At 73.4% G+C, this 46451-nt stretch carries 38 protein-coding genes and 1 pseudogene; 21 read left to right on the forward strand and 18 right to left on the reverse strand.

Annotated elements, in window-relative coordinates:
- Window positions 1-138: 138 nt before the first annotated feature.
- Window positions 139-327, forward strand: a complete 189-nt coding sequence (locus AB0J67_RS16650) for a LysM domain-containing protein (RefSeq protein WP_363482713.1) — start codon at window positions 139-141, stop codon at window positions 325-327.
- A gap of 72 nt (window positions 328-399) precedes the next feature.
- Here AB0J67_RS16650 and AB0J67_RS16655 read toward each other — a convergent pair whose 3' ends face one another.
- From AB0J67_RS16655 to AB0J67_RS16675, 5 genes are all read right to left on the reverse strand, one after another.
- Window positions 400-1494 (reverse strand): acetate kinase, encoded by a 1095-nt coding sequence (locus AB0J67_RS16655; RefSeq protein ID WP_363482716.1) that lies wholly within the window; start codon window positions 1492-1494, stop codon window positions 400-402.
- Window positions 1491-3566, reverse strand: coding sequence for a phosphate acetyltransferase (gene pta, locus AB0J67_RS16660; protein ID WP_363482719.1), 2076 nt, complete (start codon window positions 3564-3566; stop codon window positions 1491-1493). Before pta ends, AB0J67_RS16655 begins: the two co-directional genes overlap by 4 nt.
- Before the next feature lie 41 nt (window positions 3567-3607).
- Complete coding sequence (locus tag AB0J67_RS16665; protein ID WP_363482722.1) at window positions 3608-3784, reverse strand: DUF6104 family protein; 177 nt, start codon at window positions 3782-3784, stop codon at window positions 3608-3610.
- Window positions 3785-3857: 73 nt separating this feature from the next.
- A complete protein-coding gene (locus tag AB0J67_RS16670) occupies window positions 3858-7583 on the reverse strand; it encodes a multifunctional oxoglutarate decarboxylase/oxoglutarate dehydrogenase thiamine pyrophosphate-binding subunit/dihydrolipoyllysine-residue succinyltransferase subunit (protein WP_363482725.1) in 3726 nt (1241 codons plus the stop codon).
- 182 nt (window positions 7584-7765) lie between these two features.
- Window positions 7766-8443 carry a hypothetical protein gene (locus AB0J67_RS16675; protein ID WP_363482728.1) on the reverse strand — a complete coding sequence of 226 codons (678 nt, stop codon included), beginning with the start codon at window positions 8441-8443 and terminating at the stop codon, window positions 7766-7768.
- A 79-nt stretch (window positions 8444-8522) separates the two neighbouring features.
- Here AB0J67_RS16675 and AB0J67_RS16680 point away from each other — a divergent pair, with 79 nt between their 5' ends.
- The 5 genes from AB0J67_RS16680 (at window position 8523) to AB0J67_RS16700 (ending at window position 14659) form a co-directional block, all read left to right on the forward strand.
- The gene (locus tag AB0J67_RS16680; protein ID WP_363482731.1) at window positions 8523-9263 is read left to right on the forward strand and encodes a GNAT family N-acyltransferase; all 741 of its coding nucleotides are present in this window, start codon (window positions 8523-8525) and stop codon (window positions 9261-9263) included.
- Window positions 9264-9415: 152 nt separating this feature from the next.
- Window positions 9416-10396 carry a lysophospholipid acyltransferase family protein gene (locus tag AB0J67_RS16685; protein ID WP_363482733.1) on the forward strand — a complete coding sequence of 327 codons (981 nt, stop codon included), beginning with the start codon at window positions 9416-9418 and terminating at the stop codon, window positions 10394-10396.
- Window positions 10397-10631: 235 nt separating this feature from the next.
- Window positions 10632-11327 (forward strand): response regulator transcription factor, encoded by a 696-nt coding sequence (locus tag AB0J67_RS16690; RefSeq protein ID WP_363482736.1) that lies wholly within the window; start codon window positions 10632-10634, stop codon window positions 11325-11327.
- Between the two features lie 56 nt (window positions 11328-11383).
- Complete coding sequence (locus AB0J67_RS16695; RefSeq protein WP_363482821.1) at window positions 11384-12925, forward strand: HAMP domain-containing sensor histidine kinase; 1542 nt, start codon at window positions 11384-11386, stop codon at window positions 12923-12925.
- 93 nt (window positions 12926-13018) lie between these two features.
- Entirely contained in the window at window positions 13019-14659 is a 1641-nt protein-coding gene (locus AB0J67_RS16700; RefSeq protein ID WP_363482739.1) for a trypsin-like peptidase domain-containing protein, read from the forward strand.
- 621 nt (window positions 14660-15280) lie between these two features.
- Here AB0J67_RS16700 and AB0J67_RS16705 read toward each other — a convergent pair.
- From AB0J67_RS16705 to AB0J67_RS16720, 4 genes are all read right to left on the reverse strand, one after another.
- Entirely contained in the window at window positions 15281-17398 is a 2118-nt protein-coding gene (locus AB0J67_RS16705) for a carboxypeptidase regulatory-like domain-containing protein (protein WP_363482742.1), read from the reverse strand.
- A gap of 69 nt (window positions 17399-17467) precedes the next feature.
- Window positions 17468-17989, reverse strand: coding sequence for an NADH-quinone oxidoreductase subunit B family protein (locus tag AB0J67_RS16710; protein ID WP_363482745.1), 522 nt, complete (start codon window positions 17987-17989; stop codon window positions 17468-17470).
- Window positions 17990-17999: 10 nt separating this feature from the next.
- A complete protein-coding gene (locus AB0J67_RS16715) occupies window positions 18000-19025 on the reverse strand; it encodes a hypothetical protein (protein ID WP_363482748.1) in 1026 nt (341 codons plus the stop codon).
- 33 nt (window positions 19026-19058) lie between these two features.
- On the reverse strand, window positions 19059-20444 hold the full coding sequence (locus AB0J67_RS16720) for an MFS transporter (protein WP_363482750.1): 1386 nt from the start codon (window positions 20442-20444) through the stop codon (window positions 19059-19061).
- A gap of 97 nt (window positions 20445-20541) precedes the next feature.
- On the opposite strand from AB0J67_RS16720, the gene AB0J67_RS16725 reads away from it, so the two are divergent.
- Window positions 20542-21891, forward strand: coding sequence for a gamma-glutamyltransferase (locus AB0J67_RS16725; protein ID WP_363482753.1), 1350 nt, complete (start codon window positions 20542-20544; stop codon window positions 21889-21891).
- A 141-nt stretch (window positions 21892-22032) separates the two neighbouring features.
- Here AB0J67_RS16725 and AB0J67_RS16730 read toward each other — a convergent pair whose 3' ends face one another.
- Window positions 22033-22326, reverse strand: coding sequence for an MGMT family protein (locus AB0J67_RS16730; protein WP_363482756.1), 294 nt, complete (start codon window positions 22324-22326; stop codon window positions 22033-22035).
- A 141-nt stretch (window positions 22327-22467) separates the two neighbouring features.
- Here AB0J67_RS16730 and proB point away from each other — a divergent pair, with 141 nt between their 5' ends.
- Both proB and AB0J67_RS16740 read left to right on the forward strand, forming a co-directional pair.
- A complete protein-coding gene (gene proB / locus AB0J67_RS16735; RefSeq protein ID WP_363482759.1) occupies window positions 22468-23583 on the forward strand; it encodes a glutamate 5-kinase in 1116 nt (371 codons plus the stop codon).
- 71 nt (window positions 23584-23654) lie between these two features.
- Window positions 23655-24899, forward strand: a complete 1245-nt coding sequence (locus AB0J67_RS16740) for a glutamate-5-semialdehyde dehydrogenase (protein ID WP_363482762.1) — start codon at window positions 23655-23657, stop codon at window positions 24897-24899.
- A 66-nt stretch (window positions 24900-24965) separates the two neighbouring features.
- On the opposite strand, the gene AB0J67_RS16745 is transcribed toward AB0J67_RS16740, so the two are convergent.
- From AB0J67_RS16745 to AB0J67_RS16765, 5 genes are all read right to left on the reverse strand, one after another.
- A complete protein-coding gene (locus tag AB0J67_RS16745) occupies window positions 24966-25823 on the reverse strand; it encodes a prenyltransferase/squalene oxidase repeat-containing protein (protein WP_363482765.1) in 858 nt (285 codons plus the stop codon).
- Between the two features lie 409 nt (window positions 25824-26232).
- Window positions 26233-27414, reverse strand: coding sequence for an adenylyltransferase/sulfurtransferase MoeZ (gene moeZ / locus AB0J67_RS16750; protein WP_363482768.1), 1182 nt, complete (start codon window positions 27412-27414; stop codon window positions 26233-26235).
- Between the two features lie 161 nt (window positions 27415-27575).
- The gene (locus AB0J67_RS16755) at window positions 27576-28496 is read right to left on the reverse strand and encodes a DUF3152 domain-containing protein (protein WP_363482771.1); all 921 of its coding nucleotides are present in this window, start codon (window positions 28494-28496) and stop codon (window positions 27576-27578) included.
- Window positions 28496-29404, reverse strand: coding sequence for a DUF3152 domain-containing protein (locus AB0J67_RS16760; RefSeq protein WP_363482774.1), 909 nt, complete (start codon window positions 29402-29404; stop codon window positions 28496-28498). Before AB0J67_RS16760 ends, AB0J67_RS16755 begins: the two co-directional genes overlap by 1 nt.
- Before the next feature lie 20 nt (window positions 29405-29424).
- Window positions 29425-31809, reverse strand: a complete 2385-nt coding sequence (locus AB0J67_RS16765; protein WP_363482777.1) for a hypothetical protein — start codon at window positions 31807-31809, stop codon at window positions 29425-29427.
- A gap of 119 nt (window positions 31810-31928) precedes the next feature.
- On the opposite strand from AB0J67_RS16765, the gene AB0J67_RS16770 reads away from it, so the two are divergent.
- From AB0J67_RS16770 to AB0J67_RS16795, 6 genes are all read left to right on the forward strand, one after another.
- Complete coding sequence (locus tag AB0J67_RS16770) at window positions 31929-32582, forward strand: TetR/AcrR family transcriptional regulator (RefSeq protein WP_363482780.1); 654 nt, start codon at window positions 31929-31931, stop codon at window positions 32580-32582.
- An 85-nt stretch (window positions 32583-32667) separates the two neighbouring features.
- Window positions 32668-32895, forward strand: coding sequence for a DUF3107 domain-containing protein (locus AB0J67_RS16775; protein ID WP_363482783.1), 228 nt, complete (start codon window positions 32668-32670; stop codon window positions 32893-32895).
- 75 nt (window positions 32896-32970) lie between these two features.
- The gene (locus AB0J67_RS16780) at window positions 32971-33627 is read left to right on the forward strand and encodes a ferritin-like fold-containing protein (protein WP_363482786.1); all 657 of its coding nucleotides are present in this window, start codon (window positions 32971-32973) and stop codon (window positions 33625-33627) included.
- A 299-nt stretch (window positions 33628-33926) separates the two neighbouring features.
- Window positions 33927-35621 (forward strand): DEAD/DEAH box helicase, encoded by a 1695-nt coding sequence (locus tag AB0J67_RS16785; protein ID WP_363482789.1) that lies wholly within the window; start codon window positions 33927-33929, stop codon window positions 35619-35621.
- 109 nt (window positions 35622-35730) lie between these two features.
- Window positions 35731-36669 (forward strand): biliverdin-producing heme oxygenase, encoded by a 939-nt coding sequence (locus tag AB0J67_RS16790; protein WP_363482792.1) that lies wholly within the window; start codon window positions 35731-35733, stop codon window positions 36667-36669.
- A 142-nt stretch (window positions 36670-36811) separates the two neighbouring features.
- Window positions 36812-37834, forward strand: coding sequence for a hypothetical protein (locus AB0J67_RS16795; RefSeq protein WP_363482795.1), 1023 nt, complete (start codon window positions 36812-36814; stop codon window positions 37832-37834).
- 136 nt (window positions 37835-37970) lie between these two features.
- Here AB0J67_RS16795 and AB0J67_RS16800 read toward each other — a convergent pair whose 3' ends face one another.
- Both AB0J67_RS16800 and AB0J67_RS16805 read right to left on the reverse strand, forming a co-directional pair.
- Window positions 37971-39107 (reverse strand): SAM-dependent methyltransferase, encoded by a 1137-nt coding sequence (locus AB0J67_RS16800; RefSeq protein WP_363482798.1) that lies wholly within the window; start codon window positions 39105-39107, stop codon window positions 37971-37973.
- A gap of 33 nt (window positions 39108-39140) precedes the next feature.
- The gene (locus AB0J67_RS16805) at window positions 39141-39722 is read right to left on the reverse strand and encodes a DUF4190 domain-containing protein (protein WP_363482800.1); all 582 of its coding nucleotides are present in this window, start codon (window positions 39720-39722) and stop codon (window positions 39141-39143) included.
- Between AB0J67_RS16805 and AB0J67_RS16810 the strand changes: the two are divergent.
- A pseudogene (locus AB0J67_RS16810) lies at window positions 39714-40581 on the forward strand (SDR family NAD(P)-dependent oxidoreductase). The gene AB0J67_RS16805 and the pseudogene AB0J67_RS16810 sit on opposite strands and share 9 nt — an antisense overlap.
- Window positions 40582-40692: 111 nt before the next feature.
- On the opposite strand, the gene AB0J67_RS16815 reads toward AB0J67_RS16810, so the two are convergent.
- A complete protein-coding gene (locus AB0J67_RS16815; protein ID WP_363482803.1) occupies window positions 40693-41457 on the reverse strand; it encodes an HAD-IA family hydrolase in 765 nt (254 codons plus the stop codon).
- A 159-nt stretch (window positions 41458-41616) separates the two neighbouring features.
- Between AB0J67_RS16815 and AB0J67_RS16820 the strand changes: the two genes are divergently transcribed.
- From AB0J67_RS16820 to AB0J67_RS16840, 5 genes are all read left to right on the forward strand, one after another.
- The gene (locus AB0J67_RS16820) at window positions 41617-42591 is read left to right on the forward strand and encodes a DMT family transporter (RefSeq protein ID WP_363482806.1); all 975 of its coding nucleotides are present in this window, start codon (window positions 41617-41619) and stop codon (window positions 42589-42591) included.
- A 136-nt stretch (window positions 42592-42727) separates the two neighbouring features.
- A complete protein-coding gene (locus tag AB0J67_RS16825) occupies window positions 42728-43204 on the forward strand; it encodes a hypothetical protein (protein WP_363482809.1) in 477 nt (158 codons plus the stop codon).
- Between the two features lie 39 nt (window positions 43205-43243).
- Window positions 43244-44494, forward strand: a complete 1251-nt coding sequence (locus AB0J67_RS16830; RefSeq protein ID WP_363482812.1) for a CBS domain-containing protein — start codon at window positions 43244-43246, stop codon at window positions 44492-44494.
- Between the two features lie 25 nt (window positions 44495-44519).
- Window positions 44520-45062 (forward strand): DUF1003 domain-containing protein, encoded by a 543-nt coding sequence (locus AB0J67_RS16835; protein WP_363482815.1) that lies wholly within the window; start codon window positions 44520-44522, stop codon window positions 45060-45062.
- A gap of 128 nt (window positions 45063-45190) precedes the next feature.
- A complete protein-coding gene (locus AB0J67_RS16840) occupies window positions 45191-46336 on the forward strand; it encodes an Mrp/NBP35 family ATP-binding protein (RefSeq protein WP_363482818.1) in 1146 nt (381 codons plus the stop codon).
- Window positions 46337-46451: the final 115 nt, after the last annotated feature.

The following is a 46451-nucleotide window of genomic DNA, read 5'->3' on the forward strand; positions in this document are numbered from 1 at the left end:
GTTCGCTCCGCTGGCCCGCTCCGATCAGAGAGCTAAAGGCCAGTTGTATATGCGTGGGCTGCTGCTGGACGGGCGGCGTAAGTCGATGACGCGACGCCCACCCCGGCCGCGAAGCCCGCCGCGCCCACGCCCGCCACGATGTCCAAGCCCAAGGCGCCGCCGCCGAAGACCGAGCGCACCTACAAGGTGAAGGCCGGCGACACGCTGTGGGACATCGCGACCCACTACTACGGCGACGGGCGCCAGTACATGAAGATCGCGAAGGCGAACAACATCGCCGACCCCAACCTCATCAACGTCGGCGTCGTGCTGAAGATCCCCGACTGATCCACCGCTTCGTGATCGAGGCTCCGTCCATGCTGGTCGATCAGCGTGGACGGAGCCTCAGCATGGCACGGGTCAGCGGGCGAGCAGCTCCGCGGTCTGGGTGGCGATCTCCAGCTCCTCGTCGGTCGGTATCACGCACACCGCGACGGGGGCGCCCTCGGGCGAGATGACGCGCTCGCCCCGGTCGGGCGCGGCGTTGCGGGCCGGGTCCACGGTGATGCCGAGCGCGCCCAGACCGGACAGCGCCGCCTCGCGGACCGCCGCGGCGTTCTCGCCCACCCCGGCCGTGAAGGTGACCGCGTCCACCCGGCCGAGCAGGGCGTAGTACGCGCCGACGTACAGCTTGACGCGGTCGCAGTAGACGTCGAAGGCGAGCGCGGCGGCGTCGTCGCCGTCGGCCCGGCGGCGCAGCACCTCGCGCATGTCGCCGTCGCCGCACAGCCCGCGCAGGCCGCTGCGCTGGTTCAGCAGGTCGTCGATGGCGTCGAAGGACATCCCGGCCACCCGGTGCAGGTGGAACACGACCGCCGGGTCGATGTTGCCGCTGCGGCTGCCCATCACCAGGCCCTCCAGCGGCGTCATGCCCATGCTGGTGGCGACGCTGCGCCCGCCGCGCACCGCGCACGCGCTGGCCCCGTTGCCCAGGTGCAGCGTGATCACGTTCAGCTCGGCCGGGTCGCCGCCCAGCAGCTTGGCGGTGCGGTGCGAGACGTATGCGTGGGACGTGCCGTGGAAGCCGTAGCGGGCGATCCCGTTCTCCTGCGCCACCTCGATGTCGATGGCGTACATCGCCTGCGCGGGCGGGATGGTGCGGTGGAACGCGGTGTCGAACACCGCCGCCTGCGGCACCCCCGGCAGCATCTCCATGGCGATCCGGATGCCTTCGAGGTTGACCGGGTTGTGCAGCGGCGCCAGCGGGATGAGCCGGGTGACCGCGTCCAGCACCTCGTCGTCGACGAGCGTCGGCGTGGTGAAGCGCAGGCCGCCGTGCACCACCCGGTGCCCGACGCCGTCCAGGCCGGACACGTCGGCGGAGAACAGCACCTCGCGTACGGCCTGGGCCGGGTCGGTGACCCGGTCGACCAGCCCGCCGTCGACCGACGTGCCGTCCACGTACAGCGCCCACTTCACCGAGGCCGAGCCGACGTTGAGCACCAGGATCTTCACGAGAGCACCTGCGACTGGATGGCGGTGATGGCGACGGTCGAGATGATGTCGCGCACGGTCGCGCCGCGGGACAGGTCGTTGACCGGCTTGCGCAGGCCCTGCATCACCGGGCCGACGGCGACCGCGCCCGCCGAGCGCTGCACGGCCTTGTACGTGTTGTTGCCGGTGTTCAGGTCCGGGAAGATCAGCACCGTGGCCCGGCCGGCCACCTCGCTGCCGGGCAGCTTGGTCGCGGCCACGGTCGGGTCGACCGCCGCGTCGTACTGGATCGGCCCCTCGACCGGCAGGTCCGGCCGCCGCTCGCGGACCAGCTTCGTGGCCAGCGCGACCTTGTCCACCTCCGCGCCCTGCCCCGAGCCGCCGGTCGAGTAGGACAGCATCGCCACCCGCGGCTCCACCCCGAACCGCGCCGCCGTCTCCGCAGAGGACACCGCGATGTCGGCGAGCTGCTCCGGGGTCGGGTCGGGGTTGATCGCGCAGTCGCCGTAGACGAGCACGTGGTCGGCCAGGCACATGAAGAACACGCTGGAGGCCACGCCCACCCCGGGCTGGGTCTTGATGATCTCGAAGGCGGGCCGGATGGTGTCCGCGGTCGGGTGCACCGCGCCGGAGACCATCGCGTCGGCCCGGCCGGTGTGCACCATCATCGTGCCGAAGTAGTTCACGTTGGTCATCAGGTCGTACGCGATGTCGCGGGTCATGCCCTTGTGTGCGCGCATGCGGGCGTACTCGCCGGCGAACTCCGACCGCCAGCGCGAGTCGGCCGGGTTGACCAGCCGCGCGTCGCCCAGGTCGAGGCCCAGCTCGCGGGCCCGCTGCTCGATCTGGTCCACCGGGCCGAGCAGGGTCAGGTCGCACACGCCGCGGCGGCTGAGCGCCTCGGCGGCGCGCAGGATCCGCTCCTCGACGCCCTCGGGCAGCACCACGTGGCGGCGGTCGGCGCGGGCGCGCTCGATCAGCTCGTACTCGAACATCAGCGGGGTGACCCGGTCCGGCCGGCTCAGGTCCAGCCGCCCGGCCAGCTCGACCGAGTCCACGTGCGTCTCGAACAGGCCCAGCGCGGCGTCCACCTTGCGCTGGTTGTCGCCGCGCAGGCGGCCCTCCAGCCCGGTCAGCGCGGCCACCGTGTCGTAGCTGTCCGAGGGCACCGTGAAGATCGGCAGCTCCACCCGGAACCGGCTCACCAGCGCCACCACCCGCGGATCCGGCTCCACGCCCAGGGTCAGCAGCAGCCCCGACACGGCCGCCTGCCCGCCCAGGTGCGCCGCGAACGTGGCCACGATCAGGTCCGCCCGGTCGCCCGGCGTCACCACCAGGCAGTTGTCGCGCAGGTGCTCCAGGAAGGTGGGCACCGACGCCGCGCCGACCACGGCGCTGACCACGTCGCGGGCCATCGCGCCCGGCGTCGCTCCGTGCACCGGCGTCGCGTGCAGCGCGTGGGCCACCTCCGCGACCGTCGGGGCGGCGATCGCGGGCAGCTGGGGGATCGCGTACACCGGCACCGGCAGCGCCGGCAGGCGGGCGTCCGCGCCCGGCGCGACCCGGTTGGCGACCACGGCCAGCACCGGCAGCTCGTCGCAGGCGTAGTACGCCGCGCGCACCGCGTCGGCGATGTCCCCGGCGTCGCGGCGGTGCCCGTTGACCACCGGCAGCACCGAGGCGCCCAGCTCCCCGGCCAGGCGCAGGTTGAGCTGCAGCTCCTCGGGCAGCGCGGGCTCGTCGTGGCCCTCGCCGAGGGTGCGCCCGAAGTCGGTGCCCACGATGATCACGGCGTCGCAGCCGCGCTCCAGCGTGTGGTAGTGCTCCAGGATCTCGCCGACCAGGTCGTCGACCCGGTGCGCGCCCAGCAGCTCCGAGGCGTGCTGGTAGCTCGGCCCGGCCGCGCCGAGGGTGCCGTAGCGGCTGCCCAGCAGCGCCAGCACGGGATCGTCGTCGCCGTCGCGGGACAGCGGGCGGAACACGCCCAGCCTGCGTACCCGACGGCTGAGCAGTTCCGCGAGGCCCAGCGCCACCGCGGACTTGCCGCCGCCCGCCTCGACGCCGGTCACATATACGCCACGAGCCACAGTCATACCGTACGGCGTGGCCGTGGCCCGACGCGCCGGTACCCGGCCTAGTCGTCGTCCTCGTCGAGGCGGGCGAGCCAGGTCGCGAAACGCTCGACGGGGGTCTCGAACTCGGGGTTCAGGTCGATGAAGTCGCGCAGCCGCTCGGCCAGCCACTCCAGGGTGACCTCCTCGTCACCCCGGCGCTCGACCAGCTCCTCGATCCCACGATCGGTGAAGTACATGGCTACCTCCCAGAGACGGACCGCCGTCCCCGTCCCCGCGCGGCGGGTGCGGGGACGGCGGTCGTCGCAGTGTTCAGGAGCGGGGGAGCGCCGCCTCCAGCAGCGCCGCCTGCTCGACGTCGTGCAGCTTGGTGGAGCCCACGGCCGGGGCCGCGGCCGACGGGCGGGAGATGCGGCGCATCCGCACGCCGTCCAGGTGCTCCAGCAGGTTCAGCGCGACGAACGACCAGGCGCCCTGGTTGGCCGGCTCCTCCTGCACCCAGCAGAAGTCCTCCGCCGCGGTGTACTTGGCCAGCTCCGCCTTGAGCTCCTCCACCGGCAGCGGGTAGAGCTGCTCCAGCCGGATGATCGCGGTGTCGTCGACGCCGCGCTCCTGGCGCGCCTGGACCAGGTCGTAGTAGACCTTGCCCGAGCACAGCAGCACGCGCTTGACCTTCGCCGCGTCGAGCTGCGCGGTCTCGCCGATGACCGGCTGGAACGTGCCGTTGGTGAAGTCGGCCACCGACGACACCGCGAGGCGGTGGCGCAGCAGCGACTTGGGCGTGAACACCACCAGCGGCTTGCGCTTGCCCGACAGCGCCTGGCGGCGCAGCAGGTGGAAGTGGCTGGCCGGGGTGGACGGGATGGCGACCCGCATGTTGTCCTCGGCGGCCAGCTGCAGCCAGCGCTCCGGGCGGCCCGAGGTGTGGTCGGGGCCCTGGCCCTCGTGGCCGTGCGGCAGCAGCATGACCAGGCTGGACTGCTGGCCCCACTTGACCTCGCCCGAGCTGATGAACTCGTCGATCACCGACTGGGCGCCGTTGACGAAGTCGCCGAACTGCGCCTCCCACAGCACCAGCGCGCTGGGGTCCTCGACCGAGTAGCCGTACTCGAAGCCGAGCGCGGCGTACTCGCTCAGCAGCGAGTCCTGCACGTGGAAGCGGGCGTCGTCGGTGGCCACCGCGGTGACCGGCAGGAAGTCGCCGCCGGTCTGCGCGTCCACGATCGCCGCGTGCCGCTGCACGAACGTGCCCCGGCGCGAGTCCTGGCCGGACAGGCGCACGGTCACGCCCTGGGCCAGCAGCGAGCCGAAGGCGAGGATCTCGCCGAAGCCCCAGTCGATGTCGCCCTCGACCGCCATCTTCGCCCGCTTCTCCAGCAGCTGCTGGATGCGCTTGTGCGGGGTGAAGCCCTCGGGCAGCGCGGTGTGCGCCTCACCGATGCGGCGGACCAGGTCGGCCGGGATCGCGGTGGCGACGGCCGGCTCCGGGAGGACCTCGCGGGCCCGGGTGAGCCGGCTGGACACCCCGGCGACCGCGTCGCGGGTGGCCTTGAACACCGTCTCCAGCTGCGTCTGGTAGTCGCGCAGCGCCTCCTCGGCCTGCTCGACCGTGATGTCGCCGCGGCCGATCAGCTCCTCGGTGTACAGCTTGCGGACCGAGCGCTTCGCGTCGATGATCTGGTACATCAGCGGGTTGGTCATCGACGGGTCGTCGCCCTCGTTGTGGCCGCGGCGGCGGTAGCAGACGAGGTCGATCATGACGTCCTTGTTGAACGCCTGCCGGTACTCGAAGGCCAGCCGCGCCACGCGGACCACCGACTCGGGGTCGTCGCCGTTGACGTGGAAGATCGGCGCCTGGATCATGCGCGCGACGTCGGTGCTGTACAGCGACGAGCGGCTGTACTCCGGGGCGGTGGTGAAGCCGACCTGGTTGTTGACGACCACGTGCACGGTGCCGCCGGTGCGGTAGCCGCGCAGCTGCGACAGGTTCAGCGTCTCGGCGACCACGCCCTGCCCGGCGAACGCGGCGTCGCCGTGCACCAGCAGCGGCAGCACGGTGTAGCCGTGCAGGCCGAGGTCGAGCCGGTCCTGCTTGGCCCGGACGATGCCCTCCAGCACCGGGTCCACGGCCTCCAGGTGCGACGGGTTCGCCGCCAGCGACACCGTCGTGGAGAACTGCCCGTCCGGCGAGGTGAACTTGCCGGTCATGCCCAGGTGGTACTTGACGTCGCCGGAGCCCTGCGCGGTCTTCGGGTCCAGGTGCCCCTCGAACTCGCCGAAGATCTTCTCGTACGGCTTGCCGACGATGTTCGCCAGCACGTTGAGCCGGCCGCGGTGCGCCATGCCGATGACGACCTCGTCCAGCCCGCCCTCGGCGGAGGCCTGCAGCACCTCGTCGAGCAGCGGGATCAGCGACTCGCCGCCCTCCAGCGAGAACCGCTTCTGGCCGACGTACTTCGTCTGCAGGAAGGTCTCGAACGCCTCGGCGGCGTTGAGCCGGCCGAGCACGTGCTGCTGCTCGGCGGGGCTGGGCTTCTCGTACTTGCGCTCGACCCGCTGCTGGATCCAGCGGCGCTCCTCCGGGTCGGTGATGTGCATGTACTCCACGCCGACGCGGCGGCAGTACGAGTCGCGCAGCACGCCGAGGATGTCGCGCAGCTTCATCACGTCCTTGCCCGCGAAGCCGCCGACCGGGAAGGTCCGGTCGAGGTCCCACAGGGTCAGGTCGTGCTGGCGCACGTCCAGGTCCGGGTGCTTGCGGATCATGAACTCCAGCGGGTCGGTGTCGGCCATCAGGTGGCCCCGGACCCGGTAGGAGTGGATCAGCTCGATGACCCGCGCGGCCTTGTCGATCTGGCCCTCGGAGGTGTGCGCGATGTCGCGCACCCAGCGGACCGGCTCGTACGGGATGCGCAGCGCGGTGAAGATCTCGTCGTAGAAGCCGTGCTCGCCGAGCAGCAGCTCGTGCATCACCTTGAGGAACTCGCCGGACTGCGCGCCCTGGATGACCCGGTGGTCGTAGGTGCTGGTCAGCGAGATGACCTTGCTGACCGCCATCTCGGACAGCTGCGTCTCGCTCATGCCGGAGAACGGCGCCGGGTACTCCATCGCGCCGACGCCGATGATGGCGCTCTGGCCCTGCATCAGGCGCGGGATCGAGTGCACGGTGCCGATGCCGCCGGGGTTGGTCAGCGAGATCGTGGTGCCGCTGTAGTCGTCCATGGTCAGCTCGTTCTTGCGAGCCCGGCGCACCACGTCCTCGTACGCCTGCCAGAACTGGCGGAAGTCCATCTGCTCGGTGTTCTTGATGGACGGCACGACCAGCGTGCGGGAGCCGTCCGGCTTGGCGAGGTCGATCGCGATGCCGAGGTTCACGTGCTCCGGCACGAGCATCGCGGGCTTGCCGTTGACCTGGCCGAAGTGGTTGTTCATCTCGGGGTGCATGGCGATCGCGCGCACCAGCGCGTACCCGATCAGGTGGGTGAAGCTCACCTTGCCGCCGCGGCCGCGGGTCAGGTGGTTGTTGATCACGATGCGGTTGTCCGACAGCAGCTTCGCCGGGACGGCGCGCACGCTGGTCGCGGTCGGCACCTCCAGCGAGGCGTCCATGTTCTCGACGATCTTCGCGGCGATGCCGCGCAGCGGCACGGCCGTGGTGCCGGCCGTGGTGCCGGTGGCGGCGGGCTTCTCCGCGGGCTTGGCCTGCGCGGGAGCCGGCTTCGCGGCGGCCGGAGCGGCCGGCGTCGCGGCCGCGGGCGCGGGCGCGGGCTGGGCGGCGGGCGCGGCGGCCGGGGCGGCGGCGGGCTGCGCGGGGGCGGCGGCCTTGGCCGGGGCCGCGGGCTTCGCGGCGGGCGCGGCGTCGGCCGGCTTGTAATCGGCGAAGAAGTCGTGCCACGCCGGGTCGACGCTGGTCGGGTCGGCGAGGTACCGCTGGTACATCTCCTCCACGATCCACTCGTTGGGACCGAAGCTCGCCAGTGGGTTGTCCTGAACTGAGCGGCCGGTCGGGCCGGTGCCCGAGGTGTGCTGGGTCGACACGGGTGTTTTCGCCTCTTCCGCACGTGTTTAACGAGAACTCAGAAAACCGGGTCCCAGGCTACGCGGTGCGTTGTGGGGCGGCACTCGCGGCACGGCTCCGTGTCGCATGACACACGCCGTCCGCTGCGCGACAGTACGCCCAGCGCGAAACAGCAGCTCGGGTGTGCCGTGAGACACACGTCTCAGGCGGACACCGCGATCCAGGTCGCCTCGGCCCGCGCCAGCAGCGTGCCGTCCGGGGCGTACAGGCTGGACCGGACCAGCGCCTTGCGCCCGTCGCGGCCCACCGGCTGCCCGACCACCACGCACTCGTCGTCCGGCTCCGGCAGCGCGCCGACCGCGACCGCGTACCGCCCGAGCACGAACGCCTGGTCCCGGTCGATCACCGCCCAGCCGCCGGGGCAGTCCAGCGCCGCCCACACCACCTCCGGCGAGACCTGCGGCGGCACCGTGAAGACGGCGGCGGTGCGCCCGTCCGGCAGCCGGCCCGGGAAGATCCGCAACCCGTCCGGGTGCTGCGGCCCGCACACGAAGCAGGTGGGGAACGGGTGGTCGGCGTGCCCGGCATACCGCCCGGTGGCGGCCAGCGCCTCGGTGCGGCTCACCGGCGGCACCGCCGGGATGTCGTCGGTACGCCGCAGCGCACCCGCCACCAGCCCGCCGTCCGGATCCTGCACGGCCCAGCCCGCGTCCGCCGGCGTCACGGTCAGCGGCGTCTCCAGCGGCGGCGGCTTGCGCAGCGTCACCTCGACCACGCCCTCACCGGCGCCGATCACGCCCGCGACCAGGCCACTCGTCCAGCCGCCGTTGCCGGAGCCGGGCGGGCCGTTGTGGCGGGCGTCGATCACCAGGGAGGTCATGCCGTCAAGCCTCTCACTCTTCACGTCCCGGCCACCCAGCACCGGCCCAGGTGTCAAGCAGGGCTTCTACACAGGGCACATGACGACGATGTTGTTGACCGCCGCCCCCACCGGCTACTCCGCGCTGATCGCCGGCGACGCGGCCACGGTCGAGGCGGCGCAGCGGCTGCGCTACCGCGTGTTCGCCGAGGAGATGGGCGCCCGCCTCACCGGCGAAGCCGGCCTGGACGTCGACGAGTTCGACGCGTACTGCGACCACCTGGTGGTGCGGGAGGACCGCACCGGCGAGGTGGTCGGGACGTACCGCCTGCTGCCCCCGCAGCGGGCCATCTGGCTCGGCCGCCGCTACGGCGACGGCGAGTTCGACCTGACCGCGCTCACGGTGCTGCGCGACCAGCTGGTCGAGGCCGGGCGCAGCTGCGTGCACCCCGACCACCGGACCGGCGCCGTGATCAACCTGATGTGGGCCGGCATCGCCAAGTACCTGGAGCGGATGGGGCACCGCTGGCTGTCCGGCTGCGCCTCGGTGCCGCTGGCCGACGGCGGCACGCAGGCCTCGCAGGTGTGGGACCTGGTGTCCCGCAAGCATCTGTCCCCGCCGCAGCTGCGGGTGCGCCCGCGCCTGCCGTGGGAGCCGCAGGAGGTCGCCCGGCCCGCGACGATCGCGGCCGCCCCGCCGCTGCTGCGCGGCTACCTGCGGCTGGGCGCGTGGGTCGCCGGGTCCCCGGCCTTCGACCCGACCTTCGGGGTGGCCGACTTCTACGTCCTGCTCGGCGTCGACCGGATCGACCCGCGCTACCTCAAGCACTTCTCGGCCTAGCCGGATGCCCAGCCCGGCGTCGCTGGGCATGATCGTTGTTTCGGGTCAGAAAGTGGAGTCTGACTGCACTTTTCGACCGGAGACCGCGATCTTCACCGCGCCACCCGCACGATTTCTGTCCGGCACAGCCCACCGGCGACGAAGGGTGCCCGATGACGACGATTCCCCTGGCGGCGGCCGCCGCCCCGATGGCCGCGCCGTCCACGCCGACCGCCGCCGCCCCGAACACACTGATGGCCGCGCCGACCGCCGCCGCCCCGGCCACACCGATGGCCGCGCCGCCCACGCGGACCGCCGCCCGGACCACGCCGATGGCCATGCCGTCCGCGCGGACCGCCACCGCCCCGGCCGCCGGTGCGGGCGCCCCCGCGCGGACGCGGATGCGAGCGGATCAGCTGTGGCGGCCCGTCGCGGACTGTGGGCGGCAGTGCGGCTGCGATGGCGGGCCGCAGGTGGGCCGCGCCCGGCGCGTGCTGCGGGGGGTTGCCGGTGCGGTGGTGCTGCTGGCCGGCACGGTGGTGCCGTGGCGGGCCGACCTGCTGGCGCGGGCGCTGCTGCGGGCGCTGGGCATCCGGCTGCGGGTGTCCGGGGCGGGCATCGCGTCCGGCGCGCTGCTGGTCGGCAACCACGTCTCCTGGCTGGACATCGTGGTGATGGTGGCGCTGAGCGGGCCGCGCGGGCGGCTGCGTCTGGTGGCCAAGACCGAGGTGGCCGCGTGGCCGGTGATCGGCCGGATCGCCCGCCGCCAACGGACGATCTTCGTGGACCGGTCCCGCCCGCGCGCGCTGCCCGGCACCGTGGCCGAGGTCGCGGCGGCGTTGCGGGAGGGGTACGCGGTGCAGGTGTTCCCCGAAGGGACCACCACCTGCGGGCCGCACCCGGCACCGTGGCGGGCCGCGTTCCTTCAGGCGGCCCTCGACGCCGGTGCGCCGGTGCAGGCGATCACGCTGCGGTACGCGCACCCGGCTGCCGGCTTCGTCGGCGACGACACCCTGACGGCGTCCCTGCGCCGCGTGATCGCCGCGCGAGGGCTGTCGGTCGCCGTCCTGCTCAGTGCCCCCCGCCCGGCCGACGCGCCCCGCCGCGAACTGGCCGCCCGGCTGTCCCACACCGACCCCGCGACACCGTCCTGACGCCCACCGCCGGAGTTCGGGACGCCTCGCGTCCGTACCGTGGGAAGATCGCTGTTACTGGTCAGAAGGTGGAGTGCCAGTACAGGTTTTGACCGCAAACGGCGATCTCCGCCCTCGCGGAAGGACCACGAGGCGTAGCGGGTGACCGTATTCAGCGGATTCGCCGGGTTCTGTCGTGCGATTCACAGGAAGCGTTCAGGCTATCCACAGCGGTCGGGGAAGAACCCGGCGCAGGATGGAGAACATGCCTGAGGCGAATCTGCTCGTCGTGGAGGATGACCCCAACATCCTCGAGCTGCTGTCGGCCAGCCTGCGCTTCGCGGGGTTCGAGGTCAAGGCGGTCGGTGACGGCGCCACCGCACTCGACGCCGCCGCGAAGGTGCGGCCGGACCTGGTCGTGCTCGACGTGATGCTGCCCGACCTCGACGGCTTCGAGGTGATCAAGCAGCTGCGCCAGGACCGCGGCCGGGTGCCCGTGGTGTTCCTGACCGCGCGCGACGCCACCGACGACAAGATCCGCGGGCTCACCCTGGGCGGCGACGACTACGTCACCAAGCCGTTCAGCCTGGAGGAGCTGACCGCGCGCATCCGGGCCGTGCTGCGGCGCACCAACGGCGACTCCGGCTCGCCCCGGCTCACCTTCGCCGACCTGGAGCTGGACGAGGAGACGCACGAGGTGCGCCGGGCGGGCAACCTGGTGCAGCTGTCGCCGACGGAGTTCAAGCTGCTGCGCTACCTGATGCTCAACCCCAACCGGGTGCTGTCCAAGGCGCAGATCCTCGACCACGTGTGGAACTACGACTTCCGCGGTGACGACAACATCGTCGAGTCGTACATCTCCTACCTGCGGCGCAAGGTGGACAACGTCTCGCCCCGGCTCATCCAGACCCTGCGCGGCGTGGGGTACGTGCTGCGCAAGCCGGCGTCGTGAAGCTGCCGAAGCCCACCCGGGAGCAGCCGCTGCGCATCAAGCTGGTGGCGTACACCATGGGGCTGCTGGTGCTCGCGATCGTGCTGATCGGCGTGGCCAGCCACATGGCGATGCGCCGCTACCTGTCCGAGAAGCTCGACAACGACCTCGCCGAGGCGACCAGCGTGCTGCAGAAGGAGACGCAGCGGGCGGCCACCCGGCCCGGCAACTCCCAGCTGTTCCTGCCCAGCGACTTCGTGGTCCTCCGCGAGTTGCCGCCGCACCAGGTCGTCGACGACCCGTGGGAGTGGAACCGCCCGTACACGGTGACGGACCGGGACCTGCCGCAGGTGGCCGCCCCCGGTGACCTGCGCGGCAGGGTCGGTGAATACTTCACGGTCAAGGCTCAGGACGGCGCGCCGAACTGGCGCATGTTCGTCGGCGAAGCCAGGGTCGGCGGCGCCAGCCAGGTCATCGTGGTCGCCGAGCGCACCAGCACCATCGACGCGGCCCTGCACCGGCTGCTCTGGATCAACATCTACGGCGGCGCGGCGGTGCTCATCCTCGCCGCGATGCTCGGCACCGAGCTGGTCCGCCGCAGCCTGCGCCCGCTGGCCGCGATCGAGAAGACGGCGGTGGCGATCGCGGGCGGGGACCTGACCCAGCGCGTGCCCGACCCCGAGGAGGGGCACAACCCGCCGCGGACCGAGGTCGGCTCGCTGGCCAGGGCGTTCAACTCGATGCTGGCGCAGATCGAGAGCGCGTTCACCGCACGGGCGGCCTCCGAGACGTCGGCGCGGGCGGCGGAGTCCGCGGCGCGCGACGCGGCCGAGGCGGCGCGGGTGTCCGAGGGCCGGGCGCGGCGCTCGGAGGAGAAGATGCGCCGGTTCGTCGCCGACGCCTCGCACGAGCTGCGTACACCGCTGACCACCATTCGCGGCTTCGCCGAGCTCTACCGGCAGGGCGCCGCCCGCGCTCCCGAGGAGACCGCGTCGCTGGTGAAGCGGATCGAGGACGAGTCCCGCCGGATGGGCCTCCTGGTGGAGGACCTGCTGCTGCTGGCCCGGATGGACCGGGAGCGCCCGCTGCGCCCGGCCCCGGTGGAGCTGCGCGTGCTGGCGGTCGAGGCCGTGCAGGGCGCGCGGGCGGTCGACCCGGAGCGCCCGATCTCCCTGACCGTCGCGCCGGACGCCGGGCACCTGGTGGTCGCCGGCGACGACGCCCGGCTGCGGCAGGTCATCGGCAACCTCATGAGCAACGCCATGGCGCACACGCCACCCGGCACGCCGGTGGAGTTGCGGCTGCGCCGCGAGGCGGAGCAGGCTGTGGTGGAGGTGGCCGACGAGGGCCCCGGCCTGGACGCCGCCCAGCAGGAGCGGGTGTTCGAACGGTTCTACCGGGCCGACCCGGCGCGCACCCGGCGCGCCGACGGGCAGGTCAGCACCGGGCTCGGCCTGGCCATCGTGGCGGCGCTGGTGGACGCGCACCACGGCTCGATCGAGGTGGACAGCGAGCCCGGCAAGGGCGCCGTGTTCCGCGTCCGGCTGCCGCTCGCCGATATCGTCGACGAAGCAGACGACCCGTCAGATGTGGGTATGCCACGGCAGGTGGACGCATGATCCACGCTCGTGACTCGTAGCCGGGTCCGACCTCACAGCCAAGTTCCAGAGCCAACCCAGAACAGACGCAGCGTCGCACGGAAGACTGAGGACATGAGCGAGTTCGACAAGCCCCAGACCGCAGCGCAGCCGGCCGGCGAGACCGGACCGGGCGCCGTACCCCCGCGGCCGGAGGCGACGGCCGAGACCGCACCGGCCGCTCCTGCTCACGCGGCACCGGAGCCGAACCTGCCGGTCGAGCCCGACGCCACCGCGGCCACCTGGCCGCAGTCGCAGGTCCCGGCGGAGCCGGCCACGCAGCAGCTGCCGCAGACCCCGGCCGAGCCGGCCACCCAGCAGCTGCCGCAGACCCCGGCCGGACCGGCCAACCCGCCGCAGACCGGCGGCTACCCGGCCGCGGCCTACCCGCAGTCCGCTCCGCCGGCGGGCTACCAGCCCACGCACGGCCAGCCGGCGGGCGCCTACCCGACCAGCGGCTCGGGCTACCCGGCGAGCGCCCAGCCCGCATCGGGCTACCCCGGCAGCGGTCAGCCGGTCTCGGGCTACCCGACCAGCAGCCAGCCCGCGTCGGGCTACCCGGGCAGCGGGTACCCGACCGGCGGCTACCCGGCCGCGACCGGCTACCCCACGAGCGGGTACCCGACCACCGGCCAGCCCGCGTACGGCCAGCCCGCCTGGACGCCGCCGGGCACGCCCCGCAAGAGCGTCGGCGGCACCATCGCCAAGGTGGTGCTGGGCACGACCGCCGCGGTGCTGCTGGCCCTGGGCTCCGGCGTGGCAGGCGCGGTGATCGCGACCCGGTACGCCGAGGACGGCAAGATCACCGTCTCCTCCGGCAGCACGGCGGCCGCGCCCGTGGTGGACCGCTCGTCGCTGTCCGGCGTCGCGCAGGCGATCCAGCCCAGCGTGGTCAACATCTCCACCGGCTCCGGCGAGGGCTCGGGCATCGTGCTCACCGAGAACGGCTACATCGTCACCAACAACCACGTGGTGGCGAACGCCGGCAAGGACGTCACAGTCACCCTGTCCACCGGCAAGAAGGTCCCGGCCACCGTGGTGGGCACCGACCCGCGTACCGACCTGGCCGTGGTCAAGGCCGACACCACCGGGCTCAAGCTCGCCGCGTTCGGTGACAGCGACAAGGTCGCCGTGGGCGACACCGTGCTGGCCGTCGGCAGCCCGCTGGGCCTGCGCGGCTCGGTGACCGCGGGCATCATCAGCGCCCGCGACCGCACCATCTCCGTGGGCGAGGGCCGCTCCACCTCGCTGTCCGGCCTGCTGCAGACCGACGCCCCGATCAACCCGGGCAACTCCGGCGGTGCGCTGGTCAACACCAAGGGCGAGGTGATCGGCATCAACACCGCGATCGCCACCAACGGCAGCAGCGAGGGCAACATCGGCGTCGGCTTCGCCATCCCGAGCAACAAGGCCAAGGGCATCGCCGAGCAGATCATGAACGGCAAGCCGGTGAGCCACCCGTACCTGGGTGTCTCGGTCACCGCGGCGGACGCGGGCGGCGCCTCGATCAGCGCGGTCACCGAGGGCAGCCCGGCCAACAAGGCGGGCCTGCAGAAGGGCGACATCATCAACAAGTTCAACGGCAAGATCATCAATGACTCGGATGACCTGGTGTCTGCCGTCCAATCGGGCACCGTCGGCCAGCAGGTGACCGTCGAGTTCACCCGAAACGGCGAGGCTCAGACGGCAACTGTGACGCTCGGCGAAGCGTCCTAATAGCAGCGCACAGGATCTGTGCCTCCTCCCCACCCGGCGGCGGGTGGCGGTGACCATCGGGGTTGGTCACCGCCACCCGCCGCCACCTTTCCGGCCCGGTCCGCGTCCTGACGCAGGCCGGGCCGGAAACGTGGACAGCCCCGCCGCGCCTTCCGACCTGCCCATGCCCGCCGCGGTGGCGGTCCTTGACAGGGTCGACCGGGTGCCGCTATCGGCGGCGTCGAGCCGGTCGAGGAAGCCGCGCTGGGCGCACCGAAGTCGCCGATGCCCGGCTGCGCCCTTGGCCGCCCCGAAGTCACTGATGTCTGGCCCGCCCGGCCGCGCCGGAGTCGCAGATGTCTTGCCCGCCAGCGCCCTTGGTCGCGCCGGAGCCGCTGATGCATGATCATCCGACTTGCCAGGCAACTGGGCGAAAGAACGGCCAAGATACGCACAGGTGCCAGGCAAGTCGACCCGCCTCGCCCCGCCTGGGCCTGACCCACGGAGTCACCCACCGACCAGCGGCCCACCCGCCGAAGCGCGGGACCGCGCCGTGACCAGGCCACCCGCCGGGACCTGGCCGCCACGTCCCGGCTGGTGGGACTGGGCCGTGGAGATCGCTGCGGACCCCGCCGCACGCCTTCAGGACTTGACCCGGTCCCGGCGGGCCGCCGTCGGCGCGGCCCACGACCAGGCCTGCGCCCACGGCAGCACCGCGGGCAGCCGCTCGGCGGGCGCGCCCGCCGCCGGAGTGCCGGCGGACGGCGCCGTGGCCGGGCCGGACAGCGCCCCGGCCGGGGCGGACGGGGCCGTGGTCTGCCCGTACTGCCGGCGCGGCACCGGGGCTGTCTGGACGGCCGCGCAGTTGGCCCACATGTTCGCGGTCAGGGTCGTGGTCTGGCCGGCGGTGACGCCGACCGCCTTGATGCCGGGGCGCTTGCCGGTGCCGTACCAGCAGTCGCGCTCGCCCACCCACATCTTGACGTAGACGTCCTGGGTGGCCAGCGTCTTGACGGTGAACGCGCCGGGCGCGTCCTCCGGCAGGTGCGGGGCGTTGATGTTGTACCACCAGCTCGCGTGGTCGCCGGTGCGGGCGTTGTGGATCCACGCGACGCCGCTGCGCTGGGCGCCCTGCGGCACGGTGACCGACGCCTCGAGGACGCCGCCCGGCACCAGCTGCATGTTCAGCGAGCCGCTGCCGCCGGCCGGGACCTGCACCAGCGTCGCGGCGAAGCGGTCGTTCGCCCCGCCCGACCACTGCCACGCGTAGCCGGTCGTCGTCGACGTGTAGGTGGAGATGAACTCCAGCGGCCACCGGTACGGCCCGAGGTCGCTGACCGTGTACCGGCCGTCGGCCTTGGAGCAGTGCGCGCTGGTGCCGATCGGCACGCCGCCCGGGTTGAACGCGAACGGGTAGACGCAGACGCCGGGCACGGCCGCGCCGGTCGCCTTGTCGGTGACCAGGCCGGTGATCGAACCCGGCGGGTCGACCTTGATGTCGGGCAGGGTGAGCGTGGTGCGCGCGCGGTAGTTGAACCAGACCGCCTCGCGCTGGTCGCCGGTGCCGCCGTCGGCGGTGACCCACTGGGCGCCGTACAGCGTCGTCGGGGGCACCCAGGGGCTGCGGACCTGCCAGGCGAACAGCTGGAAGATGCCGTTGCCCTCGAACGGGCCGATGGCGAGCCGTCCGTCGTCGTCGCTGCACCCGTCGGAGTACCGGCGGCCGGTGAGACCGCCGCTGCCCGGGTGGTACATCTCGGCGCAGATGCCGCTGACCGGCGCGCCGGTGGCCTTGTCGACGACCCGGGTGACCACCGCCGCACCGGGGCGCAGGGTGCGCTCCAGGCGGGTCACCTCGCCGCGCGCGACGGTGACGTCCTCCGGCTCGGCGGGCGTGAAGTACGACGCGCCCGCGTGGTACTCGAGCTGCCAGGTGCCCGGCGGGACGTCCGCCAGCGTCACCACGCCGTCGGTCCCGCAGGCGTCGTTCTGGTTGGTGGGCGCGCCCGACAGGTACAGGCACGGGCGGGGCACCAGCGCCCCGGTGTCGGCGTCGCGGATGGTCAGCTCGATCGAGCCCCGCGGCAGCCACTGGTCGTCGGCGACGACGGTGCCCCCGTCGGTGACGGTGAAGACGCCCGCCGTCTCGGCCGACTCCTGCTGCGGCACCCACTGCGTGCCGTGCGTGTTGTCGTCGAGCATGACCCGGTAGTCGCCCGGCGGCACGTTGGCGATCTCGTAGCGGCCGTCGCCGAGGTCCCAGGTGTAGGCGAACGCGCTCCAGGAACCGTCCACCGCCTCCACGTCGACCCGGGTCTCGGCGGGGGTGCCGTCGGTCTCGGTGATACGCCCCTTGATCGTGCCGGCGCCGACGCCGAGCGCGACGTCGATGGTCTGCAGCCAGTCGGAGGGCACCCAGATCGCGGTCGCGTTCAGCGGGTTGGGCGCCCGGTAGAGCCACTCGCTGCGGTGGCCGGGCGCGTCGACGCGGATCTTGTACTCCTGCGCCGCCACCCCCGTGATCAGGTAGCGGCCGTCCGCGCCGGTGCAGAACTGGCCCAGCGAGGTGTCCGGGGTGCCCGGATCGGTGATGGTGAGGCAGGCGCCCGCCAGGGGCGTGCCGGTGGCCTTGTCGGTGACCACGCCGGTCAGACCGACCGGATCGTCGGCGTGCGCGGGCGCGGCGAGCAACGGCACCAAGATCAGCGCCGCCATCGTCGCCCCCGCGACCTTCATCGAGATGTTCAGAGCAGATCTCACGGCCGGAGGGTAGCGGGCGTCCGCACGCGCCGCTGACCCGTTTTCCGTGACCTGGAACGCACCTGCCGGTCAGCGCGGGGGCTGCACCACGGGCGCGGTCAGCGCGGCCGGGTCGGGCCGGTGCACGCCGCCGAAGCCCGACTTCTCCGCCGCGATCTTCTCCTGCAGGCGCAGGATGCCGTGCAGCAGTGCCTCCGGCCGGGGCGGGCAGCCGGGCACGTACACGTCCACCGGGATGATCTGGTCGACGCCCTTGGTCACCGAGTACGAGTCCCAGTACGGCCCGCCGCAGTTGCTGCACGCGCCGAACGAGATGACGTACTTCGGCTCGGGCATCTGGTCGTAGAGCCGCTTGACCGCCGGGGCCATCTTGTCGGTGACCGTGCCCGACACCACCATCAGGTCGGCCTGGCGCGGGCCGTGCGCGAACGGGATCACGCCCAGCCGCATGAAGTCGTGCCGGCCCATGCTGCTGGCGATGAACTCGATGGCGCAGCAGGCCAGGCCGAAGTTGAACACCCACAGCGAGTAGCGCCGACCCCAGTTCAGCACGAACTTGATCGGGTCCGGAAGCGCCGACGGCAGGGCCATGTCGGCCAGCCTAGTCCGCCGAGGCCGGTGGGACGTAGCCCATCCAGGCCTCGACCTCCTCCTGGGTCAGGATCCGGTCCACCCGCACCTGCGCGGTGATCGGGAAGCGCCGGCCCGGCCGCCAGTGCCGGCTGTAGCGGGCCTCGTCCAGCACCAGCACGCGCGAGCCGCTCACCACCGCGATGTCGGCCGGTCCCGCCTCGTTGCGCATGGTCGCGCCGGTCGCGTCGGTCAGGTGGAAGCTGTCGTCCACATGCTCCAGCTCGGTGCCGTCCGGCCCGTGCCGGAACGCGGCCACCCAGCGCTGGTCCGGCCGGTCGCCGGGCACCAGGCCCGCGCCGACCAGCACGTCGGCCAGCAGCGTCTGGAGCTGGAAGTTGTCGGCGACCCCGCTCACCCAGACCATCGCCCCGCGCCGGGTCGGCCGGTGCAGCACCAGCAGGTGCTCGTCGACGATGCGCAGCACCAGGATCAGCCGCAGGAAGGCCGGCGCCGCCGAGTGCAGCGGATCGACCTGGGCCGTCCACGCCGACCGGTCGCCGAGCTGGGCCCGGGCCTCGGCGTGGTGCAGGCAGGCCACCGCCGACAGCGCCCAGTGCGGCGCGTCGCGCCAGGCGGCCAGCAGCGGCGTGGCCCGCTCCGGCCCCATCGCCGCGCCCAGCACCGCGGTGGCCGCGGCCATGTCCAGCTGCGTGCGCTCGGGCAGCGGCCTGCCGCCCGCGTGCGCGAGCCACGCGTCGATGAACGCGTGCGTGCCGGCGAGCGCGCTGCCGAGGCGGCCCAGCACGACCCGGGTCAGCGGGCCGGGCTGCCCGCCCAGCTCCACCAGGGCACCGGCCGCGGTGGCGGCGGTCGCCGCGACGAACGGCAGCGGGGCCGCGCCGATCGCGGGCGCCAGGTGCGCCACGGCCGGGGTCAGCTCCTGCGGGGACACCTGCCGGGCCGCCTGGACCAGCGGCGCCACGGCGGCGAGCGCCTGGCTCGCGTCCCGGCCGAGGACGAGCTGGTGGAACTGCTGAACTCGTTGCGCGAACATCCGGCGTGCGCCCTCCCCAACATGCCTTGCCGATCAGCGGGCGGGTGCGGCCTCCGGCAGCGGCTCGATGTCCGCGACCGTCGGATCCCCGCCGAGGTCGTACCCGCGCAACAGCACCAGTGCGATGCCCACGATAAGACCCGGCACCACGGTGAAGCCGAGCAGCACTCCCGTCTTCGCGAGATCGCTCTGCGCCACCGTCTCCCCGGCCGTGGTGGAGATGTAACCGAACAGCTGCAGCACGACACCGAAGATGAACGGGCCCAGCGCCAGCCCCAGGGTCTCCCCCGCGGTCCACACGCCGGTGAACACGCCCGCCTGCCGCTTTCCGGTGCGGGCGGTGTCGTACGCGATGCAGTCCGGCAGCATGGACAGGCCGAACAGCTGCTGCCCGGCGTACCCGAAACCGATCACGGCGATGATCGCGTACACCAGGAAGTGCGGCAGCAGCGGCGCGGCGGCCAGGGCGAGCGTCGCCACGGTGAGCGTGATCGAGGCGACCACGTAACCCTTCAGCTTGCCCAGCCGCTCGCCGACCCGGCGCCACAGCGGCATGACGAACAGCGCCGGGCTGACCACGACCACGAACAGCGCGGTGGTGGTGCCCGCGTCGCCCAGCACGTGCTTGGCGAAGTACTCGACGCCGCCGAGCATGCAGGCCACGCCCGTCGCCTGCACCACGAAGCAGGCCACCAGCACGCGGAAGGGCCGGTTCGCGCCGACCACCTTCAGCTGGGCGCGCAGCGAGGGCTCGCTGGCGGTGATGGTGCCGGTCGGCGCGGAGCGGGTGCTCACGAAGACGATCAGCGTGCCGGCGATCATGATGGTGGCGACGAACAGCGCCATCCAGCGGTAGCCGGGGACGCCGCCGCCCGCCGCGTCCCGGATGATCGGCGCCATCGCGCCGGACACCAGGATCGAGGTCGCCAGCAGCGCCACCCGCCAGGTCATCAGGCGGGTGCGCTCGGAGTAGGAGCCGGTCATCTCGGCCGGCATGGCCACGTAGGGCACCTGGAAGAAGGCGAACGCGGTGGCGGTGAGCAGGAACATCACCGCGACGTAGAGCCCGGCCGAGCCGCTCACCCCGAACGGGGCGGCGAACAGCGCCGCGAACAGCACGGCCATGCCGAGGCCGGCGAAGAGCAGGTACGGGCGGCGAGCGCCCCAGCGGGTCTGGGTGCGGTCAGAGATCCGGCCCACCAGGGGGTTGAGCATGACGTCCCAGGCCTTGGGCAGCAGCACCAGCAGGCCGGCCAGGCCCGCGGCGACGCCCAGGGTGTCGGTCAGGTACGGCAGCAGCAACAGCCCCGGCACCGTGCCGAAGGCACCGGTGACCAGGGAGCCGAGCGAATATCCGACCCGTACACGAGTGGGAAGCGCTTCGTCCGGAGCCTCCATCACCTCCACACTGGATGTCATGAGCGCGGATGGTACGGGAGGCAGTTGAATGCGGGTACCTGCCGGTGTGGCAGCAGGCCATCCGGCCACCGCCGAAGTAGGCCTTCGGGTATTGGAAATGGGCGGAACGGCTGCCGACGCGGGCGTCGCGGCGGTGCTCGCGGCGTGCGTCGCGGAGACCATCTTCACGGGCCTCGGCGGTGGCGGCTACGCCACCTACTTCGAAGCTTCGACAGGTCAGGTGACCTGCCTTGACTTCTTCGTCGCGACACCCGGGCTGGACGGTGATCGCAAGGCCGAGCCGATGACGCCGATCGCGGTGCGCTTCGGGGAGGTGCCGCTGCCCTACGAGATCGGCGGAGCCTCCGTCGCGGTGCCCGGCCTGCCCGCCGGATGTGGCGAGATTCACGCCCGCTGGGGCGCCCTGCCCTGGGCCGACGTCGTCGCACCCGCCGTGGCGCTGGCCCGCACCGGCGCACCCATGCCGGCCGCGCACGCCGTCACGCTGCCCTCGCTCATCGAGGCCATGCTGCCCGGCGACGGCGCGGCCGCGTACGCCCCCGGCGGGCGGCTGCTGCGCGGCGGCGACCTGCTCCACCACGCCGGGCTCGCCGACGCGCTGACTGTGCTCGCCGAGGACGGCCCCGGCGCCTGCTACACCGGCAAGCTCGGCGAGTCCATCGTCGAGTCGGTACGCGCCGACGGCGGCGCGCTCGGCCCGCTCGACCTGTCCGCGTACCGGGTCGCCGAGCGCGAGGTGACCACCGCCGCCCTCGCCGGGTGCACGGTGCTCGGCCGCGCCGACCTCAACCGCACCGTGGAGACGCTGCGCGGGCTGCCCCCGGACCTGCCCGGCATGCCGCACCCCGACCGCGCCGTGGTGCTCGCCAACGCCCTCGACGTCCGCGGGCCCGACGACCGGCTCGGCGACACCACCAACGTCACCGCCGTCGACGAGGCCGGCAACGCCTGCGTCATCACCACCACGCTCGGCCTCGGCTCCGGCGTCTGGCTGCCCGGCTTCGGCGTACACCTCAACTCGATGCTCGGCGAGGGCGAGCTCTACTCCGGCGACCTGGCCCCCGGCGAGCGCCTGGCCTCGATGATGTGCCCGCTCGTGGTGCTCGACCCGGACGGCTCGCTGCGGCTGGCCGTCGGCTCGGCGGGCGCCTCCCGGATCCGCTCCGCCCTGCTCAGCACCCTGGTCGGCGTGCTCGTCGACGGCCTGCCCACCGCGGCCGCCGTACGCGCCCCCCGCCTGCACCCCGTCGACGACGTGGTCCACGTCGAACCCCACTACCCCGTCCCCGACGAGATGGCCCTCGCCGAAGCCGGCTACACCGTCAACCGGTGGACCACCCTCAGCCACTACTTCGGCGGCGTATCCGCCATCGGCACCGCCGGCGCCGCCGGCGACCCCCGCCGCGGCGGCACCTCCCGCCTCCTCCCCACCCCTCGATCCGGTTGATCATGAACTTATGGCACGGCTCGACGGCGTGTCATGCCCACAACTTCATGATCGATCTCGCGATCGGGCCGGGGGCGGGCCGGGCCGAGCCGGGCCGGGGGCGGAGGGCTGTCGGGCAGGCAGCGGCGGGCAGGGCGGCGGTCAGTTGATCGCGGCGGGGGCGACGCGGTCGCCGCGGAAGGGGACGCCCTCGGCGGTCAGGCGGCGGCGGGCCTCGTTCTCGTGGCCGGGAGGCAGCCGCCCGCCCGCGCCGACCACGCGGTGCCACGGCACCCCGCCGCCGTGCCGGGCCATGATCGTGCCGACCCGGCGGGCCGAGTTGCGCCCGGACTCCTCGGCCAACGCGTCGGCGATCGCGCCGTAGGTCATCACCCGCCCGGCCGGGATCTTCTCGACCAACCGCAGCACCGCTTCGGTGTACTCCTCCGGCGTCATAGCCGAAGGCTAGATGACCAGGAACCTGTGCACACGACACGCCGTCGACCCGTGCCATAAGTTCATGATCAACCCGAAAGGGGGGGCCAGTGGGTGGGATGGCGCGGGAGGGGGAAGGCTACGGGCGGGCAGAATGGGCGGATGCGTGCGGTGGTCACCCGGGCTCGGCGGGTGGTGGTGAAGGTGGGGTCGTCGTCGTTGACGACGGCGGCCGGCGGGCTGGATCCGGAGCGGTTGGCGGCACTGGTGGGGGCGCTGTGTGCCGTGGGTGACCGGGACCGGCAGCGGGAGGTCGTGCTGGTGTCGTCCGGCGCGATCGCGGCGGGGCTGGCTCCGCTCGGCCTGTCCAGGCGACCGCGTGACCTGGCCACGCAGCAGGCGGCGGCGAGCGTGGGCCAGGGGCGGCTGATGCACGCGTACACCGAGGAGTTCGGCCGGCACGGGCGGACCGTCGGGCAGGTGCTGCTGACCGTGGACGACGTGACCCGGCGCGCGCACTACCGCAACGCGTACCGGACGCTGCGCAAGCTGCTGGACATGAGGGCCGTGCCGATCATCAACGAGAACGACACGGTCGCCACCGAGGAGATCCGCTTCGGCGACAACGACCGGCTCGCCGCGCTGGTGGCCGCCCTGGTCCAGGCGGACCTGCTGGTGCTGCTGTCGGACGTGGACGCGCTCTACACCGGCCACCCGTCGCAGCCGGGCTCCCGCAAGATCACTGAGGTCGCCGACTTCGCGGCGCTCGCCGAGGTGCAGGTCAGCGGCGCGGGCAGCGCCGGGGTCGGCACCGGCGGCATGGTCACCAAGGTCGAGGCGGCCCGCATCGCGACCGACGCGGGCATCCCGGTGGTGCTGACCGCCGCCCCCCACGCGGCGGCGGCCCTGTCCGGCGACGACGTCGGCACCCTGTTCCATCCCGCGGGCGTACGCGCGACCGCCCGCCTGCACTGGCTCGCCCACGCCACCACGGCGCGCGGCCGCCTGCACCTGGACGACGGCGCCGTGGCCGCCGTGGTCGGCCGCCGCGCGTCCCTGCTCCCGGCCGGCATCACCCGCGTCGACGGCGCGTTCACCGCGGGCGACCCGGTGGACCTGGTCGACGTCGCGGGCCGCGCGGTGGCCCGCGGGCTGGTCAACTACGACGCGCTGGAGCTGCCGACCCTGCTCGGCCGCTCGACCGGCGAGCTGGCCGCCACCCTCGGCCCCGGCTACGAGCGCGAAGTCATCCACCGCGACGACCTGGTGCTGCTGTAAGGAAGGGCACCTTCCCATCGTTTTCCGTAGAGGAAGGGCACCTTCCTAACCCTCGGAGAGGCAGAACGAAGATGAGCGTCATCGAGCAGGCGAAGCGGGCGCGTGAGGCGGCGACGGTGCTGGCCACGGCGTCCCGGAAGGCCAAGGACGCCGGGCTGGCGGCGATGGCCGACGCGCTGGCCGCGCGTACCCCCGAGATCTGCGAGGCCAACGCCCTGGATGTGGCGGCGGCCCGGGAGCAGGGGACGCCCGAGTCGACCGTGGACCGGCTCGCGCTGAACCCGGCCCGGCTGGCGGGGATGGCCGACGGGCTGCGCCAGATCGCGGGGCTGCCCGACCCGGTCGGCGAGGTGGTCCGCGGCGGCACCCTCCCCAACGGCCTGCAGGTACGCCAGCTGCGGGTGCCGTTCGGCGTGGTCGGCATCATCTACGAGGCCCGGCCGAACGTCACCGCCGACGCCGCCGGCCTGACCCTGAAGTCGGGCAACGCGGTGCTGCTGCGCGGCTCCGGCTCGGCGGCCCGGTCCAACGCGGCGATCGTGGCGGTGCTGCGCGACGCGCTGGTCGGGGCGGGCCTGCCCGCCGACGCGGTGCAGCTGGTCGACTCGGCCACCCGCGACACGGTCAAGGAGCTGATGCGGGCGCGCGGCCTGGTCGACGTGCTGATCCCGCGCGGCGGCGCGTCGCTGATCCGCACCGTGGTCGAGGAGTCCTCGGTGCCGGTGATCGAGACCGGCGTCGGCAACTGCCACGTGTACGTCGACGAGTCGGCCGACCTGGACATGGCGCTGACCATCCTGCTCAACGCGAAGGTGCAGCGGCCGTCGGTGTGCAACGCGGCCGAGTCGCTGCTGGTGCACGCCGCCGTGGCGGACGCCTTCCTGCCCCGCGCCCTGGCCGCGCTGCGCGAGCACGGCGTGACCGTGCACGGCTCGCCCGAGGTCGCCGCGTACGCCGACGACGTCGTCCCGGCCACCGAGGAGGACTGGGGCACGGAGTACCTCGCGCTGGAGCTGTCGGCGCGGGTGGTGCCGTCGCTGGACGAGGCGGTCGCGCACATCCGGCGGCACGGCTCCGGCCACTCCGAGGCGATCATCACCTCGTCGCTGCCCGCCGCGAACCGGTTCGCCGCGCAGGTGGACGCGGCCGCGGTGCTGGTGAACGCGTCGACCCGCTTCGTCGACGGCGGCGAGCTCGGCTTCGGCGCCGAGATCGGCATCTCCACGCAGAAGCTGCACGCCCGCGGCCCCATGGGCCTGCCCGAACTGACCAGCACCAAGTACGTCATCACCGGCGAAGGCCACACCCGCGCCTAGGCTTCATGAGCAGAGGCCGGTCACGCTGTCGGAACAGCGTGACCGGCCTCTTACCTGAAGACGGGGCTAGAGGAGGCTGGCCTTGCCGGGCGGGGTGGTGGCCTCGTAGAGGGCGCGGATGACGTTCAGCGTGAGGTGCACGTCGAACGCCTCGCCGTCCTCGGAGTCCCAGCCGCCGTCGGTGCGCTGTGTCTCGGCCAGGCGGCGCTTCGCCGCGATCATCGTCCAGTCGTCGCCGGACACGCCGACGCGGCGCATGGTGGCCGCCATCGCGGCGGCGTCGGCGGGCGCCATGCCCGGCAGCCGCTCGCCCAGCACCGCCTGCATCCGGGCGGCCTCGTAGAACATGTCCTGCCGGTACATCACGGCCGCACCGAGCCAGCCGGTGACCAGGAACGACGGCCAGGTGCCGTCGTCGTTGAGGCTGCTCTTGATGAACTCGGCGCCGCGGGCGGCGGCGTCGGCGTACGGGATCGGCGTCGGGTCGCCGTACGGCAGTGACGAGCGCACGTCGAGCCCGATGACGGTGAGCCAGAACGTCGCGTTCGCGGTCAGGTACAGCGTCGCCTCGGGGTCGCCGGGCTGCGCCCACTCGGGCGCCTCGGCGGCGAGCTCCTTGGCCTCCTGCCAGCTGCCGTCGGGGGCCTGCCGCCCGGCCAGCCAGTCGAACGCGCGCTTGACCCCGGGCCGCGCCAGCGCGCCGAGGTCGTCGAGCTGCGCGAGCCGGAAGCAGGTGACGTCGACCGAGGGCACCTTGCTGCGCGGGGTGCCGAACCAGCCGCCGCCGTCGGCCTGGCCGGCCTCGGCCGCGGCGACGATCTCCTCGGGGGGTGTCGCGCCGGTACGCAGGTACGACAGGCGCGCGCGATCGACGGGGTCACCCTTCTTCACCACGAAACCGATAGCCGCGTCGAGATCCACCACGGTCATCGAGGGTACGGGTTCAACTACCGTCCGGCCTCATCAGGTTGGTCAAGGTCAACAGTCTGGGCGGCTGAAATAGTTTCTGAACAACTTGCTTCGAGCCCGGTCAGCGCCCTGGAAGCGGGCCGTTTGGTCAGTCGGGGCGAGACTGTCAGGTATGGACAGTGCTCGAAGTCACACCGCCGTACCCGAGAGATGTTCGCAACTCCCCCTGGTCGGGCCGCCTCCGCCCGCCGGAGATCGCCGTCTCGTGTCGGGATCTGCAGTCCGGCTACGCGTTCCGGCACGAAACAGCGATCTTGCCCGCGCGGCCGCGCCGCGCCGCACACCGCGCCTCGGGTCGGCGGTCGGCCGCCGGGACGGCGAACGCCGGCCCGGGGCGATCCGGACCGGCGTTCGTCTTTCGCGATCAGTAGCTGGGCAGTGACGGGTCCACCGTCTTGACCCAGGCGAGCACGCCGCCCTGGACGTGCACGGCGTCCTTGAACCCGGCGGCCTTCAGCGCGGCCAGCGCCTCCGCGGAGCGCACGCCTGACTTGCAGTGCAGCACGATCTGCTTGTCCTGTGGCAGCTTCGAGAGCGCCTCGCCGGACAGGATCTCGCCCTTCGGGATGAGCACGCTGCCCGGGATGCTGACGATCTCGTACTCGGCCGGCTCGCGCACGTCGACGAGGAGGAAGTCCTTGTCGGCGTCCTGCCACTCCTTGAGCTCCCGCGCGGTGATCGTCGCGTCGACGACCGCGTTCTGGGCCTCGACGGAGACCGCGCCGCAGAAGTCCTCGTAGTCCTCCAGCAGCTCGGTGACGCTCGGGTTCTCACCGCAGAGCACGCAGGACGGGTCCTTGCGCACCCGGATCTTGCGGTACGTCATCTCCAGCGCGTCGTACACCATCAGCGACCCGACCAGCGGCTCGCCGATGCCGGCCAGCAGCTTGATCGCCTCGTTCACCTGGATCGAGCCGATGCTGGCGCACAGCACGCCGAGCACGCCGCCCTCGGCGCACGAGGGGACCATGCCGGGCGGCGGCGGCTCCGGGTAGAGGCAGCGGTAGCAGGGGCCGTGCTCGGCCCAGAACACGCTGGCCTGGCCGTCGAAGCGGTAGATCGAGCCCCACACGTACGGCTTGCCGAGCAGCACGGCGGCGTCGTTCACCAGGTAGCGGGTGGCGAAGTTGTCCGTGCCGTCGACGATCAGGTCGTACTGGCCGAAGATCTCGAAGACGTTCTCCCGGTCCAGCGCCGTGTCGTGGATGACCACGTTCACGTACGGGTTGATCTCCCGGATGCTGGCGGCGGCCGACTCGGCCTTCGGGCGGCCGATGTCGGACTGGCCATGAATGATCTGGCGCTGCAGGTTCGACTCGTCGACGGTGTCGAACTCGACGATGCCCAGCGTGCCGACCCCGGCCGCGGCCAGGTACATCAGCGCGGGCGAGCCGAGCCCTCCGGCGCCGACGCACAGCACCTTGGCGTTCTTGAGCCGCTTCTGCCCATCCATCCCGACGTCCGGGATGATCAGGTGGCGGCTGTAGCGGCGGACCTCGTCCACCGAGAGCGACTCGGCGGGCTCCACGAGCGGCGGCAACGACATAGCCACATTCTCGCTCGCCGGAGTAGGGATTGCCATGATCTCCAACCCCATGGGATGCGAGTTCCGTCACCAGCCCCGCCGGGAATAGATGATCACGGTCCCCCGGTGCCGACACGCCGTCGAACACGCCCGTAAGTTCATGATCAACCCCCGCGGAGGGGTCAGGGGATGGCGGGGCCCTGGTAGAGGGTGGGGGTCTGGGGGAAGGGCCAGGGGTTGGGGGTGCAGCCCTTGCGGTCGGTGGACTTCTGCTGCATGACGGGGGCGGGTTGGCCCGGGGCGGGGCAGGCTTGGTGGCCGTAGCCGAGCTGGTGGCCCAGCTCGTGGTTGAGGGCGAAGGCGCGGTAGTCCTCGATCGGGGCGCCGTAGTCGGGGACACCCTGCAGCCAGCGGTCGAGGTTGATGATGAGCTGGCCGGGCAGGCGGCAGGAGTGGAAGCCCTCGGTGTGCAGGCCGCCCGCGGCGCACAGCTTGGTCGCGGTGCCGGGTGTGGCGAGCAGGATCGTGAAGTCGTGCTGGCCCTTCTCGGCCACCCGCTGCAGGCGCAGCGAGCCGCCCCCGGTCCAGCCGCGCGGCTCGGCGAGGATGCGCTGCACCTCGGCCGTGAACGCGGCGACCTCCTGGCCGGAGCCCTTCTCCACGGCGACCCGGTAGCGGCGCAGCGTGCCCTTGGCGCCCACGGTCTGGCCGGTGCCGGTGGCGTACGCGAACGAGCCGCTGCCGGTGGCGAGCGCCCCCGCCGAGCCCTCGGGCGCGGGCGTGCTCTCCTCGCGGGGCTGCCCGGACGCGCCGGGATCGGCCGCATCGCCCGGCGCGGTGGCGTCGCCGGTCGCGGCGGGCGCGGCGTCCGGACCGTCCAGCAGCAGCCCGTCGGAGCCGCGGGCCAGGTCCACGCCGGCCAGCACCACGACGAGGCCGAGCGCGGCCAGCACGAGGCGGCGGTTGCGGCGGCGGCGCGCGTCGATCGCGGCCCGGCGGCGGGCGCGGAACCCGGGCCGGTCGCCGGCGGGCGCGCGGTCGCCCCGGGTGCCGCGATCGTCGCGGTCGCGGCGCGGCTCGAACAGCTCCAGCTCGGTGCTCATCAGGCCACCGGCGGTCCGGTGTAGCGCTTGCCGTCCACGTACGGCCACGGGTTGGCGGCGCAGCCCTTGAGGCCGTACGTCTGCTGCTGCATGACCGGGGCGGGCCTGCCCTTGCCCGGGCAGCCCTCGTGGTTGCGGCCCAGCTCGTGCCCGACCTCGTGGTTGATCACGTAGGTGCGGTAGATCGTCAGATCGATCTTGCCCTTGACGTAGTCGGGCACCGACAGGCGCCACCGGTTGAGGTTGATGACCACGCGACCGGGCAGCCGGCAGGACGTGTACGAGACGCCGTTCATCCGGGTGTCCATGCCGCCGGTGGCGCACATCTTGCGCGTGGTCTCGCCCGTGGCCAGGTAGATCGTGAAGTTGTGCGAGGAGCCGTCGGGCACCCGCTGCAACCGGTACTGCCTGCCCGCGATCCAGCTGCGCGGGTCGCCCAGGGTCTGCTCGATCAGGTCGGTGAAGGCGGCGAGCTCCTCGTCGGCGACGTTCTTCTCGGCCGCCACCCGGAACCGCTTGATGCTGCCCGCGGTGCCCAGCACGTCGCCCTTGGTCTTGGCGTACGCCCAGGTGCCGGGTCCGGAGGCGGGGATGTCACCGGCCAGCTGGTAGACCGGCTCCGGGCTGGGCGACGGCTCCGGCGAGGGCGACGGCGCGGCGCTCGGCTCGGGGCTGTCCACCGCGGACGGCGTCGACGCGACGTGCCTGGTCGGCGTGGCCGGCTCCGGTGCACCGCGCAGCAGGTCGACCCCCACCAGCAGAGCGGCGCCGAGCAGCAGGCAGATGGCCGCCGTGCGGCGGCGGCGCTGCCTGGCGCGGGCGCGGGCGAGCCGTCCGGACTCGACCCGCGACGACCGGACGGGGGTGTCCCAGTCGGTCCTGCGGGGCGGTGCGGGGGCGGTGCGCATCGACACAGCCTGCCACATCCCTACGGAAGCAGCGCCGCGAGCCGCCTGTTCACCGCGCTGAGAGTCGCCCGAACGACAGCACGGCGGGGATCGCCGGCCACCAGGGCGGAGCCGGCGAGCTGCTCCACCCAGCCGCCGCAGACCAGCAGCACCACCACGACGGCGACCTCACAGCTGCCCATCGGCACGATGGTGGCCTGCTCGACGAAGCAGCGGCCGGACTCACCCGTGGTGGTGCCCTCGCGCAGCAGGTCGTCGATGGCGACGGCGGTCGCGGCGGCGCACAGGCGCAGCACGTACGCGTCGACCGCGGGCCCGCTGGCCACCCCGATCGCCTGCCGGTCGCCGGTGTTGAGGCGCACCTCCACCGTCGCGTCCAGCCCGAACGTGCTGGTCTGCACGTGCTCGATGATCGCCCGCGGCCCCTGGTCGCGCTCGGTGGGCAGCGGCGGCGGCGACGCCGTGGCGGGCAGCTCCGGCTCGGTGCTGACCGAGCGCAGCGCCGCGACGCGGTCGCGCAGCTCGCCCGGTGCGCGGCGGGGCACGCTGACCGGGTGGCGGCGGCGCGGCTCGCGCGGCAGCGTGTCGGACAGCGGATCGGGCTGCAGGCCGGGTGGCGGCGCGGCGCCGGCGCCCGAGCGCGGGGCGGGCAGGGTCGCGGTGGGCGTGGGCGTGTCGGGCGCCGGGGCGGGCTTGGGCACGGCCGGGCCGGCCGGGGCCGCGTCGATGCCCATCTGCTCCTGCAGCATGCGCGCCACCATCCGGCTGATCGCCGCCGGGTCGGCCCCCTCCGCGAGGTCGAGCCGCAGGTGGTGGGCACCGGTGGCGGTGGTGCGCAGCGCCGCGTCGCGTACGCCGGCCACGCCGCGCACGGCGCGCAGCACGGCGTCGACGTCGAACCCGTCGGGCCGCTCGTCGGGGCTGCCGTCGTCGTTGCGTCGCAGGTGGGACGCGATGCGGTCGAGCTGCGGCGTGGCCGCGACGGTCGTCTCCGCCTCGCCGACCGGGTGGATCGTGGGCGGCACGTCGGGCACCGCCGGGACACGCTGCGGCAGGTGCTCGGTGCCCGGACCGTCGTCCGCCGCGGCGTGCTCGGCGGCCCGGTCCGCGGCCGGCGGGTGCGGGATGCGGGGCTGGTTCGGTGGCGGCGGGGCGGGCGGGATGTACGGCCGGGGCTGCGCCACGAACGACGGCTGGCCCGGGAACGAGGCGGAGGGCGTGCCCTCGCCGCGGGGCGCGGGCTCCGGCGCCCCCGTCCCGGCGGCGGCCGCCTGCGCGAGCTCCGCCGCGCCGGCACGGCCGCCCCGGACGGCGTCGGCGGCCGCGGTGAGGCCGCGGTCGGCGCCGGGCGGGCGGCCCGCCTGCTCCGGCACGGGTCCCGCGGACAGGCGCCCGGACCCGCGGGACGGCTCGGGCCGTCCGGCCTCCGGCTCGTCCAGTGCCGGGCGGGCGAACTCCTGGGTGGCGTCCAGCGAGCGGCCGGGCGCGTCGGCACCGGTCGACTCCGCCGCGGCCCCGGACTGCGCGCGGTCGGTCGCACCGGCCTGGCGGTGCGGGCGCACCGGCAGCGGCGGCTCCGCGAACGCCATCCCGAACCGCGCACCGAGCGACATCGAGTCGTCCGGCTCCGGCTCGCCGTCGCCCGGCGGCTCCGCGCGTTCCCTGGTCAGCGGCATGGACATGCGGGCCTCCTGGACGGGCGGCGCGGCACGGGTGGCGGCGGCGGCCGCGGCGGCCAGCGGCGCGTCCCCGGCCGACACCGCGGGCACCGGCCCGGCCAGCTCGGCGGGCAGCGACGGCCGCAGGCCGGGCGGGGGCACCGGGTAGCCGCCGGTGGGCATGGTCAGCGCGGGGTTGGTGCCCGCGGGCAGCGGCGGCATCACCGGGATCGGGACCACCTCCGGCGGGGCGACCTGCTCGGGCTGGAACGGCGTGAAGACGGGCGGGACGCGTTCGGGGGCCAGGCGGGGGGAGCCATGGGCGGGCGTGGGCTCGTCGAAGGCGGCGTGCCGGGCGAACTCGGCCGAGCTCTGCGCCAGCTCGTCGGCGTACGGGTCCTCGCCGGGGGAGGAGGGCTCCGGCAGGGGGCGCTGGTCGGCGTACTGGCGGTGCTGGCCGTTCACGGCGGGCGGGGTGGGCTCCGCGCGCAGCAACGTCGTGGTCAGCGGGTCGGCGCCCGAGAGCGCCTCGATGCCGCGGCGGTCGGCCACCTGGGCGTGCCACGGGGTCAGCGGCTCGAATCCGGGTTCGAGCGCCGCCCCCGCGCTCGACCATCCACCCGTGCGCTCGTCCGCCCAACCGCCCGGCTTGTGCCCGTTGGCCGTCGGGTGTCCGACGCCCCCGGCCGAACCGTTGGCGGGTTCGTCGGCTGCCGCTGTGTTTTCGGTCTGGCCTGTTACGTCCACCGTGCGCTCCTCCGTCGCCCACGCTGAGGCTACCGTGAACGGCGAATGACGATAAGTTGCAACGACGGGCCAGTTTGCAAGATCCGACCAAGGATCCGTCCGCAGGGTGAGGAGATTCCATGACCGCGGCCACCAGTGGCGCCAACCCGAACGGCTCGACAGCCACGGGCCGGCCGACGCGGCTGCCCCGGTCGGCGCGACGTAAGCAGCTGCTCGCCGCGGCTCAGGACGTCTTCGTCGCCCAGGGCTACCACTCCGCAGCGATGGACGACATCGCCGAACGCGCGGGCGTCTCGAAACCAGTCCTCTACCAGCACTTTCCCGGCAAACTAGAGCTCTATCTGGCCCTGCTCGACACGCACTGCGACGCGTTCGCCGAGCGCATCCGCTCCGCCATGGCGGCCACGACGGACAACAAGGAACGTGTCCGTGGCGCCATGCGCGCCTACTTCGACTTCGTCTCCCACGAGAGCGAGGCGTACCGGCTGGTCTTCGAATCCGACCTGCGCAACGACCCGGCGGTGGCCGAGCGGGTGGACCGGATGGAGCGCCTGTCGGTGGAGGCGATAACCGAGACAATCATGTCCGACACGGGCGTGTCGCGGGCCCGCGCCGAGGTCCTCGCCGCGGGGCTGTGCGGCGCCGCGCAGGTCTCCGCCCGCTGGTGGCTGGCCGGCGGCCGCGTCATCGCCCAGGACGAGGCCGAGCAGCTCATCACCACCCTGTCCTGGCGGGGCATCAGCTCCTTCCCGCTCTCCGGCACCGAGCACTGACCCCGGCGCGCTGAGCCCGCGTGGCCGCCACGGCATCGTCCAGCTCGGACGGCGGGTAGGCTCGGGAGCGAGCCGAGGAGGTTGTGTGGAGGTCAAGATCGGTGTGCAGTTCGCCCCCCGCGAATTGGTGGTGGACAGCGCGCAGACGCCCGCAGAGGTGGAGCAGCAGGTCGCTGACGCGCTCGCGTCGAAGACCCAGCTGCTGACCCTGGTCGACGAGAAGGGTCGCCGGGTCATCGTGCCGGTCGACAAGATCGCTTATGTGGAGATCGCGGAAGCCTCGACGCGCAGCGTGGGCTTCGCCGCCCGCTGACGCGGGCAACCTTGACCGGACGGCACGGCGCTCCGGCGCCGTGCCGTCCGTGCCTGGGAGCGGTATTCTGCGCGCGTGTCCGCTACCGCCGGTGTGATCGATCTTCTGGGCATGCTCGCCTACGGTGAGCTGCTGGCCTTCGACCGGATGGCGGCCGACGCCCGCCTGGCGCCGGACCTGTCCCGGCAGGCCGCCCTCGCCGAGATGGCGGCCTCGGAGATGACGAACTACCGGCGGCTCGCCGACCGGCTGCGCGAGCTGGGCGCGGATCCCGAGGATGCGATGCGCCCGTTCGTCGGCGCGCTGCGCACGTTCCACGACAACACCGAGCCCGGCGACTGGCTCGAAGCGCTGGCCAAGGCGTACGTCGGCGAGGGCATCTCCGACGACTTCTTCCGCGAGGTGGCCCGGGTGCTGCCGCCGGGCAGCCTGGCCGAGGCCGACCGGGCGCTGGTGCTCGACGTGCTGCACGACGACGGCTACGCCGACTTCGCGGCGGCCGAGATCCGGGCGGCGATCGAGGCGGACCCGAAGGTCGCCAACCGGCTGTCGATGTGGGCGCGGCGGCTCACCGGCGAGGCGCTGTCGCAGGCGCAGCAGGTGGCGCTGGAGCGCACGCCGCTGACCGCGCTGGTGCTGTCGGGCATCGACGGGGGCTCGCTGGAAGAGCTTTTCGGCCGGCTCACCGCCGCGCACACGGCCCGGATGAGCGCGGTAGGCCTCAATAACTGACCGATTTGCGTGGCATATCCCACTAACGACCGGGAATTCGCCACACACCTGGTGACCAGACGGCCACTACGCCGTACGATGGACCTCGTTGACATGGGCCCGATGCCCATGTCGTCGCGTGTGCGGCGCCGCGGCCTCCGGGACCGCGCCCCGCGATGGGATTCAGATCCACCGTCGCGCTGCGCCCCGCGCTCGAGACTACATATACGCCCTTCGATGAACTGGGCGTACCGACATCCGCAAGGGCTGCCCCCAGGGTCCGCCATATGCGGATCACTGAGAGGGCACCCCAGAACTCCATGACGGACACCACTGAGAAGACCGCACCCATCGCGCCCACCTTCGCCCAGCTCGGCGTACGCCCCGAGACCGTGGCCTCGCTGGCCGCGATGGGCATCGAGCGCGCGTTCGCGATCCAGGAGTACGCGCTGCCGATCGCGCTGCGCGGCGGCGACATGATCGGCCAGGCGCCCACCGGCACCGGCAAGACCTTCGGCTTCGGCATCCCGCTGATCGACCGCGCGGTCGCCCCGAGCGAGGGCGACACCGGCGGCGCGCCGCAGGCGCTCGTCGTCGTGCCGACCCGCGAGCTGGGCCTGCAGGTCGCCAAGGACCTCGCCGGCGCCGGCAAGTCCCGCGGCGTGCGCGTGCTGGCGCTGTACGGCGGCGTCGCGTACGAGCCGCAGGTCGAGGCGCTGAAGGCCGGTGTCGAGATCCTGGTCAGCACGCCCGGCCGCCTGCTGGACCTGTGCAAGCAGAAGCACCTCAAGCTGGACAAGGTCAAGGCGCTCGTGCTCGACGAGGCCGACCGCATGCTCGACCTGGGCTTCCTCGACGACGTCGAGAAGATCCTGAAGATGCTGCCGGACGACCGGCAGACCATGCTGTTCTCGGCGACCATGCCGGACCCGATCGTGACCCTGTCGCGCCGGTTCCTGCGCACGCCGGTGACCGTGCATGCCGGGCACACCACCGAGCCGGGCGTGAGCCCGCAGACCAAGCAGGTCGTCTACCGCACGCACCAGCTCAACAAGCTGGAGCTGCTGGCCCGCATCCTGCAGGCCAACGGCCGCGGCCTGACCATGATCTTCACCCGGACCAAGCGCAACGCCGACCGGGTCAGCGAGGACCTCGACTTCCGCGGGTTCGCCGCGGCGGCGGTCCACGGCGACCTCGGCCAGGGCGCCCGCGAGCGGGCGCTGCGCGCCTTCCGGGCCGGCAAGATCGACGTGCTGGTGGCCACCGACGTGGCCGCGCGCGGCCTGGACGTCTCCGGCGTGACGCACGTCATCAACTACGACTGCCCGGACGACGCGGAGACCTACGTGCACCGCATCGGCCGCACCGGCCGCGCCGGGGCCACCGGTGTCGCGGTGACCTTCGTCGACTGGGAGGACATGCCCCGCTGGCGGATCGTCGACAAGACGCTCGGCCTGGAGCTGACCGGCCCCGACGGGCCCGCCGAGACGTACCACACCTCGCCCTGGGTCTACACCGACCTGGACATCCCGGCCGACGTGACCGGCACCCTGCCCAGCGCGCAGCGCTCCCGGGCCGGGCTGTCCGCGGAGGTCGAGGAGGACCTGGGCGGCCGCACCCGCGGCACGCGCGGCAAGCGCGGCCCGGTGGCGGAGGCGCCGCCGCGCGAGCGCACGCCGCGCCGTCGCCGCCGCCTGACCGGTGACGACAGCGCCGGTGAGCCGGCCGAGGCCGGGGCCGCCGAGGCGCCCGCGGCCGACGCCGACGCGCCCGCCGAGGGCCAGCCGCGTGGCCGGCGCCGTCGCCGTGGCGGCTCCGCCGCTGCTGCCGCGGTGGTCCACGAGGGCGGCGCCGCCGCGCTCACGCCGCAGTTCGCCGACGCCGGGGACGCCCCGGCGGAGACCGCCGAGGCCGGCGAGGCCGGTGCCTCGCGCTCCCGGTCGCGCCGCCGCCGTCGCCGCTCCGGCGGCCGGGGCGGGGCCGAAGGCGCCCTGGAGTCCTCGGTCGAAGGCTGACGAAAGCCCCACAAAGCCGCCCCCACGCTGTGCAAACACAGCGTGGGGGCGTTTTTTACCCAACTAAAGTATGAGGTTAGGGTGCCCTTACTCGCGTACGGTGCTGCGCATGAGTGAGCCCTTCTCCGCCCGCCTGCGCGCCGCGACCTGGACCGACCACAGCTCGGCCGAGCAGACGACGTTCCTCGACGACCTGACCCGGGGCCGGCTCACCCTCGCCGCCCACGCCGCGCTCACCGCCCAGCACTACCTGATCTACGAGGTGCTGGAGCAGGCCGCGGCGCACTGGAGCGGGGACCCGGTCGCGGGCGGCTTCCACGCCGAGGCGCTCACCCGGCTGCCCGCGCTCGCCGACGACCTCGCTTTCCTGCTCGGCCCGGCCTGGCGCGACGCGCTCACGCCCACCCCGGCCACCGCCGAGTACGCCGACCGCCTGCGCGAGGCCGCGTTCACCTGGCCGGCCGGCTACGTGGCCCACCACTACAACCGCTACCTGGGCGACCTGTCCGGCGGCCAGTACGTCGCCCGCGCCCTGGCCCGCGCGTACGGGCTCGCGCTCGGCGGCGACGGGCTGCGCTTCTACGCCTTCGACGGCATCGCCGACCTCGGGGAGTTCAAGGACGCCTACCGCGCCCGGCTGGACGCCGCGCCCTGGGACGCCGCCGAGCAGGACCGGGTCATCGACGAGGTGAAGCTCGCCTACCGGCTCAACACCGACGTGCTCGCCGACCTGGGCCGGCTGCACCCCAACCCGTTCCCGCCCGAGGTCGTCGCCCAGATCATGAAGCACATGAACGACGACCACCCCGCCGACTCGCTGCTGATCTGCCGCGCCACGCTGCCCGAGGCCGCCCGCCCGGCGGCGACCGCGGCGACCATGTCCGGCATGGACAACCAGGCGATCGAGTTCAGCGCCGTCGTCGACGGCGTGGCGACCCCGATCCGGGTCCCGTTCTCGCACCGGCTCACCGAGCGGGCGCAGGTCCGCGTCGAGGTGACCCGGCTCTACCGCGAGGCGTGCGCGCTGCTCGGCCTGCCCGCCCGCTGAGCCGCCCCACGGCGCGCCAGCTCGGAGCGCCTGGCTGCGGCCGCTACCGGCAGGCGCGGTTCCCACCGAGCCGTGGCGGGGCGGGCGGCCGGCCTGGTCAGGCTGCCCGCTCGCGGACTGCGGGCATGGAACACTGGCCGGTGTGGAGACCGCTCACGACGTGCTCATCGCGCTGGCCAGGCGATACTCCTTCGCGGACGTCGCCGCGCTGGCCGGGCAGGGCGCGGGCGGCCTCGACACCGAGCAGGTCGCCCACGTGCAGCAGCTGTGCGCCTTCGGCCAGCGGCTGATGGACCTCGACGCCGAGGACTTCGGCGAGCTGAACGCCGCGTTCGAGGCCAACACCGAGCACGCCGTCGCCGACCGGGTGCACGGCGACCGCATCCCCGAGCACCTGCGCGAGCGGGCGCTGGCCTGCCGCATGCCCCAGGCGCCCCGGGAGGTGCACCGCGGCGCCCTAGGGAGCATGCGGCCGGCGTACCGGCTGCTGCTGGAGGTCCTCGACGCCCGCTTCCGGCGCGGGGAGACCAACGCGGTCGTCGCCGTGGTGCACATCGTCAGCGAGTACGGCCCGCTGCTGGTCTGGGAGCGGGTGTTCGGGCACGCCGCCGACCCGGTGCGCATGCCCGCGGCGGTCGGCGGCGACGGCAGCGCCTGGGGCGACTTCGAGGACCGCGAGTGCCCGCACACCAAGCCGGAGAAGTCCGCGGCCCGGCGCTCGCTCACCGTGGCCCACGAGAACAACGCCGGCTGGCGGGCGTACCTGGACCGCCAGCACTCCAACACCGCCCAGGCCCTGTCCGTGTGCGCGACCACCTGCCACCGCCGCTGCAGCGTCTACACCCGGCTCGACGCCCACCGCGCCGAGCAGGTCAGCCACGGCTGCCGCCTGGCCGACACGCTCACCGACTCGGCCGTCGTCCGCCTGCGCCACAGCGCCCCCGTCGGCCACGGCTTCGGCGTCCCCTCCCGCCGCGAGCTCCTCGAAGCCTGGTCCCGCACCCGAGCCTCCCTGGCGAAGCAGGAACCCGCCATCGCCACCGACGACGGCTTCCCCCTCCCCGGCTTCACCACCCTGGTCGCCACCCTCGCCGGCCACCCGATGCCCCAGGACACCCTCCTCGCCGACACCGCCATAGCCCTCACCAAAGCCCTCACCCCCTGACCCCACCCACCCCACCTCACCCCACCCGCGATGCGTCGATCTTGCGCGCGCTGTGGGTACGACACACTCCAACCGGGCAAAAGGGCAACACTTCACGCAAGATCGTCGCGATCTTGGCGGCTTTCGCGGGGCCGGGTCAGTGGGTGAGGAGGGTGGCCAGGTGGGGGGTGACCTGCCAGTCGGCGAGCAGGGCGGCGAGTTCGGCCGACTCCTCGGGGGTGGGCGCGTGGCGGGTACGGCGGGCACGGATCATCGCGTTGCGCGGGGTGTGCGCCGAGTCGATGAACTCGACGACCTCGACGTCGTACCCGTGCTCGCGGAGCAGGGCGGCCCGCACCGTGTCGGTGAGCACGTCGGCGAAGCGCTCGCGCAGGATGCCGTGCGCGGTCAGCAGGCCCGCGGCACCGGCCGGCGGGTGCTTGCGCAGCTGGCGGGACAGGTCCTTGTGGCAGCAGGGCGCGGCCAGGATCCACTGCGCGTCCCAGCGCAGCGCGCGGGCCAGCGCGTCGTCGGTGGCGGTGTCGCAGGCGTGCAGCGCGAGCACCACGTCGGCGGCGGGCACCGGCGCGTCGGCGATGGTCCCCGCCACGAAGGACACGTGCTCGGCCCAGCCCAGCTGCTCGGCGATGGCGGTGTTGCGCTCGCGCTGGTCGGGGCGCACGTCGACGCCGATCAGGCGTACGTCCACGCCGCGGCCGGACAGGTAGCGGTACGCGGCGAAGGTCAGGTACGCGTTGCCGCAGCCCAGGTCGACCACGTGCAGCGGGCTGGGCAGCCGGGCCGGGTCGGGCAGGGTGGCGTCCAGCGCGCGCAGGAACGCGTCGACCTGGCGGCGCTTGGCGGCGTCGCCGCCGATCACGGCGTACAGCGGGTCGCCGGGGTCGATCAGGTGCTCCTTGGCCCGGTCGTGGGTGGTGTCGGCGGGCGGCGCCACCCCGGCCGAGCGGTGCAGCACGGCGCCCTTCTTGGTGGCCTGCAGCCGCAGCGTGCCGCGTCCGGTCTCCACGGTCCAGCTGCCGAACGGCTCGTCGAGCAGCTCGTCGACCTTGCGGGTCAGCTCGGCGCCGGGCGCGAGGTTGACCGTGGTGGGCCGCTGCCCGTCCTCGGTCACCAGCTGCACCCGCTCCCCCGCCTTCAGGGTGACCGGGCGCAGCGTGGCGCGCAGCACGGACGGCGTCGCGCCCTTGCGCTGCCCGCCCGCCGTCGCGCGGACCAGGTCGGGCGCCAGCAGGAGTTCGCGTACCTCGGCCAGGGCGTCAGGAAGTGCTGCCATACGTCAAGGATGCGTGATCGCCCGAGCGAGCCGTCAGAAGGAGCCCTCCGGGGCGGTCGCCGGGGGATGCTCGGCGCTCCAGACCACCAGGAACACGATGACGGCGAGCCACATCACGGCCAGCCCGGTGCCGACCCACCCGATGATGATGCCGGCCAGGGCCATGCCGTCGCCCTCCTCGCCGGTCGTCCGGATCCGGCGGCGGGTGATGTGCCCCATGATCGCGCCGGTGGGGCCGAGCACGAAGGTCGGTATCCCGTAGAGGCAGATCGTGGCCAGGCCCAGCAATGCGGTGACCATCGACGCGATGGCCATGCCGTTGGTACGCCGGCCGAGCGCGTACGGATGCGGCGGGTAGCCGGGGTGGGCGTACGGCTGGCCCGGATACGGGTACACGCCTCCCGGCGGAGCCGGATGGGCCGCCACCGGGTGCGGCCAGCCGACGGGCGGCGGTCCGGCGTACAGGTACCCGTGTCCGGGCACGGGTCCGGCGCCGGCTGACGGCACTCCCGTGGGCGGCACGGCGGCGGCGCCGGGCGACGGTGTGCCCGGGGTCGGCACGGGTGCGGTGCCGTCGGACGCCGCGCCGGGCGGCGGCGCGGTGGGATCGGTCATCGGCCTGCTCCGTGTACGTGTGGGGGTGACGCACAGCGTAAGCGGGCACCCCCTACTGGCGTCGGCCCGGACAAACCGGCAGGATCGAGCCATGAACGAGCGGATGGATCTCTTCCGGCTGGACGGCCGGGTCGCACTCGTCACCGGTGCGGGCAGCCCACACGGCATCGGCTTCGCCACCGCTCGCCAGCTTGCCGCACTCGGCGCCAAGGTCGCCGTGGTCTCCACCACCCGGCGCATCCACGAGCGCGCGGGCGAACTGGGCGTGCTCGGCTTCGTCGCCGATCTCACCCTGGAGGCGGAGGTCGGCGCGCTGGCGGACGCGGTCACCGAGCAGCTCGGCGACGTCGACATCCTGGTCAACAACGCCGGCCTGACCAGCCGGGCCAGCGTGGAGGTGATCCGGCCGGTCGCGCAGCTGACGTTCGAGGAGTGGCGCGCCGAGATCGACCGGAACCTGACCACGGCGTTCCTGTGCAGCCGGGCGTTCCTCGGCGGCATGTCCGAGCGCGGCTGGGGCCGCATCGTGAACCTGTCGGCGACCGCCGGGCCGGTGAACGCGCTGCCCGCCGAGGCCGGCTACGCCGCGGCGAAGGCGGGCGTGCTGGGCCTGACCCGGGCACTGGCGATGGAGCTGGTCGCGGACGGGATCACGGTCAACGCCGTCGCGCCCGGCAAGATCCACACTTCGGCGTCCACCCTGGCCGAGCTGAAGCAGGGCTACGACACCCCGATGGGCCGTCCCGGCACGCCCGACGAGGTCGCCGCGACCATCGCCTTCCTCTGCTCGCCCGCCGCGGGTTACATCACCGGCCAGATGCTGGTCATCGACGGCGGCCAGTCCGTCCGCCAGAGCTGAGCGAGGAAGGGCACCTTCTTATCGTTCTGCGTTGAAGAAGGTGCCCTTCCTAACGCCTCGCGCGCAGCTCAGCCACGTGCGACTGCGCCGGCAGGGCTGGGCGGGCGTCCGTCAGGGCTGTGCGGCCGCGGTCGCGAGCGCAGGCCCGTAGGCCAGGGCACCCGGCACGGGCCCGGACGCCGGGGCACCGGCGGGCAGGGCGGCGGTCGCCAGCGCCGCGGCCTCGGGCAGGCTCGGCGCCGACTCGCCGGTGAAGCCGTCGTCCGAGGCGTACTGCAGGTGGTCGGCCAGGTCCGGCGCGGCCAGCCGGATCGCCCGCATGCCCAGCGCTCGCGCGCCGGTCAGCTCCCGCGAGCCGCCGTCGCCGACGAAGACGCACCGCTCGGGCTCGACCCCGAGCTGCTCGCAGGCGGTGAGGTACATCCGCGGGTGCGGCTTGCTCTGCCCGACGTGCACGGAGTACACCTTCGCGTCCAGCAGCCGGCCGATCGGCAGCCCGCGCATGATCTCGGGCAGCTCCCAGGCGCAGTCGCTGACGACGGCGAGCCGGACGCCGGCCCGCCGCAGCCGCCACAGCGTGGGCACCGCCTCGGGCCGCAGGTGCGTGTCGGCGCGCACCGCCATCAGCCGCGCCGCCTGGGCGGCTCGCAGCCGGGCGGGCGTGACGCGTACGCCCAGCTCACCGACCACCCAGCGCATCGTGTCGAGCGCGTCGCCGTGGGCGCCGCGGCAGCGGGGGTAGAAGGAGGTGTCCAGCACGGCGAAGTAGTCGGCGGGGTCGCAGCCGAGCAGCCGGGGCACCAGGGAGTGCGCTGGCCCGCGGGTGCAGGCCGTGGTGAGCGTGCCGTAGAAGTCGAAGAGCACCGCGCGCGGCACTGCGCACGATAAAGAGGGCTGTGAATCCATTCGAGGGACGGTAACCACATGGTCACGTGAAGTACATAGGATGATCGCGTTCAGTACGTGCCTGATTCCAAGGCGTAGATGTCGATCTGCTTCCGCGTCCATGACCTGCGCCTGGCAGGATCGGGCCTCATGCGACCCCGGCTCGACTCGATCACCATCGCCGCCGTCACGGTGGCGATCATCGCCGTCTCCTCCTCCGGGGCCCTCATCGCGTACGCCGCCGCGCCCGCGCTGGCCATCGCGTTCTGGCGTAACGCCCTCGCCGTGGGCGTGCTCGCGCCGGTCACCCTCACCCGCCGCCGTGGCGAGCTGCTCGGCCTGCGCGAGGGGCACGCGTGGCGGTGGAGCGTGCTGGCGGGCGTCGCACTCGCCGCGCACTTCGGCACCTGGGTGCCCAGCGTCAAGATGACCACCGTGGCGACCGCGACCGCGCTGGTCGCCACGCAGCCGATCTGGGCCGGGCTCATCGCCGTGTGGCAGGGCCGCCGCCTCGGCCGCTGGACCTGGGTGGGCATCGGCGCCGCGGTGGTGGGCGCCGGGATCGCCACGGGTGCCGACTTCTCCCGAGGGGGTACGGCGGTCGCCGGTGACCTGCTCGCGGTGGCCGGGGGCATGCTCGCGGCGGTGTACACCTCGCTCGGCGAGAAGGCGCGGGCCCGCACCACCACCACGACGTACACCACCGTCTGCTACTCCGTGTGCGCCGTGGTCCTGCTCGCGGTGTGCCTGCTGTTCGGCGTACGGCTGACCGGCTTCGACGATCAGACGTGGCTGGCCATCATCGCGCTGACCGCCGGGGCACAGCTGCTCGGGCACTCGATGTTCAACTACGCGCTGCACAAGATCTCGGCCACCACGATCAGCGTGCTGATCCTGCTGGAGGTGCCCGGCGCGGCGCTGCTCGGCTGGGCGTGGCTCGACCAGGTCCCGCCGCCCGCCGCCTGGCCCGGCATCGCCCTGCTGACCTGCGGCGTCGCCGTCGTGATCCTCGGCGCCCGCCGCCCCGCCGCGCTGCCCACCCCCGACCCCGTCGACATCGACCTCCCCACCGACGCCTCCCCCACCACACCCACCCCCGACCGCTCCCACCTGCGCAACTCTTAAAGAGTCGCGGCTTACAAGCCACCCGGTGGGCGCGACTCCCCGAGAGTTGCGCCCCGGAGGGCCGGCCCCGCAGGGCCGCCCTGGGGCGGGGCGGCGTGGGTCGCCTGGGGCGAGGGTTGGGGTGAGAATGGGCGGCATGACGTATCCGTTGGTGGAGGAGGCCGCGAAGAAGGCGGCCATCGCCTGGGTGTCGGTGGGCGGGCCGGCGTACGCCGTGTGGTGCCTGCCGCAGGACGGCCGCCTGCACGTGGCGGTCGGCCCCGGCGAGCAGGAGCTGCCCGGCCTCGCCGAGGCGGAGCGGGCCACCGTGACGCTGCGCGGGGATCACGGCGGCGCGGTGGTGACCTATCCGGCGACGGTGGAGCGGGTCGAGCCGGGCGGCGAGCGCTGGGACGCCGTCGCGGTGACCATGGCCGGCAAGCGGCTCAACGCCCCGGGCACCGCCGAGGCGCTGGCCGAGCGCTGGGGCCGCGAATGCGTCCTGGTCGCACTCTCCCCCGCGGGCGAGCCCGTTGCGCCCGGCGACGAGGCCGGCAACGCCGAGCCGCGGCCCACCCCGGCCGCGAACGCCACCCGCAAGCCGTTCCGGCTGCACCGGGTGCGCCGCCGCTAAGGCCCCACCGGGTTCGAGAAATACGCATACCATGCGAATATGGCCACGCTGACCAGGGTCTTCGTTGCCCGGCTCGCGGGCCTGCCCGTCTTCGACCCGAACGGCGACCAGGTGGGCCGGGTGCGTGACGCCGTCGCCCGGCTGCGCTCCGACGGGCCGCCCGCGGTGGTCGGGCTGATGGCCGAGATGCCGCTGCGGCGCCAGATCTTCCTGCCCATCGCCCGGGTCAACTCGATCGACGCGGACAGCGTCGCGCTCGGGTCGGGCACCATCAACCTGCGCCGGTTCCAGAAGGGCCCGGCCGAGCTGCTCGTGCTCGCCGACCTGCTGGACCGGCGGATCACCACCCCCGGCGGCGCCCCCGCCACGGTGGTCGACGTGGCGATGGAATCCGACCGCGCCGGCCAGTGGAACCTGGGCCGCGTCGCCGTCCGCGACGTCACCAGCCGGTTGAGCCGGCGCGGCCAGCTGCACCAGTTCGAGTGGGACGAGCTGACCGGGCTCGTCGACTCGTCGGCGCTGCAGGGCACCGCGTCGCTGCTGACCGTGCTGGAGAAGATGCGCCCGGCCGACCTGGCCAGCGCCCTGCAGGAGCTGCCCGACCAGCGCCGGCACGCGGTCGCCGCGGCGCTGGACGACGAGCGCCTAGCCGACGTGCTGGAGGAGCTGCCCGAGCACGACCAGGTCGACATCCTGGCCCGGCTGGACCGCGAGCGGGCCGCCGACGTGCTGGAGGAGATGGACGCCGACGACGCGGCCGACCTGCTGGCCGAGCTGCCGCCCAGCGAGCGGGCGCTGCTGCTGGACCTGATGGAGCCGGAGGAGTCCGCGCCGGTGCGGGCCCTGATGCACTACCGGCCCAACACCGCGGGCGCGCTGATGACCAGCGAGCCGGTGATCCTGACCCCGGACGCCACCGTCGCCGACGCGCTGGCCCGCATCCGCGAGAAGCACCTGTCCCCGGCGCTGGCCGCGCAGGTGTTCGTGTGCCGGGCGCCGATCGACACGCCGACCGGCCGCTACCTGGGCGTGGTGCACTTCCAGCGGCTGCTGCGCGAGCCGCCCGGCGACCTGCTCGGCGGGGTGCTGGAACGCGACATCCAGCCGCTGCCGCCGAGCCTGCCGCTCGCCGAGATCACCCGGCGGATGGCGACGTACAACCTGGTCGCGATCGCGGTGGTGGACTCCAACGACCGGCTGGTCGGCGCGGTGACCGTGGACGACGTGCTCGACCACCTGCTGCCGCGCGACTGGCGGGAGCGCGGCACGGGCACGGACACCGCCTCATGAGCCGGACCGGGCGGGGGGCGGGCCGGTGAGCGACCGCCTGGACCAGCCCCGCGAGCCCCGCGCGGTGCGCCTGCCGCAGTGGAACCCGGAGGCGTTCGGCGACTTCGCGGAGAAGTTCGCCCGGTTCATGGGCACCGCGAAGTTCCTCGTCTACATGACGGTCTTCGTGATCGTCTGGATCCTGCTCAACCTGATCGGCGTCTTCGGGATGAAGTGGGACCCCTACCCGTTCATCCTGCTCAACCTGTTCTTCAGCACCCAGGCGTCGTACGCCGCGCCGCTGATCCTGCTGGCGCAGAACCGCCAGGCCGACCGCGACCGGCTGACCCTCGACGAGGACCGGCGTCGCGCCCAGGCCCAGAAGGCCGACACGGAGTACCTGGCACGCGAGATCGCGTCGCTGCGGATGGCGCTGAACGAGGTCGCCACCCGCGACTACATCCGCTCCGAGCTGGCCAAGCTGGCCGAGGAGCTGGACGACGCGGCGTCCCGGCGGCACCAGCAGGAGAAGGCTGACCGCAAGGAGGCCAAGGCGGACAAGAAGAGCCGCGCGTCGCAAGGGGCATGACGCGCGGCTGACCCTTCCGATGGTCCCACGATCGGGCGAAGCGGGGCAATGGGTCGCGAGAATGTTGCGCGTGCCACCCGCCCCGCGCAGTGCCAGGTCATGATCTATGCCACGGGTAGCATGGGCGCATGTCCACCGCTGTGCACGCCGACGACCAGGCTGTCCTGGCCGCACTCGCCTCCGTCAACGACCCGGAGATCAAGCGACCCATCACCGAGCTCGGCATGGTCGAGTCGGTGAAGGTCGACGCGGGCGTGGCCCACATCCGCATCCTGCTCACCGTCGCCGGCTGCCCGCTCAAGGACACCCTGCGCACCGACATCACCGCCGCCGCGACCCGCGTCGAGGGCGTCACCGCGGTCGAGATCGACTTCGGTGTGATGAGCCCCGAGCAGCGGCAGGACCTGCAGAAGCGGCTGCGCGGCGGGAACGCCGCGGCCGAGCCCGTGATCCCGTTCGCCCAGCCCGGCAGTCGCACCCGCGTGTACGCGGTCGCCTCCGGCAAGGGCGGCGTCGGCAAGTCCAGCGTCACCGTCAACCTGGCCGCGGCGCTCGCCGCCCGGGGCCTGTCCGTCGGCGTGGTCGACGCCGACATCTACGGCCACTCGGTGCCCCGCATGCTCGGCGTGCAGGGCCGCCCCACCCAGGTCGAAGACATGATCATGCCGCCCCAGGCGCACGGCGTGAAGGTCATCTCGATCGGCATGTTCACCAGCGGCAACGCCGCCGTCGTCTGGCGCGGGCCGATGCTGCACCGCGCGCTGCAGCAGTTCCTCGCCGACGTGTACTGGGGCGACCTGGACGTGCTGCTGCTCGACCTGCCCCCGGGCACCGGCGACATCGCCATCTCGCTGGCACAGCTGCTGCCCACCGCCGAGATCCTCGTCGTCACCACCCCGCAGGCGGCGGCCGCCGAGGTCGCCGAGCGGGCCGGCGCGATCGCCCTGCAGACCCACCAGCGCCTGGTCGGCGTCGTGGAGAACATGTCCTGGCTCCAGCTGCCCGACGGCAGCCGGATGGAGGTCTTCGGCGCGGGCGGCGGGCAGACCGTCGCCGACTCGCTGACCCGCCTCACCGGCGCCTCGGTGCCGCTGCTCGGCCAGATCCCGCTGGACACCGGCGTACGCGAGGCCGGCGACGAAGGCACGCCGGTCGTGCTCTCGACCCCCGACTCGCCCGCCGGCGCTGCGCTGAACGCGGTCGCCGACCGGCTCGCGGTCCGCCGCGAGTCCCTCATCGGCCGCTCCCTCGGCCTCTCCCCCGCCAAGCGCTGACCCGCCCCTTCTTGGCGCAACTTTTAAAGACTCGCGGCCTCAGAGCACATCTGAGGCCGCGCTTGATTACGTGGTGGGCGGGTGTGGCGCGGCAGGCGGGGCGGGCGGGGTGGCC

Origin of the sequence: Catellatospora sp. NPDC049609 (assembly GCF_040675365.1) — a bacterium.
Classification (GTDB): Bacteria; Actinomycetota; Actinomycetes; order Mycobacteriales; family Micromonosporaceae; genus Catellatospora.

Coding starts and splice junctions, on each gene's coding strand:
- AB0J67_RS16650 (WP_363482713.1), top strand. CDS start 139: ATGTCCAAGCCCAAGGCGCCGCCGCCGAAGACCGAGCGCACCTACAAG.
- pta (WP_363482719.1), bottom strand. CDS start 3,566: ATGACTGTGGCTCGTGGCGTATATGTGACCGGCGTCGAGGCGGGCGGC.
- AB0J67_RS16665 (WP_363482722.1), bottom strand. CDS start 3,784: ATGTACTTCACCGATCGTGGGATCGAGGAGCTGGTCGAGCGCCGGGGT.
- AB0J67_RS16675 (WP_363482728.1), bottom strand. CDS start 8,443: ATGACCTCCCTGGTGATCGACGCCCGCCACAACGGCCCGCCCGGCTCC.
- AB0J67_RS16680 (WP_363482731.1), top strand. CDS start 8,523: ATGACGACGATGTTGTTGACCGCCGCCCCCACCGGCTACTCCGCGCTG.
- AB0J67_RS16685 (WP_363482733.1), top strand. CDS start 9,416: ATGACGACGATTCCCCTGGCGGCGGCCGCCGCCCCGATGGCCGCGCCG.
- AB0J67_RS16690 (WP_363482736.1), top strand. CDS start 10,632: ATGGAGAACATGCCTGAGGCGAATCTGCTCGTCGTGGAGGATGACCCC.
- AB0J67_RS16695 (WP_363482821.1), top strand. CDS start 11,384: ATGGGGCTGCTGGTGCTCGCGATCGTGCTGATCGGCGTGGCCAGCCAC.
- AB0J67_RS16700 (WP_363482739.1), top strand. CDS start 13,019: ATGAGCGAGTTCGACAAGCCCCAGACCGCAGCGCAGCCGGCCGGCGAG.
- AB0J67_RS16710 (WP_363482745.1), bottom strand. CDS start 17,989: ATGGCCCTGCCGTCGGCGCTTCCGGACCCGATCAAGTTCGTGCTGAAC.
- AB0J67_RS16715 (WP_363482748.1), bottom strand. CDS start 19,025: ATGTTCGCGCAACGAGTTCAGCAGTTCCACCAGCTCGTCCTCGGCCGG.
- AB0J67_RS16720 (WP_363482750.1), bottom strand. CDS start 20,444: ATGACATCCAGTGTGGAGGTGATGGAGGCTCCGGACGAAGCGCTTCCC.
- AB0J67_RS16725 (WP_363482753.1), top strand. CDS start 20,542: ATGGGCGGAACGGCTGCCGACGCGGGCGTCGCGGCGGTGCTCGCGGCG.
- AB0J67_RS16730 (WP_363482756.1), bottom strand. CDS start 22,326: ATGACGCCGGAGGAGTACACCGAAGCGGTGCTGCGGTTGGTCGAGAAG.
- proB (WP_363482759.1), top strand. CDS start 22,468: ATGCGTGCGGTGGTCACCCGGGCTCGGCGGGTGGTGGTGAAGGTGGGG.
- AB0J67_RS16740 (WP_363482762.1), top strand. CDS start 23,655: ATGAGCGTCATCGAGCAGGCGAAGCGGGCGCGTGAGGCGGCGACGGTG.
- moeZ (WP_363482768.1), bottom strand. CDS start 27,414: ATGTCGTTGCCGCCGCTCGTGGAGCCCGCCGAGTCGCTCTCGGTGGAC.
- AB0J67_RS16755 (WP_363482771.1), bottom strand. CDS start 28,496: ATGAGCACCGAGCTGGAGCTGTTCGAGCCGCGCCGCGACCGCGACGAT.
- AB0J67_RS16760 (WP_363482774.1), bottom strand. CDS start 29,404: ATGCGCACCGCCCCCGCACCGCCCCGCAGGACCGACTGGGACACCCCC.
- AB0J67_RS16770 (WP_363482780.1), top strand. CDS start 31,929: ATGACCGCGGCCACCAGTGGCGCCAACCCGAACGGCTCGACAGCCACG.
- AB0J67_RS16785 (WP_363482789.1), top strand. CDS start 33,927: ATGACGGACACCACTGAGAAGACCGCACCCATCGCGCCCACCTTCGCC.
- AB0J67_RS16790 (WP_363482792.1), top strand. CDS start 35,731: ATGAGTGAGCCCTTCTCCGCCCGCCTGCGCGCCGCGACCTGGACCGAC.
- AB0J67_RS16800 (WP_363482798.1), bottom strand. CDS start 39,107: ATGGCAGCACTTCCTGACGCCCTGGCCGAGGTACGCGAACTCCTGCTG.
- AB0J67_RS16805 (WP_363482800.1), bottom strand. CDS start 39,722: ATGACCGATCCCACCGCGCCGCCGCCCGGCGCGGCGTCCGACGGCACC.
- AB0J67_RS16820 (WP_363482806.1), top strand. CDS start 41,617: ATGCGACCCCGGCTCGACTCGATCACCATCGCCGCCGTCACGGTGGCG.
- AB0J67_RS16825 (WP_363482809.1), top strand. CDS start 42,728: ATGACGTATCCGTTGGTGGAGGAGGCCGCGAAGAAGGCGGCCATCGCC.
- AB0J67_RS16830 (WP_363482812.1), top strand. CDS start 43,244: ATGGCCACGCTGACCAGGGTCTTCGTTGCCCGGCTCGCGGGCCTGCCC.
- AB0J67_RS16840 (WP_363482818.1), top strand. CDS start 45,191: ATGTCCACCGCTGTGCACGCCGACGACCAGGCTGTCCTGGCCGCACTC.